52 protein-coding genes and 2 pseudogenes (1 of these 54 running past the window's edge) are annotated in these 57,671 nt (G+C 70.0%); 42 read left to right on the top strand and 12 right to left on the bottom strand.

All coding sequences use genetic code 11. The features are described 5' to 3' along the window. The 6 genes in view from ABZT12_RS09280 to ABZT12_RS09255 are tightly spaced (at most 43 nt apart) and all read left to right on the top strand, a layout consistent with a single transcriptional unit that may run on beyond the window. Positions 1 to 143, top strand: partial view of a hypothetical protein gene (locus ABZT12_RS09280; RefSeq protein ID WP_356379872.1) — the 3' portion only. It extends 454 nt beyond the left edge of the window; only the last 143 of its 597 coding nucleotides appear in the window; the start codon falls outside the window, past its left edge; the stop codon is at positions 141 to 143. A 1-nt stretch (position 144) separates the two neighbouring features. Next, positions 145 to 1,194 (top strand): BtrH N-terminal domain-containing protein, encoded by a 1,050-nt coding sequence (locus ABZT12_RS09275; RefSeq protein ID WP_356379869.1) that lies wholly within the window; start codon positions 145 to 147, stop codon positions 1,192 to 1,194. Between the two features lie 43 nt (positions 1,195 to 1,237). Continuing rightward, the gene (locus tag ABZT12_RS09270; RefSeq protein ID WP_356379866.1) at positions 1,238 to 2,533 is read left to right on the top strand and encodes a DegT/DnrJ/EryC1/StrS family aminotransferase; all 1,296 of its coding nucleotides are present in this window, start codon (positions 1,238 to 1,240) and stop codon (positions 2,531 to 2,533) included. After that, positions 2,530 to 3,372: a transketolase gene (locus tag ABZT12_RS09265; protein WP_356379863.1), complete on the top strand. Its 843-nt coding sequence runs from the start codon at positions 2,530 to 2,532 to the stop codon at positions 3,370 to 3,372. Before ABZT12_RS09270 ends, ABZT12_RS09265 begins: the two co-directional genes overlap by 4 nt. Beyond that, positions 3,369 to 4,337 carry a transketolase C-terminal domain-containing protein gene (locus ABZT12_RS09260; protein ID WP_356379860.1) on the top strand — a complete coding sequence of 323 codons (969 nt, stop codon included), beginning with the start codon at positions 3,369 to 3,371 and terminating at the stop codon, positions 4,335 to 4,337. The genes ABZT12_RS09265 and ABZT12_RS09260 overlap by 4 nt, the downstream gene beginning before the upstream one ends. A gap of 23 nt (positions 4,338 to 4,360) precedes the next feature. Continuing rightward, complete coding sequence (locus ABZT12_RS09255; RefSeq protein ID WP_356379857.1) at positions 4,361 to 5,593, top strand: biotin carboxylase; 1,233 nt, start codon at positions 4,361 to 4,363, stop codon at positions 5,591 to 5,593. 85 nt (positions 5,594 to 5,678) lie between these two features. Here ABZT12_RS09255 and ABZT12_RS09250 read toward each other — a convergent pair whose 3' ends face one another. Beyond that, positions 5,679 to 6,884, bottom strand: a complete 1,206-nt coding sequence (locus ABZT12_RS09250) for an ATP-grasp domain-containing protein (RefSeq protein ID WP_356379854.1) — start codon at positions 6,882 to 6,884, stop codon at positions 5,679 to 5,681. 378 nt (positions 6,885 to 7,262) lie between these two features. On the opposite strand from ABZT12_RS09250, the gene ABZT12_RS09245 reads away from it, so the two are divergent. The 22 genes from ABZT12_RS09245 (at position 7,263) to ABZT12_RS09140 (ending at position 30,299) form a co-directional block, all read left to right on the top strand. Then, positions 7,263 to 7,436 (top strand): lysine biosynthesis protein LysW, encoded by a 174-nt coding sequence (locus tag ABZT12_RS09245; protein ID WP_240659914.1) that lies wholly within the window; start codon positions 7,263 to 7,265, stop codon positions 7,434 to 7,436. A gap of 242 nt (positions 7,437 to 7,678) precedes the next feature. Continuing rightward, positions 7,679 to 8,563, top strand: a complete 885-nt coding sequence (locus ABZT12_RS09240) for a [LysW]-aminoadipate kinase (RefSeq protein WP_356379849.1) — start codon at positions 7,679 to 7,681, stop codon at positions 8,561 to 8,563. A gap of 2 nt (positions 8,564 to 8,565) precedes the next feature. Next, a complete protein-coding gene (locus tag ABZT12_RS09235; RefSeq protein WP_356379846.1) occupies positions 8,566 to 9,837 on the top strand; it encodes an ATP-grasp domain-containing protein in 1,272 nt (423 codons plus the stop codon). 61 nt (positions 9,838 to 9,898) lie between these two features. Further along, positions 9,899 to 11,173 (top strand): MFS transporter, encoded by a 1,275-nt coding sequence (locus tag ABZT12_RS09230; RefSeq protein WP_356379843.1) that lies wholly within the window; start codon positions 9,899 to 9,901, stop codon positions 11,171 to 11,173. Positions 11,174 to 11,306: 133 nt separating this feature from the next. Further along, positions 11,307 to 12,080, top strand: coding sequence for an SDR family oxidoreductase (locus ABZT12_RS09225; RefSeq protein ID WP_356379840.1), 774 nt, complete (start codon positions 11,307 to 11,309; stop codon positions 12,078 to 12,080). 87 nt (positions 12,081 to 12,167) lie between these two features. Further along, positions 12,168 to 13,058, top strand: coding sequence for an alpha/beta hydrolase (locus ABZT12_RS09220; RefSeq protein ID WP_356379837.1), 891 nt, complete (start codon positions 12,168 to 12,170; stop codon positions 13,056 to 13,058). A gap of 6 nt (positions 13,059 to 13,064) precedes the next feature. Continuing rightward, positions 13,065 to 14,006, top strand: coding sequence for a 3-oxoacyl-ACP synthase (locus tag ABZT12_RS09215; RefSeq protein ID WP_356379835.1), 942 nt, complete (start codon positions 13,065 to 13,067; stop codon positions 14,004 to 14,006). Between the two features lie 155 nt (positions 14,007 to 14,161). After that, positions 14,162 to 14,440 (top strand): acyl carrier protein, encoded by a 279-nt coding sequence (locus ABZT12_RS09210; RefSeq protein ID WP_356379832.1) that lies wholly within the window; start codon positions 14,162 to 14,164, stop codon positions 14,438 to 14,440. A 271-nt stretch (positions 14,441 to 14,711) separates the two neighbouring features. Next, positions 14,712 to 15,392 carry a 2OG-Fe dioxygenase family protein gene (locus ABZT12_RS09205; protein ID WP_356379829.1) on the top strand — a complete coding sequence of 227 codons (681 nt, stop codon included), beginning with the start codon at positions 14,712 to 14,714 and terminating at the stop codon, positions 15,390 to 15,392. Between the two features lie 246 nt (positions 15,393 to 15,638). After that, positions 15,639 to 16,790, top strand: coding sequence for an acyl-CoA dehydrogenase family protein (locus tag ABZT12_RS09200; protein ID WP_356379826.1), 1,152 nt, complete (start codon positions 15,639 to 15,641; stop codon positions 16,788 to 16,790). A 144-nt stretch (positions 16,791 to 16,934) separates the two neighbouring features. Beyond that, on the top strand, positions 16,935 to 18,101 hold the full coding sequence (locus ABZT12_RS09195) for a saccharopine dehydrogenase family protein (RefSeq protein WP_356379823.1): 1,167 nt from the start codon (positions 16,935 to 16,937) through the stop codon (positions 18,099 to 18,101). A 96-nt stretch (positions 18,102 to 18,197) separates the two neighbouring features. Then, positions 18,198 to 19,538: a SidA/IucD/PvdA family monooxygenase gene (locus ABZT12_RS09190; protein ID WP_356379820.1), complete on the top strand. Its 1,341-nt coding sequence runs from the start codon at positions 18,198 to 18,200 to the stop codon at positions 19,536 to 19,538. Further along, complete coding sequence (locus tag ABZT12_RS09185; RefSeq protein WP_356379817.1) at positions 19,526 to 20,590, top strand: FAD-dependent oxidoreductase; 1,065 nt, start codon at positions 19,526 to 19,528, stop codon at positions 20,588 to 20,590. Before ABZT12_RS09190 ends, ABZT12_RS09185 begins: the two co-directional genes overlap by 13 nt. Continuing rightward, complete coding sequence (locus ABZT12_RS09180; RefSeq protein ID WP_356379814.1) at positions 20,587 to 22,578, top strand: class I tRNA ligase family protein; 1,992 nt, start codon at positions 20,587 to 20,589, stop codon at positions 22,576 to 22,578. The genes ABZT12_RS09185 and ABZT12_RS09180 overlap by 4 nt, the downstream gene beginning before the upstream one ends. After that, positions 22,575 to 24,092, top strand: coding sequence for an AMP-binding protein (locus ABZT12_RS09175; protein ID WP_356379811.1), 1,518 nt, complete (start codon positions 22,575 to 22,577; stop codon positions 24,090 to 24,092). The genes ABZT12_RS09180 and ABZT12_RS09175 overlap by 4 nt, the downstream gene beginning before the upstream one ends. Then, complete coding sequence (locus tag ABZT12_RS09170) at positions 24,082 to 24,354, top strand: acyl carrier protein (protein ID WP_356379808.1); 273 nt, start codon at positions 24,082 to 24,084, stop codon at positions 24,352 to 24,354. The genes ABZT12_RS09175 and ABZT12_RS09170 overlap by 11 nt, the downstream gene beginning before the upstream one ends. A gap of 5 nt (positions 24,355 to 24,359) precedes the next feature. Then, positions 24,360 to 24,977: a GNAT family protein gene (locus ABZT12_RS09165; RefSeq protein WP_356379805.1), complete on the top strand. Its 618-nt coding sequence runs from the start codon at positions 24,360 to 24,362 to the stop codon at positions 24,975 to 24,977. Next, positions 24,974 to 25,996: a C45 family peptidase gene (locus tag ABZT12_RS09160; protein ID WP_356379802.1), complete on the top strand. Its 1,023-nt coding sequence runs from the start codon at positions 24,974 to 24,976 to the stop codon at positions 25,994 to 25,996. The genes ABZT12_RS09165 and ABZT12_RS09160 overlap by 4 nt, the downstream gene beginning before the upstream one ends. Before the next feature lie 227 nt (positions 25,997 to 26,223). Further along, positions 26,224 to 27,255, top strand: coding sequence for an N-acetyl-gamma-glutamyl-phosphate reductase (argC, locus tag ABZT12_RS09155; RefSeq protein ID WP_356379799.1), 1,032 nt, complete (start codon positions 26,224 to 26,226; stop codon positions 27,253 to 27,255). 181 nt (positions 27,256 to 27,436) lie between these two features. Continuing rightward, entirely contained in the window at positions 27,437 to 28,003 is a 567-nt protein-coding gene (gene cysC, locus ABZT12_RS09150; RefSeq protein ID WP_356379796.1) for an adenylyl-sulfate kinase, read from the top strand. A 47-nt stretch (positions 28,004 to 28,050) separates the two neighbouring features. Further along, a complete protein-coding gene (gene cysD / locus ABZT12_RS09145; RefSeq protein ID WP_356380260.1) occupies positions 28,051 to 28,962 on the top strand; it encodes a sulfate adenylyltransferase subunit CysD in 912 nt (303 codons plus the stop codon). Positions 28,963 to 28,964: 2 nt separating this feature from the next. Next, positions 28,965 to 30,299, top strand: coding sequence for a GTP-binding protein (locus ABZT12_RS09140; protein ID WP_356379793.1), 1,335 nt, complete (start codon positions 28,965 to 28,967; stop codon positions 30,297 to 30,299). Between the two features lie 136 nt (positions 30,300 to 30,435). Here the strand turns inward: ABZT12_RS09140 and ABZT12_RS09135 are convergent, their stop codons facing one another. Continuing rightward, the gene (locus tag ABZT12_RS09135) at positions 30,436 to 30,825 is read right to left on the bottom strand and encodes an ATP-binding protein (protein WP_356380257.1); all 390 of its coding nucleotides are present in this window, start codon (positions 30,823 to 30,825) and stop codon (positions 30,436 to 30,438) included. 167 nt (positions 30,826 to 30,992) lie between these two features. On the opposite strand from ABZT12_RS09135, the pseudogene ABZT12_RS09130 reads away from it, so the two are divergent. Continuing rightward, positions 30,993 to 31,181, top strand: a pseudogene (locus ABZT12_RS09130) (DUF397 domain-containing protein); the annotation flags it as partial. Positions 31,182 to 31,248: 67 nt separating this feature from the next. Here ABZT12_RS09130 and ABZT12_RS09125 read toward each other — a convergent pair. Genes ABZT12_RS09125 through ABZT12_RS09115 form a run of 3 tightly spaced genes read right to left on the bottom strand, consistent with a single transcriptional unit; the run spans position 31,249 to position 33,966 of the window. Further along, positions 31,249 to 32,442 (bottom strand): serine hydrolase domain-containing protein, encoded by a 1,194-nt coding sequence (locus ABZT12_RS09125; RefSeq protein ID WP_356380254.1) that lies wholly within the window; start codon positions 32,440 to 32,442, stop codon positions 31,249 to 31,251. Continuing rightward, positions 32,333 to 32,959, bottom strand: a complete 627-nt coding sequence (locus ABZT12_RS09120) for an asparaginase (protein ID WP_356380251.1) — start codon at positions 32,957 to 32,959, stop codon at positions 32,333 to 32,335. The genes ABZT12_RS09125 and ABZT12_RS09120 overlap by 110 nt, the downstream gene beginning before the upstream one ends. Before the next feature lie 53 nt (positions 32,960 to 33,012). Beyond that, positions 33,013 to 33,966: a hypothetical protein gene (locus ABZT12_RS09115; protein WP_356379790.1), complete on the bottom strand. Its 954-nt coding sequence runs from the start codon at positions 33,964 to 33,966 to the stop codon at positions 33,013 to 33,015. 500 nt (positions 33,967 to 34,466) lie between these two features. Here ABZT12_RS09115 and ABZT12_RS09110 point away from each other — a divergent pair, with 500 nt between their 5' ends. From ABZT12_RS09110 to ABZT12_RS09095, 4 genes are all read left to right on the top strand, one after another. Further along, positions 34,467 to 35,030, top strand: coding sequence for a hypothetical protein (locus tag ABZT12_RS09110; RefSeq protein WP_356379787.1), 564 nt, complete (start codon positions 34,467 to 34,469; stop codon positions 35,028 to 35,030). 810 nt (positions 35,031 to 35,840) lie between these two features. Next, positions 35,841 to 36,494, top strand: coding sequence for a response regulator transcription factor (locus ABZT12_RS09105; protein ID WP_093622779.1), 654 nt, complete (start codon positions 35,841 to 35,843; stop codon positions 36,492 to 36,494). Between the two features lie 32 nt (positions 36,495 to 36,526). Next, entirely contained in the window at positions 36,527 to 37,753 is a 1,227-nt protein-coding gene (locus ABZT12_RS09100) for a HAMP domain-containing sensor histidine kinase (protein WP_356379784.1), read from the top strand. 38 nt (positions 37,754 to 37,791) lie between these two features. After that, positions 37,792 to 39,063, top strand: a complete 1,272-nt coding sequence (locus ABZT12_RS09095; RefSeq protein ID WP_356379781.1) for a hypothetical protein — start codon at positions 37,792 to 37,794, stop codon at positions 39,061 to 39,063. 209 nt (positions 39,064 to 39,272) lie between these two features. Here the strand turns inward: ABZT12_RS09095 and ABZT12_RS09090 are convergent, their stop codons facing one another. Beyond that, positions 39,273 to 39,935: a response regulator transcription factor gene (locus ABZT12_RS09090; RefSeq protein ID WP_356379778.1), complete on the bottom strand. Its 663-nt coding sequence runs from the start codon at positions 39,933 to 39,935 to the stop codon at positions 39,273 to 39,275. A 1,090-nt stretch (positions 39,936 to 41,025) separates the two neighbouring features. On the opposite strand from ABZT12_RS09090, the gene ABZT12_RS09085 reads away from it, so the two are divergent. Together ABZT12_RS09085 and ABZT12_RS09080 are read left to right on the top strand one after the other, a co-directional pair. Beyond that, positions 41,026 to 41,166 carry a hypothetical protein gene (locus tag ABZT12_RS09085; RefSeq protein WP_356380288.1) on the top strand — a complete coding sequence of 47 codons (141 nt, stop codon included), beginning with the start codon at positions 41,026 to 41,028 and terminating at the stop codon, positions 41,164 to 41,166. A 161-nt stretch (positions 41,167 to 41,327) separates the two neighbouring features. Next, a complete protein-coding gene (locus tag ABZT12_RS09080) occupies positions 41,328 to 42,209 on the top strand; it encodes a hypothetical protein (RefSeq protein ID WP_356379775.1) in 882 nt (293 codons plus the stop codon). Positions 42,210 to 42,595: 386 nt separating this feature from the next. On the opposite strand, the gene ABZT12_RS09075 is transcribed toward ABZT12_RS09080, so the two are convergent. Beyond that, positions 42,596 to 43,195, bottom strand: coding sequence for a hypothetical protein (locus ABZT12_RS09075; protein ID WP_356379772.1), 600 nt, complete (start codon positions 43,193 to 43,195; stop codon positions 42,596 to 42,598). 3 nt (positions 43,196 to 43,198) lie between these two features. Between ABZT12_RS09075 and ABZT12_RS09070 the strand changes: the two genes are divergently transcribed. Next, a complete protein-coding gene (locus tag ABZT12_RS09070; protein ID WP_356379769.1) occupies positions 43,199 to 43,417 on the top strand; it encodes a hypothetical protein in 219 nt (72 codons plus the stop codon). Positions 43,418 to 43,489: 72 nt separating this feature from the next. Here ABZT12_RS09070 and ABZT12_RS09065 read toward each other — a convergent pair whose 3' ends face one another. From ABZT12_RS09065 to ABZT12_RS09055, 3 genes are all read right to left on the bottom strand, one after another. Continuing rightward, positions 43,490 to 44,584 carry an ABC transporter substrate-binding protein gene (locus ABZT12_RS09065; RefSeq protein ID WP_356379766.1) on the bottom strand — a complete coding sequence of 365 codons (1,095 nt, stop codon included), beginning with the start codon at positions 44,582 to 44,584 and terminating at the stop codon, positions 43,490 to 43,492. Positions 44,585 to 44,654: 70 nt separating this feature from the next. Continuing rightward, positions 44,655 to 45,539: an ABC transporter permease gene (locus tag ABZT12_RS09060; RefSeq protein WP_356379764.1), complete on the bottom strand. Its 885-nt coding sequence runs from the start codon at positions 45,537 to 45,539 to the stop codon at positions 44,655 to 44,657. Further along, a complete protein-coding gene (locus ABZT12_RS09055; RefSeq protein WP_356379762.1) occupies positions 45,536 to 46,396 on the bottom strand; it encodes an ABC transporter ATP-binding protein in 861 nt (286 codons plus the stop codon). The genes ABZT12_RS09060 and ABZT12_RS09055 overlap by 4 nt, the downstream gene beginning before the upstream one ends. A 233-nt stretch (positions 46,397 to 46,629) precedes the next feature. Here ABZT12_RS09055 and ABZT12_RS09050 point away from each other — a divergent pair, with 233 nt between their 5' ends. The 3 genes from ABZT12_RS09050 (at position 46,630) to ABZT12_RS09040 (ending at position 50,006) form a co-directional block, all read left to right on the top strand. Further along, the gene (locus ABZT12_RS09050; RefSeq protein ID WP_356379760.1) at positions 46,630 to 48,312 is read left to right on the top strand and encodes a sensor histidine kinase; all 1,683 of its coding nucleotides are present in this window, start codon (positions 46,630 to 46,632) and stop codon (positions 48,310 to 48,312) included. After that, a complete protein-coding gene (locus ABZT12_RS09045) occupies positions 48,306 to 48,998 on the top strand; it encodes a response regulator (protein ID WP_356379758.1) in 693 nt (230 codons plus the stop codon). Before ABZT12_RS09050 ends, ABZT12_RS09045 begins: the two co-directional genes overlap by 7 nt. A gap of 516 nt (positions 48,999 to 49,514) precedes the next feature. Continuing rightward, the gene (locus ABZT12_RS09040) at positions 49,515 to 50,006 is read left to right on the top strand and encodes a hypothetical protein (RefSeq protein ID WP_356379756.1); all 492 of its coding nucleotides are present in this window, start codon (positions 49,515 to 49,517) and stop codon (positions 50,004 to 50,006) included. 734 nt (positions 50,007 to 50,740) lie between these two features. Here ABZT12_RS09040 and ABZT12_RS09035 read toward each other — a convergent pair. Further along, positions 50,741 to 50,920 carry a hypothetical protein gene (locus ABZT12_RS09035; protein ID WP_356379754.1) on the bottom strand — a complete coding sequence of 60 codons (180 nt, stop codon included), beginning with the start codon at positions 50,918 to 50,920 and terminating at the stop codon, positions 50,741 to 50,743. Between the two features lie 926 nt (positions 50,921 to 51,846). On the opposite strand from ABZT12_RS09035, the gene ABZT12_RS09030 reads away from it, so the two are divergent. After that, on the top strand, positions 51,847 to 53,661 hold the full coding sequence (locus ABZT12_RS09030; RefSeq protein ID WP_356379752.1) for a phosphatidylglycerol lysyltransferase domain-containing protein: 1,815 nt from the start codon (positions 51,847 to 51,849) through the stop codon (positions 53,659 to 53,661). 404 nt (positions 53,662 to 54,065) lie between these two features. Here ABZT12_RS09030 and ABZT12_RS09025 read toward each other — a convergent pair whose 3' ends face one another. Beyond that, positions 54,066 to 55,385 carry a hypothetical protein gene (locus ABZT12_RS09025; RefSeq protein ID WP_356379750.1) on the bottom strand — a complete coding sequence of 440 codons (1,320 nt, stop codon included), beginning with the start codon at positions 55,383 to 55,385 and terminating at the stop codon, positions 54,066 to 54,068. 170 nt (positions 55,386 to 55,555) lie between these two features. Here ABZT12_RS09025 and ABZT12_RS09020 point away from each other — a divergent pair, with 170 nt between their 5' ends. Next, positions 55,556 to 57,202, top strand: a complete 1,647-nt coding sequence (locus ABZT12_RS09020) for an APC family permease (RefSeq protein WP_356379747.1) — start codon at positions 55,556 to 55,558, stop codon at positions 57,200 to 57,202. A 263-nt stretch (positions 57,203 to 57,465) separates the two neighbouring features. Next, positions 57,466 to 57,671: pseudogene (locus ABZT12_RS09015) on the top strand (ISAzo13 family transposase); the annotation flags it as partial.

The raw sequence follows: 57,671 nt of genomic DNA, 5'->3' as shown, positions 1-57,671 counted from the left end.
ACCATGTGCAGCGCGGCATACCCGCGGTCATGTGGGCGCAGCGGGTGCCGGTCACCCGGCGCGCCGGCCTGACCGGCGTCCTGCTGCCCCGCAACGTCGCGGTGCACGTCTTCGCGGTCACCCTCCAGCGGACGGAGATCTGACATGGGCGTCGACGTGAGGGCACGGACGTACATGATCACCGGACCGGAACCGGAGTTGTGGTACCGCGACCTGGTCAGCTGCCTCCAGGCCACGTTCGGTTCGGTGCTGGCACGGGAGGGCGCCGATCCGCTCGCCGTGCTCGGAGCGGGCTGGCGCTTTCTCCACCTGCCGGGCGATGTCAGGTCCGAGGAGTTCTACTACCCGTGCCCGGCCGACCAGTCGGGCCCCGACCTCGGTGCCGCCCTGGCTCCGCACCACGAACTGCGCGCCCGCTGGTGGCAGCCCGCCGACGAGACCGACGTCTGGCGGGAGGTGCGCGAGACGCTGGCCGAGGACCGGCTGGTGATCGCCGCCGTGGACAACTACCACCTGCCGTTCCGGCCCGCCTACGGGGACGTGCACGCCGCGCACCTCGTGGTGATCTACGGCCTCGACGAGACCCGCGGGGTCGTGTACGTCTCGGACGCGATGCCGCCCGCGTTCCGCGGAGCCGTCCCGATCGAGGAGTTCCTGCGCAGCTGGGGCTCGGCGAACCCGACCGACGTACAGGACGCGTTCTTCAGCGACTCACGGATCGGCAGACGCTGTCTCGACGTCCGTCTCGACGCCTCGCCCCCGCCCCTGACCCCGGAACTGCTCGGCGGCTTCCTCCGCGCCGACGCCGACCTCTTCACCACGGCCGGACCGGACCGGACCGGGCTCGCCGGATACGACGCGTTCGCCGCGGAACTCCTCGACCGGTGCCGGGCCGGGGACGCCGGCGCGCTGCGCGAGCTGTATCCGTTCGGCTGGGGCATGCAGGCGCAGGCCTCGCTCCACGGCGAACTGCTGCGCCGCTGCGGACACCGGTGGGGCGATCCGGCGCTCGCCGGGGCGGGGCGGGCGGTCGAGGCCGTCGCGCACGCCTGGACCGGACTGCGGTTCACCGGCGCGCACGGGCTCGACGACCCGCGTGCCGCCTCGGCCGACCTCGCACACCACTCCACGGTGCTGCGCGGAACGTACGCGCGGGCGGTCGACGCCGTCGGCGCCGCGGCGGCGCGACTGTGACGGCGCGCGCACTGACCACCGGGAACCTGTGGAGGGGAGACAGATGAGCAAGCTGGCAGCGTTCGGCGGCACGGCGGCCGTTCCGAGGGAGCGGCGCCACGTGGAGTGGCCGCTGATCGAGGACGAGGACCGCAAGGCCGTCCTCGACGCACTCGACGGCGCGCGACTGGTGTCCGACACCGACGGCATGAACCCGGTGTCCGGGCTGGAGGAGAACTGGGCCCGCCGCTTCGGCTTCGAGCACTGTGTCGCGGTGTCCAACGGCACCGCGGCACTCGCCCTCGCGCTGGCCGCGCTCGGAGTGGGGCCGGGGGACGAGGTGATCGTGCCCGCGCTCAGCTTCATCGCCACCGGGCTCGCACCGGTGCACCAGATGGCCGTGCCCGTCTTCGCCGACATCGACCCGGTCACCTTCAACCTCGACCCGGACGACGTGGAGCGCCGGATCACGGACCGGACCAGGGCGATCATCCCCGTGCACCTGCACGGCGCGCCCGCCGACATGGACCGGATCACCGAGATCGCGGGCAGGCACGGCATCCCGGTGATCGAGGACGCGGCACAGGCTCCCGGGGCCACCCACCGCGGGCGCCCGGTCGGCGGGATCGGCGACGCGGGCGCCTTCAGCCTCCAGGTCAGCAAGAACATCCCCACCTGCGGGGAGGGCGGCCTGTTGGTGACCCGCAGCGCCGGGCTCGCCGAGGCGATGCGCAGGGGAAGACAGTTCGGCGAGGTGATCGAGAGCGGACGCGAGCGCGACTACGTCTCCCACGGCCTGGGCTGGAACTACAAGATGAACGCCCTCCAGGCCGCGTTCACCGACGCACAGCTCGCCCGGTTCGACGGGTACGAGCGCTCGCGGCAGCACAACGTCACCGGGTTCCTGGACCGGCTCGCGGAGCTGCCCGGACTGCGGGTGCCGACCGCGCTGCCGGACACCACCCACGCCTGGCACATCCTGCGGTTCCGGTTCACCCCGGCCGAGTTCGGTCTGGACGGCGTACGGCCCCGGGCGCTGCGCTCGACTCTGCGACGGCTGCTGCGCGCCGAGGGCGTCCCGATGTCGCAGTACCAGCTCATGCCCCTGCCCGACCAGCGGGTGTTCGTGGACCGCGTCGGCTTCGGCTCGGGCTACCCGTGGTCCGTGACCGGTGCGCCCGGAACCACCGCGGGCGAGGGCTACCCGGTGACCCGCGCGGTCATCGCCGACTCCCTGACCCTCCAGAAGCGCCACCTCCATCCGGGAGCGGGCGAACTGCTCGGCCTGTACGCGGACGCCTTCGAGAAGGTGTGGGCGAACAGGGACATGGTGGCCACCCTCGCCGCGGCGGCGTCATGACCACCGCCCCGGCCCTGGAACGGGACACCCTGGACTCGGTCGCCGCACGCGTCCGCGCACACGTCGTCGACATGTGCGCGGGGCCCGAGGGCGGCCATCTCGGCGGCGCGTTCTCCAGCGCCGACGTGCTCGCCGCGCTCTACTTCTCCGTTTTGAACGTGGACCCGCACCGGCCGGACGACCCGGATCGCGACCGCTTTCTGCTCAGCAAGGGCCATGCCGCCGTCGGCCTCTACGCGACCCTGGCCGAACGGGGCTTCTTCCCGGTCGCCGAACTCGCCGGATACGGACGGCCCGGCAGCCGGCTGATGGGCCACCCGGTGCGCGCGGTGCCCGGGGTGGAGATGCCGACCGGGTCGCTCGGTCACGGACTCGCGCTGGGCTGCGGGTTCGCGCTGGCCGCCCGGTACGCCGGCCGTGCCTCTCGCACCTTCGTCCTGCTCGGCGACGGCGAGCTCCAGGAGGGCTCGGTGTGGGAGGCGGCCATCCTGGCCGCGTCCTCACGGCTGGACGGGCTGGTCGCCGTGGTGGACCGCAACGGACTACAGCTGACCGGCTCCACCGACGGCATCGCGCCGATGGAACCGCTGGCCGACCGCTGGCGCGGTTTCGGCTGGGCGGTGCGCGACGTGGACGGGCACGACCCGGCCGTACTGGCGGACCATCTCGGCGCCGCGCCGTGGGAACCGGGCAAGCCGAGCGTGCTCATCGCCCGCACGGTCAAGGGCCACGGGCTCCCGTTCCTCGCCGGCCGCAGTGCCAGCCACTACGTGACCCTGTCGCCGCGCACCCACGCACGGGCGGTCCGCGCCCTACGGGCCACGGAGGGCACCGAATGAGCCGCGCGACCCGAGAGGCGTACCGGGACACCCTGCTTCCCCTGCTGACGCGGCATCCCGAGCTGATGTGCCTGGACTCGGACACCGGCCTGTTCGGCGCCGAGCACGTGGCGGCCGCCGGCGACCAGTACCTCAACGTCGGTATCGCCGAGCACAACCTGATGGGTGTGGCCGCCGGGATGGCCGCGTGCGGGCGGGTGCCGTTCGTCAACACGATGGCAGCCTTCGCCGCGTCCCGGGCCCTGGAAGCGATCAAGATCGACATCGCCTACAACCGGTTGCCGGTCCGCATCATGGCCACCCACGGCGGTCTCGCCGCGGGCCACCTCGGTCCGACGCACATGGCCCTGGAAGACCTCGCCGTGCTGCGGGTACTGCCCGGAATGACCGTGGTGGTGCCGGCCGACGCCACCGCGACGGAAGCGTTCGTCGAGCAGAGCCTGCACCTGGCAGGACCCCTCTACGTGCGGCTCGGCCGCAAACCGTCACCGGCGCTGCCCGCGGCCCCGCTGCCGGTCATCGGCCAGGCGCAGACACTGCGGCGGGGCGGCGACGTGGTGCTCGCGAGCTGCGGTCCGTACCCGGTGCTCGCCTGCCTGGAGGCGGCGGACGTCCTCGCCGGACACGGCATCGAGGCCACCGTGCTGAACATGCACACACTGCGCCCGTTCGACACGCAGACGCTGGTGGCCGCGGCCCGGCCGGCGTCGCTGGTGGTGACGCTGGAGGAGCACTGGTGCAGCGGCGGCCTCGGCGGCGCGGTCGCCGAGGCTCTGGCGGAGGCGGCGCCCACGCGGGTGCTTCGGCTGGGCATGCCGGACCAGTTCGTCGACGTGGTCGGCAACCAGGAACATCTCGTCGCGCACTACGGCCTCACCGCGGAGCGGGTGGTGAGGACGGTCCGTACCGCCCTCGGCACAACTGCCCGTTCCGGGGGGCCCGTTCGAGAGGACGTCAGCACGTGACCACAGCGCAGGAGGCGAGGCCCATGGCGTCCAGGACGGAGTTGCCACCGTCGTCACACGTCGTCGTGGTCAACCGCTGGCGCGAGCGGTACGCGGAGTACGCCGACTACGTCGACCACCGACGGCACCGGGTGACCTATGTGAGTACCGAGGTGGGGCTCGCCGCCGTGCCCCAGGCTGCGACCGGCGTCGCCGTGGTGAAGGCGACCGACGATCTGGACGAGGTCACCGCGGCCGTCGAGGACCTGGTCCGCCGGTACGGGGAACCCGAGCGGATCGTCGCGCTCAAGGAGGACGACCTGCTGGTCGGGGCCGCGCTGCGGGAACTGTGGAACGTGCCCGGCCCTCGCACCGACCAGTTGCTGCCGTTCCGGGACAAGCTGGTGATGGTCGACAGGGTCGCCCGGGCCGGACTGTCGGTCCCGGCCTTCGCTCCGGCCCCGGACGCCGGCAGTGTGCTGGCCTTCGCGGAGACCCACGGATGGCCCGTGGTCGTCAAGCCGACGATCGGCAGCTCCAGCCTGGGTGTCGTCCGTGTCGAAGCGCCGGAAGAGGTGGCCCGACTCCCCTTCGACGACGGCCCGTACCTGGTGCAGACGTTCGATCCGCACCCGATCTACCACGTCGACGGTTCCTTCGACGGCGACACGGTGTCCGTCGTCCGGACGTCCCGCTACCTCAACAACTGCATGGACTTCCGCGGCGGCACCGTCCTGGGTTCCGTGGAGGTTAGCGACCCGGCGGTCCACCTGCTCGTCGCCGACTTCGCCGAACGGGTGGTGCGCGCGCTCACCGACCGGCCTACCGTCTTCCACCTGGAGGTGTTCGTCGACCGTACGACGGGAACGTGCACCTTCCTGGAGATCGGAGCCCGCGTCGGGGGTGCGGAGATCCCGCTGCTGTGGCGGGAGGTGCACCGTCTCGACCTGATGGAGGTCGCCTTCCGCAACCAACTCGCCCTGCCCCCGCGGGCGCTCCCCGTGTTGGGCACCGACGAGGTCGGCGGCTGGCTGCTCGTCCCGGCCCCGGAGCGCAGGCCGTGCCGGATCACCGAGGTGACGTCCATGGTCGGGCGGCTCCCCGGCCCGTACGCGGAGGCGGTGCTGGAACCCGGCGACGTGCTGCCCGAGGCCGACTCCTACTACGAGCACGTGGGCGGCAGGTTCCGCTTCCGCGGCGCGTCCACGGTCGCCGTGGAGGAGGCCATCCAGCGCACCGCGGAGGCGTTCCGCGTAGAGGCGAAGCCACTGTTCTAGACAGTCGCCACAGCCGGACGACGCCCCGGTCCCCGATCCGGTCCGAGTCACCGGGGCCGGGGCTGCCAGGGCGTCGTATCCGCGTTCAGTCCGTCCGCGGCGGTGCTGTGATGCGGTAGTCGAGCGTGCTCAGAACGGCCGCCGCCCGGGCCCGCAGCCGGCTCACGGAATCGGCGGTGATCACGAAACGGAGGAAGTAGTTCTCCTGCTCCAAGTCACTGACCTGGTAACCGTTCACGACCTCCGCCTTGATCACGCCCGGGAGTGCGCACAGGTCCTCCTCGGTGGTGACGACCTCGACCCGGCCCAGCGCGTCGGCCTCCACGTCGACCCCGCCGATCACCGCCTCGTCGCGCAGCGGGCCCAGGTGCTCCAGCGTGAACTCGCCCAGCGACATGGAGACGACCGCCTCCATCGGGTCGATCCCGCTGACATGGCGGATCGCCGTGGGGTACATGCCGCCGCCGAACCGGGGATTGATCTCCACCAGCTCCGTCCGGCCGTCCGCACCGGCCCGGCCCTCGACGTGCAGCCAGAGCTGGTCGAGGGCGAGGTCGGCGCAGAACGCGTCGACCGCCTCGCTCAACACCCGCACACCGGCACGGACTTGGTCCTGCTGCGGCGGATGGAGCCGGAGCCCCGCGTCGTGGTGCCTGACGTCGTCGTGCTCGGGCTTCTCGACCGCCAGCACCGGATGGAAGCGGCCGTCCACGACGGGGCCGTCCACGGAGAACTCGACACCGGGCAGGTACTCCTCGACGATCAACTCCGTGTCACCGAGGCCGCGTTCGGCGAGGCGGCGCAGGTAGGCAGCGAGCTCGGCCGCGCTGTCCACCCGGCAAACCAGCCGCGAGGCCGCGGATTCGCGCGCGGGCTTCACGATGGCGGGAAAGAAGTCCGCCTCGGCCGGGTCGCCGCAGAAGCGGATGGAGGACAGCCCCAGGGCGCGCATCCGGTCCCGGACCAGCGTCTTGCTGGCCAGCACCCGGCGGCCGGCACCCCCGCCGGGAAGGCCGTACCGCCCGGCTGTGGCGTCCTGCCAGGGGAGCAGCGCCTCGACCAGGTTGACGACGGCGAGGGGGACGATGCCGCGCCGGTCGAGCCGGTCGAAGAGCGTGGGCGGGTCCTCACTGTCCCAGTCCACCACCACGTGGTCGTCGCACCGGTCGCGGCTGCGGTGGTCGGGACGTTCGGAGACCAGTACCGATCGCAGGCCGCGGGCGCGCAGCTGTTCGGCGGCGAGGGCCACGCCGCCGGCATTCCATTTGGAGAGGATGAGTACGGATTTCACGCCGCGGCCTCCAGGGCTGGGTTTCGGGGTCGGCATCGAAGAGCGAGCGGACCAGCATCAAGAGTGGCCCGCGCGGGGGTCCCGCCGGGGTAAGCGTGACGGTTAGCCGCAGGGGGGAAAGGTCAACGCGAGGTGTCCCCGCCAATGCACTTGTCGCGGACGCACCCGACGTCGGCGCGGTCGTAGCGTCCTTTCCGACGCGGCAGACCGGTGGTGCCGTCCCATCAGCCAACGGTCTCGGCACGGGGGTCACGTGTCAGCAGTTGATCGACCGGTACCGGGCCCGGCGCACCACCGGAGCGGGTGGTGAGGACAGGTCCGTACCGCCCTCGATGCGGCGGTCCGCTCCGGAACAACCGATTGAAGGGAAACCGTCACATGACCACCATGCAGGCCTGTCCCGAGTGCGAGGACCAGGTACAGATCAGCCAGTCGGCGCGGCTCAACGAGATCATCGACTGCGCGGGCTGCCGGAGTGAACTGGAGATCGTGGCGCTGAGCCCGGCGGTGCTCGCCCTCGCGCCCGAGGTCGAGGAGGACTGGGGAGAGTAGGCCGCGCCCGCCGGGCCCCGGAGCGGCGGCGGGCGTGCCGCGCCGCACCCGCCCGCGGCGCGGGGCCCGGTCGGGTCGACGGCCCGGTACGACGGGCGCGCCGGCTCCGGTGGCGCCGGCGCCACCCCGGCCGAGGCAGACCTACCCGCCCAACCTTGTTGCGCACAGCGGGAGTCGGCGCCGACCGGCGCGGCACCTTCCGGCATCCGGACCCATCTGACCCCAGGCCGACTGGAGAGACCGTGACCACCAGACCGCTGACTGTCGTCAAGTGCGGCGGCAACCCGTCCGTCGACGCCGCGGGCATCTGCGCCGACGTCGCCAAGCTCGTCGGTGAAGGACAGTCGGTCCTCCTGGTGCACGGTGGCTCCGGGGAGATCGCGCGCCTGGCCGGAAGACTCGGTGTCCCCCAACGCACCCTTGTCGCACCGGACATGGTGTCCACCAGGTACACCGATCCGGCGACGCTGGAAGTGGTCGTCCTCGCGCTGGCCGGCGGGGTCAAACCGAGGATCGTCGCGGAGCTGTCCAGGCTCGGGGTGCCCTCGGTCGGTCTCACCGGCCTCGACGGCGGCATGCTGCGCGCCCGCCGCAAGTCCGTCGTGCGGTCCGTCGTGGACGGCCGGACGACGCTGGTCCGGGACAACCGTAGCGGCCGGCTCGACGAGGTGCGCACCGAGCTGCTCGACAACCTGTTGTGGTCCGGCTTCGTGCCGGTGGTCTCGCCGCCCGCGATCGACGAGCACGGCCATCCGGTGAACGTCGACGCCGACCGCGTCGCCGCCGCCCTCGCGGCGGCCCTCGGCGCGGACGAGCTGGTACTGCTGACCGGCGCGCCCGGCGTGCTCCGCGACCCCGACGACGACACCAGCGTGCTCAGCACCTACGAGGTGCCCGCGACCGGCGCGCCCGGCCGGTTCGCCGGCGGCGGCATGGCGCTCAAACTCATCGCGGCACGCGAGGCACTGGCCGGGGGAGTGGCGTCGGTCCGCATAGCCGACGGGCGGATACCCGACCCGGCCAGCCGGGCACTGGCCGGCTCCGGCACCACGGTGACGCGGAGCCGGGACGCGGTCACCGGCCCGACCGGTACCCCGGGAAATGCCCCGACTCACAAGGGAAGTTGACGATGCCGACCAGTCCCCGCGCACGAACGAAGCGAGTGGCGTTCGTCGACGCCTTCTCGATGGGACGCCACCTCCTGCCCGCGCTGCACCGGCTCGGCATGGAGTGCGTGCACGTCCAGTCACCGCACCCCGACGTCCACATGGCCCGGCTGCCGTTCCCCGAGGGCTTCGTGGAGAACGTCCGGCACGACGGTGACGTCGCGGCCACGGCGTCCGCGCTGCGCGAGCTCGGGGTCGGCTGGGTGATCTCCGCCGGGGAGTCGGGCGTCGAGCTGGCCGACCGGCTCTCCGCCGAACTCGGCACCCCCGGCAACGGGACGAGCCGGTCGAGGTCCCGCCGCGACAAGTACGACATGGTCCTGGCGCTGCGCGACGCCGGGGTGGAGCACGCGGCCACCATCGCCTCGTCCGACGCCGACGAGATCATCGAGTGGGCCGGGACGACCGCGGGCTACCCGGTCGTCCTGAAACCGGTCGCCAGCTCCGGCACCGACAACGTCGTGGCCTGTTCGTCCGCGGAGCAGGTGCGCGCCGTCCACGAGAAGATCATGACCAGCGTCGACCGGCACGACCAGCCCAACACCACAGTGCTGGCACAGGAGTTCCTGGACGGGGACGAGTACTTCGTCAACACGGTCAGCCGCGACGGCAGGCACCACACCGTCGAGATCTGGCGCTACTACAAGCTCCGCCTCCCCGGCGGCAACATCATCTACGACTACAACGAGCCCCTCGCCCCGGACGACCCGGACGCCAGGAAGGTGGAGGCCTACACCCACCGCGTGCTGGACGCCCTGGAGGTCCGGAACTGGGCCGGCCACACCGAGGTCATGATGACCGCCCGGGGACCGGTGCTCGTCGAGTGCGCCGCACGCTTCGGCGGGGGCCAGGTACCGGACATCAGCGATCGCTGCTTCGGCACCAACCAGATCGACCTCCTCGCCCTGTCCGTGGCGAACCCCGCCGAGTTCGACCAACTGCCCACCACCGCATACCAGTTGCTGCAACGCATGCGGTACGTGCATCTCATCAACTCAAGTGACCGGGGGGTGGCCCCGTCCCACGAGACGATGGCCGCCGTCCGCGCGCTCCCGTCCTACGCCCACACCCGCCTGTCACATCCGGAAGGGGACCCGCTTCCCCGCACGATCGATGTCGCCACCCAGCCGGGATACGTGATCCTCATCTCCGACGATCCGGCCGAACTGCGTGCCGACTACCAGAGGCTGCGGGAGCTCGAACGCGACCAGCTCTACGCCGACAGCGCCCGCTGAGGAACCGCAAGTCCGCGCGTGTGAAGGGCAGTCGGCAGGAAACGTGAGAAAAGGAGCCCCGTTGTCCCACAACGCCGTACCCACCAGGTCGAGCGTGGACGAGCCGCGGTTCCGGGACGTGCTGCGCGGTCTGCCCCGCCGGGTCTGGATCATCAGTCTCGGCAGCCTGATCCTCCAGGTCGGCAGCTTCCTGCCCGTCTTCATCGTGCTCTACCTGACCCAGAGCGGCTACTCCGCCGGGGCCGCGGGGATCGTGCTGGGGGCGTCCGGCCTGGGCAGGGTGCTCGGCAACGTCATCGGCGGCCACCTCACCGACACCATCGGCCGGCGGCCGGCCATCCTGGTGTCCGTCGTGACCACCGCCGGGTTGACAGCGCTGGTGCCGTACCTCGGATCGCTCCCGGCCATCATCGTCGTGGTCGGTCTCATCGGGGTGATGTCGCAGATCTACCGGCCGGCGATGGCCGCGGTACTGGTCGACTCCGTGACGCCCGCCCGGCAACGGCTCGCCGCTTTCGGGGTGCTCCGGTTCGCGCAGAACGTCGGCTCCGCCCTGGGCGGTGTGATCGGCGGCGTGGTGGCCGGCATCTCCTACACCGGGCTCTTCCTCGGAGAGGCCGCCGCACTCCTGCTGTTCGGGCTGATCGTGGCGCTGCTGCTGCGCGACGCACCCGAGCCGCGCTTCGACTCCGACGACCCTGACAGCACCGGGGACACCGGCGGTGCGGGCACGGAGGCGGGCCAGGCGGTCGGGTACCGGCGGGCGCTCGCCGACCGGACGCTCGTGCGCTTCCTGCTGATGACCGTGTTCTCCATGTTCGTCTACATCCAGACCACCGTCGGCCTGCCCCTGCACGTCACCGAAGTCGGCCTGAGCCAGCGCGATTTCGGCCTCCTCATGGGGCTCAACGGTCTGCTGGTGGTGCTGCTGGAGCTGCCCCTCATCAGCGTGGTCTCCCGGTACCGGCCCGAATACGTGCTCGCCGTCGGCAACCTCTTGACGTGTGCCGGTCTCGCGCTGACCGGGTTCACGACCGGAATGGGGCTGCTGGCGTTGACGGTGCTCGTCTGGACCTTCGGCGAGATGGTGTCCTCCTCCATCGTCCAGGCCCACCTGGTGAGTCTTACCCCGCCGGGGATGGTCGGGCGCTACCAGGGGCTGTACGGCGCCGCCTACACGGTCGGTACCGGCGCCGGACCGGTCATCGGCGGTGCGCTGTACGCGGTCGATCCGCGGGCGCTGTGGATCCTGGTCGGCGTGCTGGGGCTGCTGAGCGTCCAGCTCAGTCTGCGGCTGCGCCCTCCGGCCGCCGCAGCCGGCGAACCCGCTTCCTGACCGACCGGCCGGCCGGCCGTGCTCGCCTGGTACCACTTCCCGGGCCACCGACCCGCCCTCTTCCCACCAACCTGCGACGCCCCAGTGCGTCGTAGTCATGCCCGCATGGTCAACAACGAACAGGAGAGAACCAGTGAGTGACTTCGAAGGACTGGTCGCGATCGTCACCGGCGGTGCCTCGGCCATCGGCCTGGCCACGGCGAAGCTGCTGACCAGCAGGGGAGCCCAGGTCGCCGTACTCGATGTCAAGCCGGACGGACTCCCGGACGACATCGTGGGCATCGAGGCCGACGTCACCGACGACGCCCAGGTCAAGGCCGCGGTGGACGCCGTGGTCGAGCGGTTCGGCAGGCTCGACGTCGTGGTGAACAACGTCGGGATCCCCGCGGTCGGGAACGTCGCCGAGAACAGCGACGACGAGTGGCTGCACGTCCTGGACGTCAACGTGGTCGGCATGGTCAGGGTCGCCCGGCACGCGCTGCCGCACCTGCGGCGCTCGCCCGCCGCGGCGATCGTCAACACCTGCTCGATCGTCGCCTGGGCAGGGCTGGAGCGGCGGACGCTGTACTCCGCCAGCAAGGGCGCGGTGTACGCGCTGACGCTGGCCATGGCGGCGGACCACGTCCGCGAGGGCATCCGGGTCAACTGTGTCGCTCCCGGCGCCGCGGACTCCCCCTGGGTGCACAGGCAGCTCAGCCGGACACCGGACCCGGAGGCCGCACGCCAGGCGATCGTCGACACCCTGCCGATGGGCCGCCTGGTGTCGACCGAGGAGATCGCGGGCGCTATCGCCTACCTCGCCAGCCCGTTGTCGGGCGCCTCGGTGGGCACGGTGCTGGCCGTGGACGGCGGCATTCACGGCCTGCGCGTACGGCCGCCGGCCCAGCAGCACCTCATCGGCCGATGAGCGTCCGGGACAGAGCGTCGGTGCCCAAGAACTGGGGGAGTTGGAATGCCGCTTGACCCAACGGTCGCGGGAGTCAGGGACTTTCGCGTGGCGACCGGGTTCACGCCGCTCTACACCATGTCGGTGGAGGAGGCCCGCGCGGCGGACCGGGAGACCGAGGCCACCACCTGGGACTGGATCAAACAGCCCGACGAGGTGTTCGAGCTGGACATCCCGGGGCCGGCCGGTCCCCTGCCGATCAGGGTGTACCGCCCGCACAGCGACACCCCGCTGCCCGTGCTGATGTACTTCTTCGGCGGCGGTTGGGTCGTCGGCTCCCTGGACACGTCGGACGCGATCTGCCGTGCGCTGGCCGGCATGACGCCCTGCGTGATCGTGTCCGTGGGGTACCGACTGGCGCCCGAGCACCCGTTTCCGGCGGCCATCGACGACTGCTACGCCGCCGTGAAGTGGGTGGCGGCCAACGGTTCCCGACTCGGGGCGGACAGCGGACGCATGGGCGTCGCGGGGGACAGCTCCGGCGGGAACCTGGCCGCGGCGATGACCCTGATGGCCCGCGACGAGGACGGACCGCCGCTGGCCGCCCAGGTGCTCGTCTACCCGCCGGTGCACAGCGCCGCGGAGACGGAGTCCATGCGCGAGAACCGGGATCCGATGTTCTTCAACGCTCGCTCGTCCGCGTGGTTCTGGAGCCGCTACCTCGCCGAACCGGCCGACGGCGACTCCCCGTTGGCCTCGCCGCTCAACGCGGCCGACCACGGCGGACTTCCCGCGGCGATGGTGATCACAGCCGAGTTCTGCCCGCTGCGCGACGAGGGCGAAGCCTACTCGGACGCGCTCTCACGGGCGGGTGTGCCGGTGGAGTACCACCGCTACCAGGATCTCCCGCACGGGTTCCTGGCCATGGCGTCGGTACTCGACACCGCCAGGGACGCACTGGACTCGATCGCCGGTTTCCTGCGCCGGCGGCTGGGGTGAGAGGGGATGGGTGAGACCACCGGCGTCGTGCTGCGAGCGCCCAGGTATGTGCTCGGCGAGACCTCGGTCGACCACACCGGGATCGAGGGATTCGCCGCGTTCGTCGAGGAGCGGCGGATGGTGCCCGACGCCGCCCTGTGGGGCTGGGGCGCGGTGCACCGTACGGAACTCGACACGGCCGCACTCGCGGTCCGGACCGGCCGCCTGACGCTGCGCGCGGCAGCCGTCGAGCCGGCCGAGGTCGACGCGCTCGTCCTGTGCTCCACCGCGTTCCCCGCCGAGGTCGACGCGCACGGGGAGCTGATCGCGTCGGTCCTGCGCGGCCTGGGGATCGACTCGGTCCCGGTCACCGGGATCACGCTGAACCGGTGCGCGAACCTGCTCGCCGGACTGCGGGTCGCCGCCGCGATGGTCGCCGGGGGCCGGCACCGGAACGTACTGGTGATCACCGCGGACCGGGTGGCCGTCGAATCCGCGCGGATCACCGACTTCGCACTGTTCAGCGACGGCGCGGCCAGTTGCCTGATCACGCGACGGTCGGACGGCGCCCCCGAATCCTACGAGTGGGTCGGCGACGCCCACGCCCAGGATTCCGCCACGCTCGGCCCAGGCCACGAGATCAGCGCCGACCTGGCCCGACTCGCCAACAAGCGGCTCCTCGCCGAGACCGGCATCGGCGTCGAGGCGGTCGACGGCCTGCTGCACAACAACATCTACCTGCCGATCGTCACGATGAAGGAAGTGCAGGCCGGCTTCGGTCAGGCCCAGTTGGACACGGCGAACATCGCCCGGGTCGGGCACTGTTTCGCCGCGGACCCGCTGATCAACCTCGTCGACCGGTGGTCCGCGGGCAACGTCCGCCCGGGTGGCCTCTATCTGCTGGCATCGAGCGTCTCGGGGCTGCGGCTGTGCGTCCTGCTGCGGGCCGACCCGGCGCGGGGCGAGTGAGCTCCGCGCCAGGTTCCCAGGGCGGGCCCCGCTCGAACTCGGCCCGGCCGAACGGCAGTTACCGACACATCAGGTCGCTGCGAACGCATACATACGAAGGAGACAGCGATGCAGACATTGGTCAGTGCGGTCCGTGACGACCAGGCCCGGTCGCGGTGAGGGCCGCGTCGGGACAGGACCGGATCGCCGGCGCCGGCCCCGCCACGCTGCCGTGGCTGCGGGCCCTGGTCCAGGAGATCCTTCAGCTGCCCGAGTCCGAGGTGGCCGGTACGCGGACCCTGCGCGAACTCGGCGCCGGCTCGCTTCAGACCGTCGCCCTGCAGTTCCGCATCCTCCAGGAGACCTCGGTCAGCGTGGAGATAAGCGAGCTGGTCGGCGATGCGCACCTCGCGGACCTCGCCACGCTCATCGACGTGCGCAGGCCGCCCGCGTAGCGAGCCCGACCGGCGTCACGGGCGGCCCGGGCGGGGTAAGCGGCGTACTCAGCCACGGGAAAGAGAATTCAGCGCAATGCGTCACCGAGGATGAACTTTCCACTGACGCACAGGTATCGGCCTGTCCGTAGCATCCTTTTCGTCGTGGCAGACCGCATTCCTGTCCGGTCCACCAGCACCGCCGGAAACCCGCGGGAAAGCAGTCCCGCCACTGACCCCGAGCCGCTCGACTGTTCGACCACCGCGACCCCGTCCAGAGGAGACCGAAAGAATGGATGAGCCGAACTTCACGCTTGGCAATGTGTGTGACGACCTGCTCCGGGACAGCGACGACTGGGAGAAGTTCAGCCGGTTCTGGGAAAGCCTGCCGCTGGACCCGTACATGGGAGACGGAGGCACCTATCGGCGCCGTAAGTACTCCGCGATCTCACACGACCTCGACGACGACACCGTCCGGCTGGACGGCGAGGACAGCTTTCTCCAGAGCAAGGAGATAAACCCGCTGAACGGCGGCATCGTCCGCCGTTTCGAACCGATCGACTCGGCCCTGCTGGACACCTCCGTGTTCCGGCGGATGCTGTCCCACTTCAGCGCGCGCATCGCGGAGACCGCGCCCGCCGGGGAGACCGGGGACCCGGTGCGACGGATCAACATCCATCAGCACCGCATCGTCGCCACCGAGAAGGAACTCGGGAATCCGACCCCCGAGGGAATTCACCGGGACGGCGTCCGGCACATCGTCATGATGCTGGTCGCCCGGAAGAACATCGCCGGCGGGGCCAGCACGCTCTACGACAATGCCGAGTCGTCGATACTCACCCACACGCTGGCCGATCCAGGGGACTACATCTTCCTGGACGACCGCACCTGTCTGCATTCCGTCTCCCCGGTCCAGCTGGTCCCGCGGACGCACGAAGGATACCGCGACATGTTCTTCCTGGAATTCTGCTGACGGAGCCGCACTCCAGGGCCCGGCGGAATGTGTCCGGCGCATTCGCCACCAGGCCGTCGGCTCCCGTCTCCTTCGTGGTCGCCGTCGCTGCCGGGCGGCCGGCCCGCACCCGGCAGCCCGGCGTCCGCGCCATGAAGGTGACCGAGTGGTGGCGACCGCCGCCCCACGCACCCGGTCGAACCGGTCCATCAGCCTGAGTCCGCTCCCGAGCCGGTCGCCGAGCTGACCGTCTGAGTGAGGATCACCATGAGTCTCTCCGCAGTGTTCGACCCCGACGTCCTCGCCCTGCCCCTGTTCGACGCCGCTCACCGCACCCTCGCCGACGAGATCGAGCAGTGGTGCGCGGACCGGGCCAAGGCGTGGGCGGACCTGGACACCACCGATCCCGCCGCCGCCGGCCGGGCCGTGCTCGCCGAACTCGGCCGGTCCGGCTGGTTGCGCCACCTCGACCCCGACCGGCCCGACTCCGACATCAGGTCCCTGTGTCTCAGACGCCAGGCCCTGGCCTACCACGAGGACCTGGCCGACTTCGCCTACTCGATCCAGGAGCTCACGGCCGCCGCGATCACCCGGCACGGCACCGACCGGCAGCGCCGCCGCTACCTGCCCGGCCTGGCCGCCGGCACCAGTGCGGGGGCGCTGGCCGTCTCCGAGTCCGGCGCGGGCTCCGACCTCGCCGCCGTCGTACTCGAAGCGACCCCCGACGGGGACGGGTTCGTCCTCAACGGAACCAAGACGTGGATCGCGCAGGGCGACATCGCCGACGTGTGTGTCGTGCTGGCTCGCACCGGGGACGGACCCGGTCCGCTGGGCCTGACCACCTTCGTCGTCGACTGCGGCGCCCCCGGCTTCCGGGCCGAGCCCATCGACGCGATCGCGCCCCGCTCGTGGGCGGAGCTGACGTTCACCGACTTCCGTGTCGGCCCGGAGGCCGTGCTCGGCGAGCGCGGGCAGGGTCTCGTGGTCGCTCTCGACGTACTCGAACGGGCTCGGGCGACCGTGGCAGCCGCCGCGATCGGCTTCGCCAGGCGCGCCTTCCGGCTCGCACTGGACCATGCCCGTACCCGGAAGGCGTACGGCGGCCGGCTCGCGGACCTCCAACTCGTCCGGTCCTCCCTCGCGGGGATGGACGTGAAACTCTCCGCCGCCTCGCTGCTGACCGCCCGCGCCGCCTGGGCGATGGACGCCGGCCTCGACCACGCCAAACACTCCTCGACCGCCAAGCTCTACGGCACCGAGGCGGCCGGCGAGATCGTCGACAGCGCCGTCCAGATCTTCGGCGCCGCCGGGCTCGTCGCCGGCAGCGCGACGGAGCGGCTCTACCGCCAGATCCGCTCCCTGCGCATCTACGAGGGATCGTCCGAAGTGATCGAGATGACGATCGCCGACGCCCTGTGAACGACCACGGCCCGTACGGAAACCACGTGACCGCACCTCTCGCCCAACAGCCGCTGTGTGCACGGGAGTTGACCGGCGGTGGCGACCGCTGGGAACGCGGCCGGCGAGCCCCGCACACCGCTCCGAGCGAGACGAGTCTCCGTGATGTCTGACCTTCCCGTACCACCCACCGGGACCGTCCACTGGGTCGGCACCGGTCTGTCGACCGGCCGTACCGGACTCGACCTGCTCGGCCGAGTGGCCGAGGTCGTCCTGTGGGGCCGCACGCGTGAACGCGCCGAGGCCCGCCTGACGGCTCTCGCCCCGCACACCCCGGTGCGGGCCCGCGGTCTCGACCGCGACGACCTCGCGACCGCGCTGCGTCCCGGTGACGTCCTCGTCTCCATGCTCCCGGCCGCGCACCACTCCGCCCTGTCGCGCACCGCCCTCGACGCCGGCGCCCACTTCGCCTGCACCAGCTACACCTCGCCCGAGATCGAGGAACTGGCGCGCGAGGCGGCGGCGAAGGGCCTGGTGGTCCTCACCGAGGCCGGACTCGACCCCGGCATCGACCACCTCATGACTCACCTGCTCGTCGCCCGGGCGCGCGAGGCGGTCGGTGACCACGCCGACCGCGTCTCGCTGGCCTCCTACTGCGGCGGCATCCCCGCCGAACCGAACGAGTTCCGCTACCGGTTCAGCTGGGCGCCGTCCGGTGTACTGACCGCCCTCACCGCCCCCGCCCGGTACGTGCGCGACGGCCAGGTGCGCGAAGTCGAGCGGCCCTGGGAGGACACCGAGGAACTCGTCCTCGACGGCGAGGTCTTCGAGGGCTACCCCAACCGCGACAGCGTCGGCTTCATCGGCCAGTACGGCTTCCCCGAAGGCTGGCGCACCGACTCCTTCGTCCGCGGCACCCTCCGTCCGCAGGGGTGGAGGGCGGCGTGGAAGGGCGTGTTCGACACGGTCGCCTCCGGCGATCGCGTGCGCCTCGACGCCCTCGCCGGTGAACTGGCCGAGCGGTATCCGACCACCGACACCGACCGCGACCGTGTCGTCCTGACCGTCGGCCTGGAGGTCGAACACGAGGGCCGGCACTGGTCCGGCCGCTATCGGCTCGACGTGACCGGCGACGACACCGACACCGCGATGGCCCGGTGCGTCTCGACCACCGTCGCCGTCGGCGTCGAACGCGTCCTCGCCGGCGCTCTGCCGCCCGGCCCGCACCGGGCCACCGCCGACACCGAGGAGGCGAGCCGCTGGCTCGACCGGCTCGCCCGAGCCGGCCTGCCCAGCACGCTCCGCTCGACCGACCAGGAACGACAGCACTGATCCCGGCCCACGACGCGACACCCGCGGCCCGCCAGAGCGCGCCGAGGCGTCATGACACGGGCTCGACAGCCTGCACCTCCACAGGAAGGACTTGACGTGGGACCTGTACCGAAGCCAACGACGGCGTCCGGTTGCGCCGAGCAGACCAGTCACTTCCGGCTCGTCGGCATCGGCGCGGGCCCAGCCAACCTGGGTCTGGCCGCACTGCTGCACGGCGATCCGGAGCAGCCGAACCTGTTCCTCGACCGCAAGCCGAGCTTCACCTGGCACGACGACCAGCTGATCACCGGCGCGACCCTCCAGGTGTCGATCTTCAAGGACCTGGTGAGCCTCTCCGACCCGACCAACCGGTTCTCGTTCCTGTCCTATCTGCACGAGCACGGCCGGATGTATCACTTCCTCAACGCCCAGTTCGCCGAGGTGCCGCGCAACGAGTTCCGCAACTACCTCGCCTGGGCGGCCGAGACCAACGAGAACGTGGCCTTCTCGGAAAGCGTCGAACGGGTCGACTTCGACGGCGTCTTCCGCGTCACCACCGATCGCCGCCAGGTCACCGCCGACAACATCGCCGTGGGCGTCGGCACCGTTCCGTGGGTGCCCGACTTCGCGGTCCCGCATCTGGGCGCGGGCCACTTCCACGTCAGCCAGTACCTGAGCCACGCGCGGGAACTGGCGGGCAAGCGGGTCGCCGTGGTCGGCGGCGGCCAGTCGGGGGCCGAGGCGTTCCTGGACCTGATCTCGCGCCGCGACTCCGAGCGCCCGGCCTGGGTCTCCTGGGTCTCCAGGCGTCGCAACTACTTCCCGATCGACGACTCGACCTTCACCAACGACTTCTACATGCCGGAGTACTCCGACTACTTCTACCGGCTCTCCGAGTCCAAGCGCGCCGAGCTGAACCTGGCCCACATGCTGAGCTCGGACGGGATCTCCGAGTCGACCCTCCGGGCGATCTACCAGGCGCTGTACCGGCTCCAGTTCATCGAGCGGGACGAGCACCGATTCGGGCTGCTGCCCAACCGGACCATGGTGGCCGCCGACCGCACGGCCGCCGGAAGCTTCGAAGTGACACTGCGGCACAACGACGAGTCGGGCCAGAGCCAGTGCCTCCCGGTCGACGCGGTGGTCTGGGCGACGGGCTTCCGCCCCGCTCCCAAGACCTTCCTCGCGCCGTTGATGGACCGCATCGAGACCGAGAACGGTGAGGTCCGGGTCGACGAGGACTTCTCGATCAGCTGGGACGGCCCGCCGGACCGGAACATCTTCATGCAGAACGCGGTACGCGGCCAGCGCGGACTGCCCGACGTGAACCTGAGTCTCAACGCCTGGCGCGCGCAGCGCATCGCCAACCGCCTGCGCGGCAAGAGCGCCCCCGAACTGGCGATGTCCTTCATCGACTGGTCGGCCAAGAACGGGCGGGGGACTCAGTGGACGCTGTAGACATCGCCGTCGTCGGCGGCGGAGTGGTCGGTGCCCTCGTCGCCCACGAAGCGGCCGCCGCCTTCCCCTACGCGACCATCGCCGTCCTGGAACGCGGGCTGATCGGCCAGGGCGCGTCGAGCCGCTCGGCCGGCGTCCACTTCCCGCGCGGCGCGACCGCGCGCGTCAGGTCCATGACCGAGCACTCCCACCGCGTCTGGGCCCGCCTGGCCGCCGAACTCGATCTGCCGATACGGGCGTTGGACGCGACGGTCGTCGCCACCGGTGACGCCGACGCGGTCGCCGCCACCTATCTGCGACTCGGTGAGGAGACCGCCCCGGCCGATCCGGCCCGCGGCTGGGCGGCCCCACCGGGCGCCCGTGCGTGGCGCCTGGACGGGTGCCACTACGCCGACGTCCAAGGAGTCGCCGGCCGCGTCCTGGCCGGGCTGCGCGACCGCGCGAGCGTGCTGGAGGGAACCGAGGTCACGGAGGTCTCCTCCGACGGCGAACACCGCCTCGGCCTGGGCGGGGGGCGCGAGTTGGTGGCCCGCCGGGTCGTCCTGGTCCCCGGTCCGTGGATCGCGCACCCCGCCTGGGCCGCCCTGGTCGCCCCGCTCGGCCTGCGCGTCAAGAAGGTCGTCGCCACCCACGTCGAGGCGTCTCCCGCGCCCGACGATCCGCTCACGATCTTCCATGACGAGGACGCCTTCCTCCTGCCGCTCCACGAGCGCGGCCACTTCCTGTTCAGCTACACCTGCGACCGCTGGGACGTCGCCCCCGACGACGTCGGACTCGCCCTGGAGCGGTCCGACCTCGACGACGCCCGAGCCGTCCTGGGCCGCTTCGCCCCTGACCTGGTGGCGCTGTGCGACTCGGGCCGGGTCTTCTGCGACGCCTACAGCCCCCGCCGCGAACCCGTGGTCGCCGAGCTGAGGCCCGGCCTGGTCTTCGCCGGAGCCGCCGGCGGCTCCGGCTACCGGCTCGCCCCCGCCATCGCCGCCGAGGCCGTCGCCGCCCTGGAGCCCACCCCGACCCGCATCCTCTCCCAGCCACGACAGAGGCAGGCATGATCTTCAACCGCTACACCGAATCCGAACTGTCCGAAGCCTTCGGCATCGACATGTCCTCGGTCGAGGGCCTCGGTGTCGGTGCCGGCTGGGGCAGGGTCGCCCCCGGCGTCGCCTCTCTGGGCGACCGGCACGACGAGACCGAGTTCCTCGTCATCGTCGCCGGTGAGGGCGAGCTGACCGTCGACGGTCGCACCCACCCGGCGCGGCCCGGCACCGTGGTCCTGTTCGAGCCCTTCGAAGCGCACGTCATCACCAACACCGGTGAGACGGACCTGGTCTTCTTCACCCAGTACTGGCGCGACTCGGCCCGCGCCCGCGCCTCGGCGCTGTCGCGCACCCGGGTCCACCCCACCGACCGACCCCAGTTCGTGTTCTCCACCCCGCCGACCCCCAACGGCGACCTGCATCTCGGTCACCTCTCCGGCCCCTACCTCGGCGCGGACGTCTACGTCCGCTACCAGCGCCTCAACGGCAACCGGGCCTGGCACCTGACCGGCAGCGACGACTTCCAGAGCTACGTCGCGGCCGTCGCCGCCCGCGAGGACTCCACCCCCGCCGAGGTCGCCGCCCACTACTCGGCCGAGATCGCCGCGACCCTCAAGGCGATGGACATCGAGGTCGACCAGTACTACGTCACCAGCGTGAACGAGGGCTACCCCGAGGGCCTCCGGCGCTACTTCAGCCGGCTCGTCGACTCCGGACACGTCAGCCCCAAGGCGACGCCCGCCCTCCTCGACTCCGAGACGGGCGCGTACCTCTACGAGGTCAACGTCGGCGGCACCTGCCCCGCCTGTTCGCACCGGACCGGTGGCAACATCTGCGAGGAGTGCGGCGAGCCCAACCTCGTCGCCGACCTCGTCGATCCGGCTTCCGGCCTCAGCAGCACCACACCCAAGCACGCCGACGTCGAGCGCTACACGCTGCCGCTGCACGAGTTCGCCGACACCGTCGCCGACCACCACCGGCTCGGCCGGGTCCCGGCCCGCCTGCGCGAACTGGCCCAGCGGGTCTTCGCCCGCGAGACGCTCGACCTGCCGGTCTCTCATCCGTCCGACTGGGGAGTGCGGCCGGCCGAGGCCGGCCTGGACGGCCAGGTCATCTGGGTGTGGCCGGAGATGAGCCACGGCTTCCTGCACGGCATCGAACGGCTCGGCGCCGGCCTGGGGGAGGCCTGGTCGAGTGAAGTGCCCTCATCCGACTGGAAGTTGGTGCACTTCTTCGGCTACGACAACAGCTTCTACCACTCGATCCTCTACCCGGTCCTGTACCGACTGGCGTTCCCGGAGTGGAACCCCGACATCGACTACCACGTCAACGAGTTCTACACACTCGAAGGCCAGAAGTTCTCCACCAGCCGACGGCACGCGATCTGGGGCAAGGAGATCCTCACGCCCGACACCGTCGACGCCGTCCGCTACTACCTCTCCCGCACCCGCCCCGAGGACGAGCGCACCGACTTCCGTCGCGCCGAGTTCGACCACGCCCGTGCCGACACACTCGTCGGGCAGTGGGAGGAGTGGCTCACCGGCCTGGGCGACCGTGTCGACAGCCGGTTCGACGGCGTCGCCCCGGACGCGGGCACCTGGACCAGCGAGCACACCGCCTTCCTGGCCCGTCTGTCGCTACGGCTCGACGAGATCACCACCGCCCTCAACCCCGAGGGGTTCTCGCTGCGGTCCGCCGCCACCGCGCTCGACGGCATCGTCACCGACGTCCGTGCCTTCTCCCGTCAGCAGTCCGCCCTGGCCCGGACCGACCGGTGGGGCTCCGAGGCCCGTACCGCCGTCGCCCTCGAACTGGCCGCGGCCCGCCTCCTCGCCACCGCCTCGGCTCCGCTGATGCCGCGCTTCTCGGCCGCGCTCGCCACCGCCCTCGGCATCCCGGCGATCGAGACCTGGCCCGACACGGCCGACCTGGTCGAGCCCGGCAGCCGCTGCACCCTCGCGGACACCCGCTTCTTCAGCGCCGGGGACCGGCAGCAGCAATGACCCAGTCGATCATCAACCACATCATCGGCACCAGGCCACGCCACGACGGTGCCCTCACCGTCACCGGCCTCGGCCACCGCACCACCATGCCGCTGGCCGAGTTCCACGACCGGGCCAAGGCCGTCGCCGGCGCCCTGCGCCGCCGGGGCATCGGCGCGGGCGACCGCATCGGCATCCTCTCGGCCAACCGTCTCGAATGGATACTGCTCGACCTCGCCGCCCTGATGATCAAGGCACAGACCGCCGGTTTCGAGCCCGGCAAGTTCACTCCCGACACCGAACTGATCGACCGCTACCACCTCGACCTGCTCTACACCGACGTTCCGCTGCCCGACGACGCCCCGTCCCGCGCCCTGCCGATCTCGACCGTCGCCGGCCACGCCGAGGAAGCCGCCGAGCCCTTCGAGCCGGACCGATGGGCCGCCACGGAGTGCACCACCGTCAAGTTCACCTCCGGCTCCACCGGAGCGCCCAAGGGACTTGAGGCCACCGTCGGCAGCATCGACTCCTCACTGCACGCCGTACAGAGCCTGTTCGACCATCGGCCGGGCGACGACATCCTCACCTTTCTGCCCCTCTCGCTGCTCCAACAGCGCTACTGGCTCTACTCGGCGCTGTATTGGGGGCACGACCTCACGGTCACGACCTTCCAGTCCGTCTTCGCCGTACTGCCGGCCGTCCGCCCCACCGTCGTCATGGGCGTCCCCGCCTTCTTCGACACCGCCAAGCGGCACCTCGAAAGCAGCCTCGCCGACGGCATCGAACCGGCCAAGGCAGCCGCCGAACTCTTCGGTGACCGCATCCGCTACCTGTGGACGGGCTCGGCCCCCGCCGACCCCGCGACACTCAGGTTCTACGGCGAAGCCGGGCTCACCCTCTACGAGGGCTACGGCCTCAACGAAACCTGCATCACCACCAAGAACCACCCCGGCGCCCACCGGGAGGGCAGCGTGGGCCGGCCGCTCCCCGGCAAGGAGGTCGTCATCGACGACGAAGGCGTGGTCTGTGTCCGCAGCGACCACCCGGTCAACACCGCCTACACCTACGCCGCTCCCGGTGACAGCGACCGCATGTTCCGGCCCGGCGGTGTGGTCCGTACCGGCGACCTCGGCCGCCTGGACGACGACGGATTCCTGTACATCCTCGGGCGCGCCGACGACGTCATCGTCCTCGACAACGGCAAGAAGATCATCGTCAGGCCCGTCGAGACCCGGTTCCGTGACACCGGCGCGGTGGCCGAATGCGTCCTCTACTGGCCCAGCCCGGCCGGCCTGGTCGCCGTCGTCTCCCCGCACCCCGGCCCGGTCGACACCTCCGCGATCGTCGAGGCGCTCGACGTGGTCAACGCCGCGTCCGAAGCCGACGAGCGCATCTCCCGGGTGGTGGTCGCCGACGAGCCGTTCACCGTCGACAACGGGCTGCTCACCTCCCAGTTCAAACCGATCCGCAAGCGCATAGCGGACCGCTACCGCGACCGTATCGACCATCCGAAGGCAGGTATCCATGCCCACTGACCTCGACACCCTGGCCCGCGAACAACTCTCCAAGGTCCTCCGCGACCACCCCGACCCCGGGTCCCTCGACCCCCACGAGGACCTCGTCCAGACCTACGGGATCACCTCCCTCAACAAGGTGCTGTTCCTGACCTCCCTGTGCAAAGCGGCCGAGGTCGGTCTCGACACGTTCACCGAGGACGACCTCGCCCACATGCGTACCCTCGGCAATGTCGTCGACGCCCTCCGGCCGCACGCCGCCCTCGCCTCCCCGAAGGGTTGAGACTCTTGAGCCGCACCGCCTGGAACCGGAGCGCTTCCACGCTTCTCCAGAACGAGCACGTCGAACTCCATCCCGTTTCGGAGAGCGACCGTGAACCCCTGCGCCGAATCGCCTTCGACGAGCGCATCTGGACGTATTTCGTCTCCCGTGTCGAGACCGACGCCGATTTCGACGCGTTCTTCGACGCCATGCTCGCCGACCAGGACAGCGGAAAACGCGCGGTCTACGTCATCGTCGACAAGGGCTCCGGAGAGGTCGCCGGAAGCTCCAGCTACGGCAATCTCGCCGAAGCCGACGGGCGCCTTGAGATCGGATGGTCATGGCTCGGTGTCAACTTCCAGGGGAAGGGCATCAACAGGTGGGCCAAATACCTGCTTCTGCGGCACGCGTTCGACGTCATGGGCGCTGAACGGGTCGAATTCAAGACCGACATCCTCAACGCTCAGGCGCGCGCCGGACTGCGCAAGACGGGCGCGTACGAAGAAGGCGTTCTCCGCAGCTTCAACCCCATGCCCGAAGGCAGGAGGCGGGACGCCGTCTACTATTCGGTCCTCCGCGCCGAATGGCCCTCGGTCCAGGACCAGCTCGGCCGGCTCGGCCGGGCCGTCAACCCGAGCGCGTGAACAGCGTGCCGCTCGTCGAGCTGTCCGGCCTCCCGTACGACCGCGGGTTCACCCACGGACGCGCGCTGGCCGGGCGCCTCCACGGCTTCCTCGACGACTCGCTCGCCCGCCTCGGCCACCTCAGCGACCGGCCGGTGGACCTCGACTCGCTGCGACCGGGCATCGCCGCCCACCGGGAGGTCACGGCCGGCGCGTTGCCCGACCTCGCCGACGAGATCGACGGCCTCGCCGCCGGCGCCGGCATCGAGCGCGACGCGGCCTGGCTGTTGCAGCTGCGCCGCGAAGTACTCGGGTACAGCCGGGTCACCGGCGGGGACTGCACCACCTACGCCTCGGTCCGGAGCGGGCCGGTGCTGGCACAGACCGTCGACCTGAACGGCGACCTCGACGACCAGATCGCCCTCCTGGCGGTCACCGGACCGCGCCACCGTTCCCTGGTGCTCAGCTTCGGCGGTCTCCTGGGCTACCTCGGTGTCAACGACGCCGGAATCGCCATCGGGATCAACCTCGTTCTCGGCGGTGAGTGGGAGCCGGGCGTGCCCCCGTACCTGGCGATCCGGCACGCGCTGGACCACGCCGGCAGTGTCGACGAGGCAGTGGAGACACTGTGTGAACTCCCGCTCGCCACCTCACGATCGTTCATGGTCTGCGGCGAGGAGCGGGCCGTGTGTGTGGAAACCCTGGGCTCGGAACGAAGCGTTCTCGAAGGTGCCGACCTGGTGCACACCAACCACTTCCTGGACGAGAAGTTCGCCGAGCTGGACGAGATCAACATCTTCGCCAAGAACTCGTCCAGGCGACGCATGGCGGTGGTCCGGGAGGCGGGCATCCCGGACGCGGACGACACCGCGGGTCATCACCGGCTCCTCTCGACGCCACCCGTCTTCGTGCCGGACAACGGCGATATCCGACGTGAGCGGACGGTCGCGGCAGTGGTAATGCGCCCGGATCTGCGCGAGTTGCGGATCTGGCCGGGTAATCCGTCCACCGCGACGGAGCACGTGCACACCTTGCGGTAATGGCATTCCGCCTCCCGCAGGAAATGAGCGGGGTCCGCTCGCGTCGAGTAACCGGAATGCGCAGCCGCGGCGGCCGGAAAGTCAGTCCGGCGCGTCCCACGGAATGCGTTGGTCGCGGACGCGGGTCGGGCGGACGGGTTCGTAGTTTCTTTTCACACGGGTGGTCGGTTCGGACCGAAAGGAGTCGTAGTGGTGGGTCGGAGTGTTTCGGTGCGGGGGGTGTGCCCGTGATCCGGGTGGCGGTGGCCGGTGCGGCCGGATATATCGGCGGGGAGTTGCTGAGGCTTTTGCTGGGCCATCCCGAGGTCGAGGTGGTGGGCGCGGTCTCGTCCCGCTTCCCGGGCAAACGGGTCGACGGTGTGCATCCGAATCTGCGGTCCGCCACCGATCTGTCGTTCTGCTCGGCCGACGAGGTCGAGGAGTGCGACGCGGTGTTCCTGGCGTTGCCGCACCGGGTGGCGATGACCCAGATCGATCACTGGACCGAGCGGTCCAAACTGGTCATCGATCTGACCGGGGACTTCCGGCTCGACGACACCGAGGTCTTCCAGCGTTACTACGGAGAGGAGCACCGAGCGCCGCAGCTGCTGGACGAGTTCGTGCCCGGCCTTCCCGAACTGCACCGCGAGAGCCTGAGCTCCGCGGACCTGATCAGTGTCCCCGGCTGCATGGCCGCGGCCGGTGTGCTCGCCCTGTACCCGCTGGTGGCCCGCGATCTGATCGATCTCGAACGAGGGGCCCAGTTCGACGCCCGTACCGGTTCCAGCGGTTCGGGTGTCACCGCCGGGCCGGCCAACCTGCACGCCGAACGCAGCGGCGCCATGCGGGTGTTCGCGCCCACCGGCCACCGGCACGAAGCGGAGATCTCCCGGCATCTGGGGCTGCCCGCCGCGATGACCGCCACCGGCGTCGAAGCGGTCCGCGGGGTCCAGACCATCTGCCACGCCACCCTGCGCCCCGGCGTCGACAAGCAGACCGTGCGCCGGGCCTTCCGCGAGCAGTACGCCGACGAACCCTTCGTCCGCGTCGTCGCCCACCAGCGCGGCATCTTCCGCTACCCGGACCCGAAGATCCTCCTGGGGTCCAACTACTGCGACGTCGGCTACGCCCTCGACGAGGCGACCGGCCGCCTGACCACGATCGCCGCCCTGGACAACCTCGTCAAAGGCGGCGCCGGCAACGCCGTGCAGTGCCTCAACATCCGCACGGGCCGACCCGAGACCCTCGGCCTGACCTTCCCCGGCCTCCACCCCCTGTGAACGCGCCCCGACTCGGCGCCGTACGCGCGGTGTTCACCGGCGGGGCCGCCACCGATACGCAGGTCGGACGGCCGCACCCCCGAACCCGTCAGTCGAGCACGCACGGGAGCGGGCACCCCACGGTGCGCGTCTCCCGCGCGGGGGCGCCGACCCACAGCCCACGCGAAAGGGAGATCCGTACATGAGTGAACCGAATGGCACTCCAGCCCCGTGGCAGGGCGGCACGGTCTGGCTGACCGGGCTGCCGAGCGCGGGCAAGACCACCATCGCGGTCGGCCTCGCCGAGCGCCTGCGCTCCGGCGGACACCCCCGAGTACAGGTGCTCGACGGTGACGAGGTCAGGGCCGCCCTCTCCGCGGAACTGGGCTTCTCCAAGGAGGACAGGGACATCAACGTGCGGCGGATCGGTTACGTGGCCGGCCTCCTCGCGGAGCACGGCGTCACGGTGCTCGTACCGGTCATCGCCCCCTACGCGCTGTCCCGCGCCGCGGTCCGTGATCTGCACGCGGCGCGCGGCGTCCCCTACGTCGAGGTGCACGTGGCGACTCCGGTGGAGGTCTGCGCCGACCGGGACGTCAAGAGCCTCTACGCCAGGCAGGCGGCCGGTGAACTCAGCGGTCTCACCGGCGCCGACGACCCCTACGAGGCGCCGGTCGACCCCGATCTGCGTGTCGACACGCAGCACCGGACGGTCGACGAGTCGGTCCGGCAGGTCCGCGCGCTGCTCACGGCCCGGGGTCTGGCGTGATCGCCCGTGCGCGGGCCGTGCCCGCCGCCCGTCCCGGACACCTCGGCCTGCCGGTGGACCCGGTGCTGCCGCTGACGCACCTCGACACGCTGGAGGCCGAGGCGGCCCACATCTTCCGCGAGGTGGCGGGGGAGTTCGACCGGCCGGCGCTGCTGTTCTCCGGCGGCAAGGACTCGATCGTCATGCTGCACGTGGCGCTGAAGGCGTTCGCCCCGGCACCACTGCCGTTCTCCCTGCTGCACGTCGACACCGGTCACAACTTCCCCGAGGTGATCGCCTACCGCGACCGGATCGTGGAGAAGTACGGCCTCCGGCTCGACGTGGCGTCCGTGCAGGCGTACATCGACGACGGAACGCTCCGCGAGCGGCCGGACGGCACCCGCAATCCGCTCCAGACCCTGCCGCTGCTGGACGCCGTCCGCGACGGCCGCTTCGGCGCGGTGTTCGGCGGCGGCCGGCGCGACGAGGAGAAGGCGCGCGCCAAGGAACGGGTGTTCAGCCTGCGGGACGAGTTCGGCGCCTGGGAGCCGCGCAGACAGCGGCCCGAGCTGTGGCAGCTCTACAACGGTCACCACCAGCCCGGTGAGCACTTCCGCGTCTTCCCGCTGTCCAACTGGACCGAACTGGACGTCTGGCAGTACATCGAGCACGAGGGCATCGAACTGCCGGAGATCTATTTCGCGCACTGGCGCGAGGTGTTCCGGCGCGACGGCATGTGGCTGGCGCCCGGCGACTGGGGCGGCCCCCGGGACGAGGAGTCCGTGACGGAGCGCCGGGTCCGGTACCGCACCGTCGGTGACATGTCCTGCACCGGCGCGGTCGACTCGTCCGCCTCGACGGTGGACGAGGTGATCGTGGAGATCTCCGCGAGCCGGGTGACCGAGCGTGGCGCGAGCAGGGCCGACGACCGGATGTCCGAGGCAGCCATGGAGGACCGCAAGCGAGAAGGGTATTTCTAAAGATGTCAACAGGCGTAGCGGAAGCGGCAGATCAGACGCGCACCACCGGCCTGCTCCCGGGTGGCCTGCTGCGGCTGGCCACCTGCGGGTCGGTCGACGACGGCAAATCCACCCTGGTCGGACGGCTGCTGTACGACACCAAGTCCGTCCTCGCCGACCAGGCGGCGGCCATCGAGGAGGTGTCCCGCAGGCGCGGGCAGGACGGCCCCGACCTGGCTCTGCTCACCGACGGCCTGCGGGCGGAGCGGGAGCAGGGCATCACCATCGACGTGGCCTACCGCTACTTCGCGACGCCCAGGCGCCGGTTCATCCTCGGGGACACACCGGGTCACGTCCAGTACACGCGCAACATGGTGACCGGCGCCTCCACCGCCGACCTGGCGGTGATCCTGGTCGACGCGGGCAAGGGCGTGGTCGCGCAGACCATGAGGCACAGCGCGATCGCGGCCCTGCTCCGGGTGCCGCACGTCGTGCTGGCCGTCAACAAGATGGACACCGTCGGCTACCAGCGGTCCGCCTTCGACGAGATCGCGGCCGAGTTCGCCGAGCGGGCGGGCGAGTTGGGCATCACCGGCGCCACCGCCATCCCGATGTCCGCGTTGGCCGGCGACAACGTGGTCGAACCGTCGGCCACCATGGACTGGTACGGCGGCGCCACTCTTCTCTCGCACCTGGAGACCGTGCCCCTCGGAGCCGACCCCATCGGGAAGCCGCTGCGGCTGCCGGTGCAGTACGTGATCCGGCGCCCCTCGGGCGACCGGCAGCCGGTGGAACGCTGGCTCGCCGGACAACTCGCGTCCGGTCTGCTCAAGGTCGGCGACCGCGTCGTCGTGCAACCGGCCGGGGCGAGCAGCACGGTCGTCGGCCTCAGCGTGCTCGGCAGGGAGACCGACACGGTCTGGGCACCGCAGTCGGTCGCCGTCCGGCTCGCCGACGACCTCGACATCTCCCGGGGCGACACCCTGACCGCGAACAGCGCCCCGCAGGTGCTGCGGCGCCTGTCCGCCACCGTGTGCCACCTCGACGACCGCCCGCTGCACGAGCGGCAGCGCGTGCTCCTCAAGCACACCACCAGGACGGTCCCGGCGGTGGTGGAACGCATCGACTACCGCATCGACGTCACCAGCGGCAGCCGCCTCCCGTGCCAGGACGGCCTCTCCGCCAACGACATCGGCGGCGTGCGGATCCGCACCGCCGAGCCGCTCGCGGTCGACGACTACGTCGAGAACCGACGGACCGGCTCGTTCCTCCTCATCGACCCACAGGACGGGGCGACACTCACCGCCGGAATGGTCGACGTAGAAACGGACGCCGCCCACCCGACGCCACGGAGGTAACCGCACCGTCGGCCAACTACCTTTCAGGAAAAAGTAGTTGGCGCGACGCACACGGCCGGCCCGTTGGTGGACACGCTGCGACGGGGCTGACGCCGGCCGAGTCGGGGGCGGGCCCCGTGCAGTGGGTGGCGCGCGGTCACGTCAGCGCCAGCGCCGCCCACAGCGTCTTCCCGGGCGCGTTCACACGCGGCGTGGTCCCCCACTCGTCGGCCAGTGCGTCGACCAGCAGCAGGCCCCGGCCGGACTCGGCGGCGCGGGGCCGTTCGTCGGGGGAGAGCGACGGCACGCGTTCCGCGCGGGTGTCCGACACCTCTACGCGCAGTGCGCGGCCGGTGCCGGCGAGCCGCACCTCGAAGTCCCGTCCGGGCACCTGGCCGTGGCGTACCGCGTCGGCGGTCAGTGCGGCCGTGATGAGGGTCAACGTCTCGTTCACGGCGGACGTGGAGGGATGCCCCCACGCGTCGAGCCGGGCCGCGACCAGGCGCCGGGCCAGGCGGGCGCCGCGAGGGGTCGAGCTGAACCGCATGGTGAACTCGACCGACGTGTTGCCCACTTCCGCCGCCTCACGCGACGCGTTCGGCGCCGTGGCAGTGGGTGGATGCTCGCTGTTCATGCGGCCAACGCTGCCCGGACGATCCCGATCCGCCCAGATCCGACGCACACACGAGGAGACGCCGTAGGCGACGGCGTCCCGCGAGTAGCAGCGGCGAGGGTGGGCAGTGTGTTGAGGTAGCCACCTCCCCTCTGGCTGTCCATGTCCGCGACTCCAAGAACACTGCCCGTCCCGGGCTGGCTGTCGGCCGGGACGCCTGGGCCATGTTCGTCGGGCATGCCGTGGACGCGGGGGGTACTGCCTGGTCCACAGCCCGTCCCGTCGTTTGACGATCAGGTACGGACTCGCGCTCGCCACACCCGTCGGACGTCGTTGTGACCGAACCGCCAACCACCCTCACCTGGCCGCCGGTTCGGCGGGCAGGTTGAAGACGTGGTCCGGCGAGATGATCTTCGTGATGGCGTCGCCGAAGAGCGTGCTGGGCTCCGTCGTCTTCTTGTAGTTGATGTCGGTGTTCAGCATGACGACCAGGGTGGTCCGCGCCGACGGGAGGTAGATGGTCAGCGACTCGTAGCCCGGCAGCGAGCCGTTGTGGCCGATCCAGCCCTGCACGTTGAAGATGCCGAGACCGTACCCGGCGCCCGGGATGGTGGTCGGGGGTGTGGTCAGGCGCTGCTTCTGGGTGGCGGCGCTGATCAGCCGCTTGCCGTCCGGCAGTCGGCCGGTGGCCACGGTGCGCGCCCACACCCGCAGGTCCTGCAGCCGGGAGATCATCGCGCCGGCCGCCCAGCCCCAGGAGGGGTTCCAGTCGGCGGTGGTCGCGACCTTGCCGTTCGCGGTCTGGTCCGTGTAGCCCTGCGCGTGCGGGGACGGGAACTCGGCGCCCTGGGGGAACACGGTGTGGTCCAGGCCGGCCGGCTGGAGGACCGTGTCGTGGATGTAGTCCCGCAGTTGCCGCCCGGAGATCTTCTCCACGACCAGGCCGAGCAGGATCAGGTTGGTGTTGCAGTAGTAGAACTTCTTGCCGGGCTGGAAGAGCACGGGGTGCTTGAAGGAGTAGTGGAGCAGTTCCTGCGGGGTGAAGGGCCGCCTCGGATCGGAGGTGAACGCCTTGAAGAAGCCCTCGTCCTGCGAGTAGTTGAACAGCCCGCTGCGCATGCCGGCCAGCTGGCGCAGGGTGATCTTGTCGCCGTTCGGGACGCCGTGGATGTACGTGCCGATCGTGTCGTCGAGGCCGATCTTGCCCTGGTCGACGAGTTCCAGCAGCGCCGTGACGGTGAAGGTCTTGGTCTCGCTGCCGATCCGCAGGTACAGGTCGCTCGACATCTTCTTGCCGCTGCTCCTGTCGGCGACCCCGAAGGACTTGACGTACTGCCCCTTGTCCGGGGTCCAGATGCCGACGTTCACGCCGGGCACGTCCGCCTGTTTCATGACGTGCTGCACGGCGGCGTCGATCTGCCGTTGCAGGCTGGGAGTCAGGTCACGGACGGCGCCCCCGGAAGACGACGGGGAGGGCGGGTCGGTGGCGGCGGGGAGGACCGGGGCGGCGGACGGCAGCGCCGCGGCGCTCGCGCCCGCGGCCGGAACCACCAGCGCCCCCACCGCGGTCGCGACGACGGCCCCCCTGCGCAGTCGGTTGCACGGGTGTGTCATGGGCTTGCTCCCATGTGAGCGGGGGTGCGCCGCACGCCACGACCGCGTCACGGGGCGCGGTCCGGCCGGGGCTTGTTGCCCGCCGGCGGCCGGGTGCGGTCACCACCACCAGCATAGGAGCGGCCCCGCGAGGCTGCCTCTCGGCGCCGTCGGGCCGCCCGCCCGCACCGGGCCACGCCCACCACGCGGCCCGGCAAGGGCCGTCAGGACTTCCCTTATGCGGCGGCTGCCGTGGGATCGTCCTGTTCCGCCCGCCGCCGGGTACGGGTCCGCCTCCACCGGATCGAGGGGCAGGTCCGGCGGGCGGGCACTCCAACTGGCCTGCGGGGAGGCCGTGTTCGTCGAGCACCGTACGGACCGGAGCAGGGTGAAGGGGTTCGCCCCAGTGGCTCGCGGTCGCCAGCGTCAGCCGCTCCCCCGTGAGGTCGCGGCCACGGTCGTGGGCGGCGGCGATGTCTCTACGAAGGAAGGGGATGGGGCGATGCTCGTGGAGCGGAGCGTGGGGGTTCAGCCCGCGAGGCGGGAGCGGTCCGCCGTGGTGTGGGGCATGCCGAGATGTTCCAGCAGGAGTCCTTCCCGGGTGGACCAGGGGCAGATCTCGACGCGCTTGGTCCCGCAGGCTTCCATGAGGGTTTGAGCGATCAAGGCTCCGGCCAGGGACTGTTCTGCTCGGTGGCGGGAGATGCCTGGCAGTTTGCCGCGGCGGGACGGCTTCGCCCCGGCCAACAGGCCGACCGAAGCACGCAGTTGGGGCAGGGCCAGCTGTCGTCCGGCTCGCGGTGCCTTGCTCCGGGCCGCGGCGAGCCGGGCGAGCTGTTCGAAGGTTTTGGAGCAGGCCAGTACCCGCCCGCCCGGCTCGGCCCGCGGCAGGTCGGGAACGGCTTCCAGGAACTGGCGCAGGTACTTTTGGATCTCGGCCAGGCGGCGTGGGGACGGTGCGGTGTTGCCGGGCAGCCAGTCCCGGGTGATCCTGCGCGCGCCCAGCGGCAGCGAGTACACCGTGTGGGGCTGGTCCCCAGTGCCGGAGGCGATCTCCAGGGTGCCGCCGCCGATGTCCAGGACAAGCAGTGGGCCGGCCTCCGGACCCGCCCACCGGCGGGCTGCCACGTAGGCCAGCCGCGCCTCTTCCTCACCGCTCAGCACGCGCAGACGGGTACCCGTGGTGCGCGCCACACTCGCGATGATCGCGTCGCGGTTGGGCGCGTCCCGGATGACGGAGGTGGCGAACGCGAACACCTCCGGGCCACGCGGACGCGGATTCGCGGCGACGGTCTCGGCCACTGCCCGCTCGACGCTCTCCACACCGGCCCGGTCCAGCCGGCCCTTGTGGTCGAGGGTCTCGTGCAGCCTCAGCCTCACCTTGCGGGAGAACACCGGCTCCAGCAACACGCCCGGGCGCTGCCGCACGACCGTCAGCAGAGCACTGTGGCACCCGACATCGAGCACACCTGCCTGCCGCACTCCATCGCCTCCTCTGGCCCCGCGCTCGACAGGACCGGCTTGATCTCCCGTCCTCCGGCACTCCGGACGACGGCGTGACGGGAATGGCCGTCCACCGCGTGAGCATAGCGTCACGGGTCATGCACCCTTTGAACCGTTCCCGGAGCAGTAGCCATGATCGCGGGCAGTTGGTGACGCCGGCCGCGTCGGCCCGGAAACCGCCGACGCCGAGGAGGGCCCGGATTTCCAGCGTGGCCACGGAGTTGGGCGCCAAGCTGGACAGGACGGCTCGCGGTGTGCCGGTCCGCTGAACGGAACAGGGCGAGACGCGCGACTCCCGGGGTGTCAGCCTGACTGCTCACAGGCCGGTGCCATGGGGGAGTTGGGCGGTGGGCGTTTGCGGCCCGCTGTCGCCCCGCGGGTTCGGGGGGAAGAGTTCGGCTCGCTGCGCCGAGGGTCTCCGCCCTTCCCACGCCGGTCCTGCGACGGAGCCGCTTTCTATCGTAAGGACGGGAAACCGAGTGTCCACATTCGCGAGAACCTTGTTCAGAGCGTTCGCGGCAGCCCTGTTGGCCGTGGCCGGCACGATCGCCTGGGGTGGGGTGGCGAACGCGGGGTCCGTCACGCCGCTCGCCCCCGGCGAGTTCCACGAGATCCGCAACAACTTCCACACGCCCCCGATGTGCCTCCAGCCACGAGAGCAGGCATTCGGCTCACCCATCATCCAGATGCCGTGCGACGGCAGCAGCGCCCAGGGCTGGCTCAGGCTGGACATGGGCGGCAACCACTACCGGTTCGCCAACACGCTGGGCCTGTGCATCTTCACCGACGACAAACCCGTGAACGGGACGCCGCTCTGGCTCGACGAGTGTGCGGTCAGTGGCGGCACCACGGTCAGCAACGCGGAGTGGACGTCCACGCACTCGCTGCCCAATGTCGACGTCCGGCTGAGCACGCATGTGCACTTCGCAGAACACAACTTCTGCATTGACGAGCCAGATGGCTCGGGTGCCTCGAACCTGGCGGTTCAGCTCTGGTCCTGCAATACCACGATCGCCCAGAGGTGGAGCGTCGGCTTCAACTGACCGCCTCGACGTCCCGACACCGGATCGGCCGCCTGGGAGTCCCTGGGCGGCCGATCGACACGGTCCGCCGCTCGAATGGGTTCGACGGCGCGGTGCTGTTCGGGGAGGAGATGGACGGCCAGGCATCGTATGTGCGGAGCTGTCTACAGGTACTGCGGCACAGCGGCATCCTCGATCGGATGTCCGGCCGAAGCGGACTGGGCCTTTCACGCCCGTGCTCGGTTGCGCAGTCGATTCTCCCCACCCGCTCCCCAGAGCCGCTCATTCTCCCCAGATTCTCCCCAGAGAATCGCCCCGAACGTGGTCGGTGGGGCGGGCCGGAGACCTGCCCCGCGGGGTCCGGTGATCACAGACGGTTGCTGCCGAGGGGTGGGCGGAAGCCGTCGGCGGTCGCCGCCACCTGCTCAGTGACGACGAGTGTCTCACCTGCACGAACCCTCGCTGTGACTTTCGACGGATGGTGGTTCAGTTCTCCAAGCGGGAGGGTCTCCATGACATAAAGGTCTACAAATAATGTGCACAATGGGAGGCTGAAGTGAGGGTGGGATCGGCGGTCCAGCCCGGGGTGTGGAGAATCGTCGGCAGGACGTCCGGCCCGTGTGCGGGCCGCGATGTGCGGTCTGCGCTCACCCGGGCGAAGAGCGGGCGGTGACCCGGCGGAATCGCGTCGATGTACTCCTGCATAGGGTCCATGTCCCATGGTGGTCCTCCCGCGGCAGCCCCCACTGCGGCTCGGCAGGTCGTGCCCGAGCGTCGCGTGGCTGATCGGGGCAGATGGAGAACTGGAACGCGAGTATCTAGGGTCAGCACGTGGCTTTCATCATGGTGTGCGAAGACGACGCGGCGGTCCGCGGCATCCTCAAGCGCGCCCTGGAGCACGACGGCCACACCGTCTCCGTCGCCGCCACGGCCGACAGCCTGCTACGGCAGCTTGCACCGGCGCCCCAGCTGGTCGTCCTGGATCTCGGGTTGCCGGACGCCGACGGTCGCGATGTCTGCCTGGCCCTGCGTGCTCGCGGCGTTGACGTGCCGGTGTTGATGCTCACCGCCTTGGACGGCCTGCATCACAAGGTGGGCGGCTTCGAGGCCGGCGCCGACGACTACATGACCAAACCCTTCGACATCCCGGAACTGCTGGTCCGTGTCCGGGCGCTGCTGCGCCGGGCCACCGTGGCGTCCGCACCGCACGAGGTCGTCCTCGATCCGGCGAAGCACGTGGTGACCTACGATGCGGTGAGCATGAGCCTGACCCCGACCGAGTTCCGGCTACTGGGCCGCCTGATCGCCTCGCGGGGCGACGCGGTACGCCGCCACGCCCTCGTCGCCGCCGGCTGGCCGCACGGGGCCCAGGTCAGCGACAACACCCTCGACTCTTATGTGCGCCGGCTGCGGACCAAGCTCGGTCCGCTGGGTGTGGCCGAGCGGCTGGCGACCGTCCGCGGCGTGGGCTACCGATGGCAGTGACGGGATTCCGCCGAAGCGTCGTCGCGCTCACCGTGCTGATCGCCACCGCAGTGGTCGCGATCCTGGTGGTGGTTTCGCACGTGCTGCTGAGCAGGGTGACGGATGCCGACGCGCACGATCTGGCCCGTACGCGCGCCGAGGCGGTCGCGGCGAACGTCAGCGCCAAGGGCGGCCGTGTCGTGCTCACGGAGAACAGCAGCGAGGCGCTGGACGAGGTCGCCTGGGTGTATGCCGATGGCCGTCTTGTCGACGGGGACGTTCCGCCGAGCGTGGTCGGGCGCGTCGAGGAGTTGGCGGACTCGGGGCGCTCGCGGACCGCGACCGTCGGCGACTACCTCCTGTTCGCGCGGCCGGTTCGGGCCGAGGGCCACCACGTCATGGTGATCGTCCGAGTGGACCTCACGCCCTACGAGACGTCCGAGCAGCGCAGCCTGACCTTGTCGCTGATTCTGGGCGGCCTTACGATCCTCCTCGCCGGCGGTGTCGCGCACCTCGTGGTGCACCGCGCGCTTCGCGTCGTGCACGAGATGGCCGCCCTCGCCGACGACTGGGGCCATCACGAGCCCGGGCGCCGTTTCAACCTCGGAGCCCCCCGTGACGAGTTCGGGGAACTGGGACAGACCCTGGATCGCCTCCTGGAGCGGGTTGACAACGCGCTGGCGGACGAGCGCCGGCTCACCGACGAGATCGCCCACGAGCTGCGGACACCGCTCACGGTCCTGCGGGGCGAGGCGCAGCTGGCGCAGCTGTCCGGCGAGCCGGTGGTGCCGGAGGTGGTGCTGAGCGAGGTCGACCGCCTCAATGCGGCGATCACGACGATCTTGCGCGCAGCGCGCGCACGGACGGAGGAGGGGACCCGGTGTGATCTGCGCTCCGCCGCGCGGCAGGCGATCGGCAGCCGCGCGGTCGAGGTCGCCTTCCCGGCGAAGGTCGAGGTGGCTTTGGCGCCCGACGTCGCTGTGTCGCTGCTGTCACCTCTGCTGGAGAACAGCCTGCGGCATGCGAAGTCCCGTGTGTGGATCACCGCGCGCAGCCAGGGCGAGGCCATCGTGGTGGATGTCCTGGACGACGGCCCAGGGTTCGATCCCGCTGAGGTCGACCGGGTCTTCGAAGCGGGCGTGACCGGCGGCGGCGGGTACGGGCTGGGGCTGCCGGTGGTCCGGCGTATCGCTGCCTCGGCCGGTGTGGAGGTCCGGGCGATCGCGGACGGCCGCGGTCACGTCCAGGTGACCCTCCCGGCCGCGAAGGCGGCCACGTAGTCAGGTTGCTTGCAGGTTCCCTCCGTAAACCTCCCTGCATGACGACGACAACGGAAGCACGCCCACGCAGCGGGCGCCTCATGCTCAACAAGGTCCCCGAGGTCACCATCTGGTTCTGGGTGATCAAGATCCTGTGCACCACCGTCGGTGAGAGCTTCGCCGACTGGATCAACATGAAGCTGGGCGTCGGCCTGGTGAACACGGCCTGGATCTTCACCGCGGTGTTCGTCGTGGTCCTGGCCGTCCAGATGCGGCTCAAGCGGTACGTCCCGTTCCCGTACTGGCTGACCGTGGTCGTTGTCAGTGTCACGGGCACCCTGTACACCGACATCCTCACCGACCAGCTCAATGTGCCGCTGTGGATCAGCTCCGCCGTGTTCTCGGTTCTGCTCGCCGTGGTCTTCGGCGTGTGGTGGCTGCGCGAGCGCACCCTCTCGATCCACTCGGTCATGACGCTTCCGCGTGAGTCGTTCTACTGGCTCGCGGTTCTCGTCACCTTCGCCCTCGGCACCGCGACCGGGGACTGGACCCTGGAGCTCACCGGCTGGAGCCCGGGCGCCTCGGTGATGCTGCCGCTGGGCCTCATCGCGGCGATCACGCTGCTGTGGAAGTTCGGCGCGAACCCGGTGCTGTCCTTCTGGCTCGCCTACATCCTGACCCGCCCGCTGGGCGCGAACATCGGCGACTGGCTCGCCTCCCCGAAGGTCGCTCAGCCGGGCGAGCCGACCGGCCTCGCGCTGGGCACCTTCACCACCAGCCTGATCTTCCTCGGCCTGATCCTGGCCACCGTGGTCTACCTGACGGTGACACGCTCGGACGTGACCGAGACCTACGAGGCCGCCCACGCCACCCACGCCACCGGCGACCTGCGAAAGGAGCGCGTCGGTCTGGCCGGCTTCGGACTGCTCGCCGCCGCCACCATGGGCCTGCTGATCTGGGCCCACAGCCAGCCGCACACCGGCCCGGCGCCGGAGGCCGACAACACCTCCGCCGTCCAGATGGCTCCCGGCCAGGCGGTGAAGAAGTTCCCGCCCGCCAAGGTCGCCGCGCTGAAGAACCTCGCCTCCACCTCGCTCAAGGACGCACGCTCGGGGAACGCGAAGGGAGCGCACACGGCCGCCCAGTCGCTGCGTGACCTGTGGGACGCCGACCAGGCGTCGCTGCAGCCGCTGGACAACACCGGCTGGACCTCCATCGACGCCCAGATGGACAAGGTGCTCAAGACCTTCGGCATCGACCACTCGAATCCGCCGATGACGCCTGCGCAGCAGGAGAAGGAACTGAACGCCCTCCTGACGGACATGGGCTGACAGACCCCCTGCGCCCGGCGACGGGTCGAGCGTGCGGGGCCGCGCCGAGAACCGCGCCGCCTCGGCACACGCCGACGAGCTATGGCCAGTGCAGGCGGCCATCTGTGTCAGCCCGGGCATGTCCGCGGACTCACGTGGGCGGTCGAAGCCGGCGTCTCAATGGCTTCGGCCGCCCGCTGTTCCTCCAAGCTGATCGAGGACAAGGCGCTTCATGAAAGGCGGTGTCCGATCCCGCGCGCCGTGCCGATGGTCAGCGCGCTGCCGGCCTCACGCAGCTTCCGCCGCAGCCGGGTCAGGTACTGGTCCAGTGTGTTGTCACTGACCTGGGCACCCTCCGGCCAGCCCGCCGCGACCAGTTCGCTGCGCCGAACGACGCTCCCGCCCGCGGCCACGAGTGTGGCCAGCAGCCGGAACTCCGTGGGGGACAGGGCGACGGCCGTGCCGTGCACGGTGACGCGGTGGCCGACCGCGTCCAGAATCAGGTCCCCGACCCCGATCGCCGCGGCCGGCGCAACCCGCTTCACGGACGCACGCAGCCGGGCGGTGAGTTCGGCCAGATGGAAGGGCTTGGCCAGGTAGTCGTCACCGCCTGCCGAGAACCCCGACAGCCGGTCCGCGAGCTGTTGCCGGGCGGTCAGGAAGATGACCGGGGCCAGGAAGCCGTTGGTGCGCAGTGCCTGGCACACGTCCCGACCGTCCGCGTCGGGCAGCCCGATGTCCAGGACAACCGCCGCGATGTCGCCGGTGGCCAGTCGCAGGGCGGTGGCACCGTCGGCGGCGAGGACGGGCTCGAAGCCCTCCTCGTACAGCCCACGGCGCAGCACGTCCAGCAGCACGTGATCGTCCTCAACGACCAATATCTTGTGACGCATGGTCTCCCTTAGGTGCTCCCGCCGGGCGGGTCGTGTCCGAGATGAGTGATTCGGGCGGCCAGTGGGCCATGGCCCACGGACACGCCGCGAGGCGGCCGGCGACGAGTCGCTGCGGCATCGCTCCGCGTGGAGCGCGCCAGAGTCACCGTGGTGCCGTGTCCCAAGGAGAGCGCCCATCCGCTGACAGCGCCCCTTTCCCTTGGACCACCTGACGTAGGTGAACGGGCGGATACGAATGACTACAAGGGTGTAGACGTTCGTCGCACTGTAGACGATCGGCGAGTAAGAGGCGTTCCCGGGCTTGTGCGCCCTTACCTGTCCGTCGGCTCGGCGGCGTCATGCTTGCTCAGCTCGGACGAGGGCGGCGCCCGCCCCGACGTCATCATGATCACCGCCGACCGGAACATCACCTCGGTACGGACCGCCATGAAGCTCGGCGCCGTGGGCTACCTGGTCAAGCCGTTCGGCTCCGCCGAACTGACCGAACGGCTCACCGCCTACCGCGAACTCCAGTATCGTGTGGGCGCCTTGGGCAAGGCTCCCCGGCTCGACCAGGCCGATGTGGACGCCCTCTTCAGCGCCGCCCGGCCGCCAGTGGTCCCCCAGGTCCCGTCCAAGGGGCACTCCGGACCGACCCTCGCTCCCCTGCACCAGGTCCTCCGCAAGGCCCCGACGCCCTGTCCGCGGCCCAGCGGTACCTCTCCTCCCTCGTACGGGAGGGCATGGTGCGGCCCGAACTCCGTTACGGAACCACCGGCCGCCCCGAACACCGCTACCGGAGCGTCCGTTGAGGATCCGAACGTAGTGGGACGCGGGCGGGATGGAGAGGCCTCGTACGGCGGCACCGCCGAAGCGGGACCGACAGGTTTGCGGCGGGTGGAGTGTCGAGACTGGCCCCGAACCGAGGCTCGCCAACGAGCATTCGCCTTCCTCGTGCCCATCACTTCGACCTCGACGAGTACGGCACCCCGGTCCCAGCGGCCTTCTATTGGCGTGGCGTGGCGTGGCGTGGCGTGGCGTGGCGTGGCGGGTCAGCGGTCGAGCCGGTAGCCGTGCCCCGCAGGGTGGTGATGCGGGGCAGGCTGCTGGGGTGGGCCGAGGTGCCGACGGCCTCGGCACCGTCGTCACGAGCGGGCTCTTCCCGGCGGTCATCCTCGGCATGGTGCTGTACCTGACGGTGACCCGCAAGGACGTCATCGATCGCGAGCCCCTCGCGGGACAGGCGGCCTGAACGGCGGGGGAGGCGTTCAGGAAGCGTTCAGGAATTGATCGACAGAGTCGGACATCACGGCCGTTTTCCGCGGCCGGACCATGCGTCAACAGGGCGCCTGCTTCCTTCACGGGAACGGGCGCCCGTCCATACCCCCCACTGAATCAGGAGTGTCCGTCACCTTGGAGATTCCGGAAGACCTCACCGACACCGACGTCGCCGGTACGCGCCGGCCGACCGTGGCCACGGCCAAGTCGGTGGTGAAGAAGCTGCCCGAGGTCACCCTCGCCTTCTGGATCATGAAGATCGCGGCGACGACCCTGGGCGAGACAGCCGGCGACCTCTTCGCCCAGACCCTGAAACTCGGCTACTTCCTCACCACGATCGTCCTGTTCCTGATCTTCGTGGTGACCCTCGTCGTGCAGCTTCACTCAAGGCGCTACAACCCGTTCTTCTACTGGACGGTCATCCTGTCGACCAGTACGGCCGGCACCACGACGTCCGACTTCATGAACCGCGACGCCAGCAGCAAGTACCTTGCGCACCGCGCCACTTCACTGGGCTGGGGACCACAGGGCCTCGGCCTCGGCTACCCGACCGGCGCGGCGATCCTGATCTCGATCCTGGTCGTCATCTTCGCCGCGTGGAAACAGACCGGGATGACGTTCGTCATCCGTGGCATCGTCAGTTTCCGCGGAGAGGCGCTTTTCTGGTCGGCGATCCTCGTCTCCAACACCCTCGGCACCTCCATGGGCGACTTCCTCTCCGACAGCTCGGGCCTCGGCTACGTGGGCGGGGCCGCCCTGGTGACCGGCGCCCTGCTGGTGCTGCTGGCCTTGGTGAAGGCGCCCGCGGTGCCGAACGTGCTGCTGTTCTGGATCGCCTTCGTGCTGACCCGCCCCCTCGGCGCCACCGTCGGCGACTTCCTCACCAAGCCGACCGCCAAGGGCGGCCTCGACCTCGGCACGGCGGTCTCGTCGGCCGTACTCCTGACGGTCCTGCTCGGCCTGACGGGGTACGCCCATCATCAGGAGCGGCGGCGCCGCGCCCTGTCTCCGTCGTAGCCTCCGGCGACCTGGCGCGCCGCGGCTGGGGCACTCGGCGGACAGATCGACCGGTTCGGGTGTGCGGGTCCGGTGCGCTTGGCCGTCACGAGAAAGGACGTCACCCGGCCGGAGGGCGCCGTCGGCCAGTCGCCGTGAGCGGTGCGGAGGGCGTCCCGTCCGGCGGGTTGACTCTGGCGTCGTGCCCAGTAGCGGTGGCCGGTCTTTTGAGTCCGGTCCGCCAGAGACCGGAACCGTTGTGAGCCCGGTGCTCGACCAGGACTCCGGCGGACGGGACGGGCCCCGGCGATCGTGCGCGCTGTCACCGCCACGGCAGCCGTATGTGAATTGCCGCGTCCCCGGCCGGGGACGAGTTGCTCGTTCGGCCGCCCCGCACCGGCTCGCGCCTACGCGGTGGCCTCGATGGTGCGGTGCTGATCGTCATGGGTGTTCCGGTCACGCCGATGAGGTACATACGCCGCTGCGTGCCGGGCAGTGCGCGGTGGCGCCGGCCGGTCGTACGACGTACACGGCCGTGCTGTGCGGGGCGAGGGTGGCGGCCCCGAGGTGATGGTCCACCAGTTGGAGGCGCCCTGGCCGAGACGGCTGGCGAAGTGGGGAATGAGGGCGGTGCCGGTGGTGTTGGCCGCGCGGACCGTTACGGAGGTGACGCAGGGGTGGGACCGGCCGGTGAGGTGAGGGGTGAGCGTCATACGCAGGGGCGGCGGGCTGGCGGCGGCGATACAGGCGCACAGCAGTGCGGGGGCCACCAGCGCCGTCGCCACAGCGGCCTTCGCGGCGCGGCCGGTGAGGCGGCGTAGACGTGGCTGCCAGGCATGCGCCACGGCGGAGGAGGGGACCGTCGCGGTGGCGGCCAGCCACAGCGGGGTCATCATCAGGAAATAGTCGTCCTGGGAACGGGTGGCGTCGACGACGGCCCCCTGCTGGACGGCCTCAACGCAGCCTGGAAGAAGCTCCACCCCGGCGCCGCCGACCTGGTGACGCACGCGGTGGACGACGACGCTTACCTGCTCGCCCAGAACGGCACCGGCACCGACGTCAACGCCGCGCCCGAGCCCTGCACCCACAGCGGGCTCAAGCAGGTCGACGCGGGCAAGGCCGCAGCCGACTACTTCTACGTCAAGCCCGGCGACGCCCGCGTCCCGGACCTCTTCGGAGTCGCGCAGTACGGCGTCGTCTACACCGGCGGCACCAAGCCGGTCCGCTGACCCTTTCGGTCGGGAAAGCCGGATGGCCGCCCAACTGGCAATCGGCTGGGCGGCCTCGGGCATGGAGCGGGCTCAGCCGTTCGGTCCGGCGGGGGTCGTGGTCGTCTTGAAGCCCTCGGTCTTGTTGGCCTGGACGGCGAAGTCATTGGTGAACGTCTTGCTGAGGTCCACCGATCCCTTCACGTTGCCGACCAGCTTCTCCGTCGCCAGGGAGGTCTTGGGACCGCCGGCCGGCATGAGACCGTCGGGAAGGAACTGGCCCTTGTCCTCGGTCAGGGCGGCGATGTAGTCGGCCTTGGTCACCAGCTGGTTCGACACGAACGACGCCGGCAGCTTGTTCGCGATGTCGGCCGCGGTGTGGGTGTTGATCCAGTGCATGGTGGCGACGAGCGCGTCGACGACCTTCTGCACCGTGTCCTTGTGCGAGTTCACCCAGTCGGTTCGGGCGAGCACGCTCGCGGCGGGATAGGCGCCGCCCATCGCCGCCGTGGCGCCCTGTGTGGTGGCGAGGTCGATCGCGGAGGCACCGACGCCCTTCTTCTGGATCGCGGCGACCGTCGGCTGCGTCGTCATGACACAGCCGACCTTGCCCTTCTGCAGCGCGGCGATGGCCGTGGAGCCCGCGCCGACCGCGATCCGGTGGAACTGGCTGGTCTTGACGCCGTGCTTGGCGGCCAGGAACTGGGTGAGCGTGTCGGTGCCCGACCCCAGGTCGGTGACGCCGAGGGTCTTGCCCTTGAAATCGGCGCCCGAGGTGACACCCGACTTCTTGGTGCACATCTCGCGCTCACCGGGCGCACCGGACAGCTGGACGACGTCTTCCACCGCCTTGCCCTTGGCCTGGAACTCGATGGTGTGGTTGTACCAGGCGCCCGCCATGTCCACCTGCCCCGAGGCCATGGCCTCCTCGGCGCCGACACCGCCGTCCTGCTCGGTGCTCAGCTGGACGTTGACGCCGTACTTCTTGTAGAAGCCGAGGTTCTGGGCCAGTTGGTAGGGCAGGTAGATCTGCTTGTCGAGGCCGCCCACCATGATCTTCACGGTCGGCGTGCTCCCCGAACCGCTGCTGGCGGTGGTGCTGCTGGAACTGCCGGAGCAGGCGCTGACCGCACCGAGGACGAGGACGGTGAGGACGGACGCGGCGACGGCGACGGGTCGTCTGGACATGGCTGGCCACATTCCTTTTCTGAGGTGGAACAGGGGAGAGGAGGGAAAGCGAGGAGGGTGAGGGACGGGGTCAGAGGGCGTTCGATGCCTCAGAGGGGGCCGGCGGTCGCCAGGACAGCAGCCGGTGTTCGAGCTTGCCGATCAGCCACTCGGCGCCGAGCACGATGACGGAGATGACGAGCATCGTCGCGAACACGCCGTTGGGGTCGAAGTTGTTCTGCGCGGTCTTGATGACCAGGCCCAGCCCGCTCTGGGCGCCGAGCACCTCGCCGACCAGCGCGCCGACGATGGCGAAGCCGAAGGCGCTGTGCAGGCTGGCGATGATCCAGGTGAGCGCGGACGGCACGATGACGTGCCGGATGATCTGCAGCTGCGAGGCGCCGAGCACCTTGGCGTTGGCGAGGATGTTGCGGTCGACCTCTCGGACGCCCTGGAAGGCGTTGAAGAAGACGATGAAGAACACCAGCACCGCGGCGAGCAGGATCTTCGGCAGCACGCCGATGCCGAACGCGACGATGAAGATCGAGCCGAGGACGATCCGTGGGATCGCGTTGACCATCTTGATGTAGGGGCCGAGCACGTCGGCGAGGAAGCGGCTCTGCCCGAGCGCGACTCCGAAGACCACGCCGGTGACGGACCCGAGGGCGAAGCCGACGAGCGCCTCCTGGATCGTTGTCCAGACGTTGGCGTAGAAGGATCCGAACTCGGTGCCGTGCCGGAAGAGGTCGACCAGCCGCTTGGCGATGCCGGAGGGCTGCCCGAAGAAGAACGGGTCGACGATCCCCCAGGTGGTGAACGCCTGCCAGCCGCCGAGGACGAAGACGGCCAGGCCGATGCGGCCTACCCACACCAGGGCGATGCGGCGCCGGACGGCGCGCTTGGCGGCGGCCGCGGCCGTGACCTGGGCGCTGCCCCTGGCCGGAGCGGGGGAAACGGCGGACGTCGTGCTGCTCATGCCTTACCTCCTGCGGTGCGTGCGTAGGCACGCTCCACCTCCTCGCGCAGCGAATCCCAGATCTGGTGCTGGAGTTCGATGAAGCGGGGCTGGAAACGGATCTCTTGGACCGCGCCGCGCGGGCGCGGCAGGTCGATGTCGAAGACCGCTTTGACCGACCCGGGGCCGGACGTCATGACGACGACCCGGTCCGCGAGCGCGACGGCCTCGTCGAGGTCGTGGGTGATGAAGATGACCGACGGCCGGATCTGCTCCCACAGGCCGAGCAGCTCGGTCGACATGATCGCCTTGGTCTGCACGTCCAGGGCACCGAACGGCTCGTCCATGATCAGGATGCGAGGTTCGTTGATCAGCGCCGCGGCCATCGCCACGCGCTTGCGCATACCGCCGGAGAGCTGGTGCGGGTAACGGTCCTCGAACCCGGCCAGACCCACCCGGCGCAGCCAGTCGCGCGCCGAAGTCTGCGCCTTCTGCTTGGGCACACCGCGGAAGATCGGGCCCATCAGCACGTTGCCCAGGACGGTCTTCCACGGCAGCAGCGCGTCAGCCTGGAACATGAAGCTGACGCCGTCGGTGACACCGTCCACCTCACGGCCGCCGACCCTGACCGATCCCTCGCTGGGCCGGTCGAGTCCGGACACCAGGCTCAGCGTCGTCGACTTGCCGCAGCCGGTGGGACCCACCACCGCGCAGAACTGGCCGGGCTCCACGGTGAACGACACGTCCTGCAGCGCCGTGAACACCTCACCCGCAGGAGTCAGAAATCGTTTGGTGAGTCCGGAAATCTCGACTCGCGCGCTGTCCTGGCCGGTCCTCTCGGCGACCGGGCTCACCGCTGCATCGTTTCGCGAAGCCATTGAGGCTGTCTCCTTCCTGACCTCGGAGGTCGAGGAAGGCAGACGCTAGAGGGCGTCGAGTATTACGTCGCTGTTTCAGCCGTATCTCGCGTTAGCCGTGTTAACCGGGGTTTTGCGCGTTCTGCTCAGCCGCTGGGGGTGGGCAGAATGGGAGTGACGGGAGCACAATCACGCCACCACGGGTACGGCGCAGGGGCCGCGCCCGGTAGCCGTACGACAGGCAAGAGACATCCGTGACACCCATCCGTATCCCGATCGGCCGCGGCGGGAAGGGGCGGCTCTCCGCGCGGATCCTGGCCAACCAGCTGTTCATCCTGGCTCTCACCGGGTTGATCGGTTTCGTGCTGTTCGCCTTCGCGCAGCGGGGCGAGATCGACCGGGCCTACGAGCAGCGGGCGCTGGACATCGCCCAGACCACGGCCGCCGACCCCCAGATCCAGCGGGCCATGGAGTACGGAGGCGGCGGCGACGTGGTGCAGAGCGTGGCCCAACGCATCCGCAGGGCGTCAGGCGCGTCGTACGTCGTCGTGCTCGACCTGCGCGGCGTCCGCCACTCCCACCCCGACCCGGCACTGATCGGCGAACCGACGGGCGATCAGATCGTGGTGCTGGACGGCAAGGCGCACGTCGGCACCGACCAGGGCGTGACCGGGCGTTCCGCCAACGGCAAGGCTCCGCTCTACGGGCCCAGCGGCACCCTGGTCGGCGAGGTGTCCGCGGGCATCCCCGAGCACTACGTGCTGGGCGAACTGTGGCGCGAGCTGCCCACCTTCGGCCTGTACAGCGCCATCGCCGTCGCGCTCGGCTCGACGGCCGCGTTCCTGCTGGCCAGGCGGCTCAAGCGGACGACGTTCGGGCTGGAACTGGAGGAGATCGCCGGGTTGCTCCAGGACCGGGAAGCGATGCTGCACGGCATCCGCGAGGGCGTCATCGCCTTCGACCCGGACGGCAGGATCACGGTGGTCAACGACGAGGCCCGCAACCTGCTCGGCCTCGGCACCGCGCTCGGCAGCACGCTGGAGGAGGTACTGCCGGACGGGCGACTGCGCCGCGCCCTGGACGGCACCCTGGCGGGCGGCGACATCAGCGTGCTCACCGACGACCACTGCCTCGCCGTCAACCGGATGCCGGTGGCCCTGCACGGCCGTGAACTGGGCGCCGTGGTCACCGTGCGCGACCGCACCGAGCTGATCGGGCTGCTGCGCGAACTGCACTCGGTGCGCGGATTGACCGACGCGCTGCGTGCCCAGCAACACGAGTTCACCAACCGCATGCACACCGTGGCCGGGCTGCTGGACATCGGCGACCACGACGCCGCCTACGAATTCGCCGTCGAGACGGCCGGCGCCGAGCAGGCGCTGACCGAATCCGTACGGGAACGGATCGGCCATCCGTTGCTCGTGGGACTGATCGTCGCCAAGACGACGGTGGCCGCGGAGCGTGGGGTGCGGATCGTCCTCAGCGACGACTCCGCCCTCAGCGCGGAACCGCCGCACCTGCGCCGGCTGCTGACCATCGTCGGCAACCTGCTGGACAACGCGATCGACGCGTCCGCGACCGGCCCGGCCCGGCCGGGCGGTCCCGAGGTGCGCCTGTCGCTGATCGAAGCCGTCGACGTGGTGCGGGTGCAGGTGGCTGACACCGGTCCGGGCATCCCGGCGGGCACCGCCGAGTCGATCTTCGAGGACGGCTGGTCGACCCGTCCGGAACGGGGCACCGCCCGTCGCGGCCTGGGCCTGGCCCTCGTTCACCGGCTGGTGCAGCGGCACGGCGGAACGATCACGGTGAGCGAGGGTCCGGGTGCGGTCTTCACCATGACGTTGCCGGTGCCCGACACCGATCCCGCCCGGCAGGATGCTCTGTTCACGACGGCTCCGCCGGTGCCGGCCGGTACCGAGGGAGGCGGTCGATGGTGATCCGGGCTCTGGTGGTGGAAGACGACTTCCGGGTGAGCCGCATCCACTGCGACTACGTGTCCCGCGTCAAGGACTTCGAGGTGGTCGGCCAGACGGCGACCGTGGCCGAGGCGCTGACCGCGGTGCGCACCCTCCACCCTGACCTGCTGCTGCTCGACGTCTTCCTGCCGGACGGCAGCGGACTCGACGTGCTAAGGCAGCTCAGCGGGGACGAGGGCGGCGACCGCCCCGACGCCATCATGATCACCGCCGATCGGGACATCACCTCGGTGCGGGTCGCGATGAAGCTCGGCGCCGTCGGCTACCTGGTCAAGCCCTTCGGCGCGCTCGATCTCGCCGAGCGGCTCACCGCCTACCGCGAGCTCCAGCACCGTATGGACGCCCTGGGTACGGTCCCCGAAACCGATCAGGCCGACGTGGACGCCCTCTTCAGCGCAGCCCGGCCGCCCGCCGTACCCCGCATTCCGGCCAAAGGCCACTCCGCTCCCACCCTCACCCTGCTGCACCAGGCCCTGCGCAGGGCTCACGGTCCCGTGTCGGCGGCCGAGGCGGCCGAGCTCACCGGCGTGTCCCGTGCCACCGCTCAGCGATACCTGTCCTACCTCGTCAAGGAGGGCATGGTCCGCCTCGAACTCCGTTACGGCGCCACCGGCCGCCCCGAGCACCGCTACCGCATCGTCCACTGACCGGCGGTGTGGCTCGGGACTGCCTCTGCGTCCTGTCCTGGCCCTGGGCATCAGTGGCGAAGAGGTCGTGACTCCGAACGGTGCGCAGTCACCGGCGCGGGGGTCCGGTGCTTCGTGCCCGTCGGCGCAGGGGGCCGGTGCGAGATGGGTCGCTCGGGACCTAACGGCTCTGTTGGCGGCACTGAAGCGGTGTCCTGGCGAGTCAGGCCGGCACATCACGGGGGGCCTGCCCTTGACTTGGTGTGGTTCGAAGCCCGTCAGGACGTTGATGGTTCGCCAACTCGACTGCTACAGGCGGGTGTTGGCCTGCCCCGCATACCAAATCGCGCCCACGGCTTGACACTTCCCAGGCATGCGCGCGTCAAAATGTTGGGCAAGCAGGACCAAGCAAGGCAAAGAACTCTACCCGCATAGACCTGACGGTGCTGTCATGCACACAACCGCCCGGACCCCTCCACCGGGCCAACCGTCGGGAACCTCCTCATGCCCCGAATACAGCGTTCCGCTTGCGCCGCCATGACCACCTTCGCCCTCACCGCCGCCGGACTCTTCTTCAGCACCGGCAGCGCCCACGCCGTGACCTGCAGCCAGGCATACCTGCCTCTGCCCGACCCCAGCTGCCAGCCCGGCGTCTACAACTCGGACGTGACCCAGTCCACCATCGACACCACGATCTGCGTCTCCGGCTGGACCGCGACGGTCCGCCCCCCCAGCTCGTACACCACCGCCCTGAAGAAGGTGCAGATCGTCCAGTACGGCTACACCGACACCAGCACCTCCTCCTACGAGGAGGACCACTTCATCCCGCTCGAACTCGGCGGCGACCCTACGAGCGCGCAAAACCTGTGGCCCGAGCCCTACGCCGGATCAAAGACCGCGGGCAACAAGGACACGGTGGAGACCAAGCTCAAGAAGGCGGTGTGTGCGGGCACCATCACCCTGTCCCAGGCCCGTACCCACATCAAGTCCGACTGGACCACAGCGCTGGCCGATCTCGGCCTGAGCTGACGGCATCCACCGCGCCTCCGGCTCCACCGCCCGCACCGGCGCCGGATTGCCGAGCCGACCGTGGCTCGTCAGCCAGTCGCAGGAGTGGCAAGGCCCGGCGTCCCGAAGCCGGGCTGCCGGGCCTTGCTGGAGCCGCACCGATCAGGCGGGGCGGATGTTCTCCGCCTGGGGGCCCTTCTGGCCCTGGGTGACGGAGAGGCGCTGAACAGCAAGAACGCCCGTGATGGCGATCACGGGCGAACGGGACTTCGGAACAAAAAGGCGCGGCATCAGCGCCTGGCCTCTCGGTGTGCTGCCACCCTCGGTTCACCAGGCAGGCCGCATGTCGCGCGTCAGCTTGCCGAGTTTCGCACAGGGAGCGTGCCCCTCCCCAACGTCTCACAGCAGGAGGTCGGTGCCGAGCCACTCCACCAGGCCCTCGAGTTCGGCCCTTGGCTTGCTCCAACTCGAGGGAGAGCTCCGTGATGATCATCCGCATCGTCTTATCGCTGGCCTGTTCCCGGCGGAGCTCGCAGCTCAGTTCGTCGATCTCGGTCTTGAGCTGCCGGTTTTCATCAGCGAGTTCCTGTATCGCGGTCGGGGTGGAGTCCTGGGCCGTCACACGGGCTTGGCAGCCCCGGATGAGGTCGGTGTGCCGGTACACGACATCCCGCCGCATCTCACTCTCGGAGATCAGTTCCGAAGTGGTCAGCTTTCCGGACGTCGAGTGCAGCGGCGTGCTGGCCAGGAGCCGGTCAGCGAAGGGTGCGCGGGTGGCCGTCGTTGACGCGCTGGAGGTCGAAGCCGAGCTTGTCGTAGACGGCGGCGAGGTCGTCGGGAGGTCGAAGGCGAGACCGTACTGCTTGGCGGTCGGAGCCGATGTCGCTGAGGACGTCGAGGCCGAGGTCGTGCTTCTGGGTGAGGAAGAGGAACACGGCGACGAGAAGGAGTTGGCCGGGATCGATGCCGAGGTGGCCCGGCTGGAGGCCGCCGAGGTGGTGTTCGGACAGTGGGCCGAGGCGGCCGACGGCGGCCGGCAGTCGTCGCGCATTGTGGAGCCGGAGCCGGAGCCGGAGCCGGAGCCGGAGAAGGTGGTGGTCGGGCCGGGTGCAGTGGGATGCGGCTGGTGCCGGACGGGACGGAGGGTATGGGGGCAGAGGTCCTTACGCCGGAGTAATCGCTTTGACCGCCGGGCAGGCGGCGGACAGCCCTCGGTTCGTGCTCGTGCTGGGGCCGCCCGTGCACCCGTCCTGGCGCCGTGGCCGGCGACAAGACCCCCGAGAGCTACCAGGCCGGACTCCAGCTGCGCGCCTCCACGATCCGGATCGCACACCTCAGTCGCGGGAGTGGTCCGGTAGGAGTTGAGTCGCGAGTGATCGTGCCGTGGCAGTGAGTGTGGCCGTGTCCAAGCGGGTCCGGCCCATGAACACGATCCCTTGTTGCGCGGCCAGGAGGGCCCGCGCTAGTGCGATCGGATCCGATCCGACCGGCAGGTCGCCCTCGCGTTGCACCTTGGTCGGAGCACAGGATCGGACGAAGGCCGCCCTCACGTCCGGCGCATCCTCATCCGGGTGATCATGTTCGAGTCGACGTTCCAGCAAGACGGATAAAGCGCAAGCTGAGCCAGCCCGCTGTCGACGACCTCGGCGCCGGGGAACCCCAGGTACCCTACGGTGCGCCACCGAATGAGCAGCCAGGTCTTGCGTCGGATCCTCGTACCCGAACTTGCCGACGCGCGATGATCCCCCGCCGTCCCCGAGTCGTGCCTGCCTGATCCAGCCCCTGTTCCGTTCCCGTCCACGCCGGCGACCCCGGCGTCCCTTCGAGGTGAGCCTTCCCGGTGCCCGCACACCTGTCAGCCTTGCACCTTCGGCACCCCACGCCGTCCCGGGACGGCGTTCCTTCCCCGACCGCGCCATCGCGCCTACGCCCGCAGCTACGCCAGGGGGCGGCCTCCGCCACGGTCTGGTACCTGCGGCTACTCGCCGTGCTCAACCTGGCCGCGGTGGTCTCCGTGCCGTTCCGCGCCGAGGTGCAAGAGCACAACGTCGGCGAGTACTTCACCCCGTATCTGGCCACCGCCGGGCTCATTTCGGCGGCCCTGGCATTCTTCCTCGCGGTGGTGATGCGGCGCCGCAAACGAGCTGCGTGGATCTTCAACCTGTTTCTGGCCGGCGGACTGTTCACGCTCTACACGCTCGCCATGACCCAGGAGGCGTACCGCACGCACGTCACCAACTGGGGCTCCCTGCTGCTCACCGGCCTGTTCGTGGCCGCACTGCTCGTCGGGCGCGGAGAGTTCAGGGCCGTCGGAGACCGCTCCAACCCGAAACTGGCCCTCGCCGCCGGAGCGGGCGGCGTCCTCATCAGCGGCACGGTCGGCACACTGCTGGTCGCCGTCACCAACAAGCTGCCGGGCGCCACGCTGACCGACGAGATCGCCTACACGCTGCTGCGTGGCATCAGCGTCGGCCCGCTCGCCGACCGCTTCGATGCCGTGCACGCACCGCGCTGGGTGGACGTCCTCATCAACATCCTGATCGCCGCAACCTTCCTGGTCGTCCTGTACGCCTGTTTCCGTGCCCCGCACGGCCGATCCCTGCTCAGTGACGACGACGAACAGCGGCTGCGCGATCTGCTGGCCCGGCACGGCGAACGGGACTCGCTCGGCTACTTCGCCCTGCGCCGCGACAAGACCGCCATCTTCTCCCCCAGCGGCAAAGCGGCCGTCACCTACATGGTGGTCGGTGGCGTCAGCCTCGCCTCCGGCGACCCCATCGGCGACCCCGAAGCCTGGCCCGGCGCCATCGACGCGTGGCTGGAAGAGGCCAGCCTGCACGCCTGGACCCCGGCGGTGATGGGGGCGAGCGAGGAGGCCGGCATCATCTACGCCCGGCACGGGCTGGACGCCCTGGAACTGGGCGATGAGGCCATCGTGGAGATCGCCGACTTCACCCTCGAAGGACGCGCCATGCGGATCGTACGGCAGTCCCACAACCGGGTGCGCCGGGCTGGGTACACAGCGCACATCCGACGCCACGAGGACATCCCGGACGACGAGATGGCACAGCTGATCGACAAGGCCGACCACTGGCGCGACGGGCCGACCGAACGCGGCTTCTCCATGGCACTGGGACGACTCGGCGACCCAGGCGACGGCCGCTGCGTGATGCTGGAATGCCGCGACGCCGACGGCGAACCGCACGCCCTGCTCAGCTTCGTCCCCTGGGGCGGGCACGGCCTCTCCCTGGACCTGATGCGCCGGACACGCGCCTGCGAAAACGGCCTGATCGAGTTCATGGTCGTCGAACTCCTACTGCGGGCTGAGGAGTTGGACGTACGGCAGGTGTCTCTCAACTTCGCCATGTTCCGCTCGGTCTTCGAACGCGGCGCACGCCTCGGCGCCGGCCCCATGCTGCGACTGTGGCGCTCCATGCTCACCTTCTTCTCACGCTGGTGGCAGATCGAGTCCCTCTACCGCGCCAACGCCAAGTACCGGCCCGTGTGGGAGCCCCGCTTCCTGCTGTTCGCCAAGAGCAGCGACATCCCCCGCATCGGCCTGGCCAGCGCCCGCGCCGAGGGCTTCCTCACCCCGCCTCCACTGCCCGCCTTCCGGCGCCGCCGGAGTTCCTCCACATCCAAGGCGGAGTCGGCTCCCGTAACCTACAACCTGTAGGGCGGCTTCATGGGCGGAACGTCTCCCGGCGAAAAGCCGAACGCCGGAACGCCGGCGAGTTGGAGCACTACCAGCCCGGCGGTTTGTCAGCGGACTGAGCGGTCGAAGAGGAACAGTCCCGGCTCGACCTCCTCGGCGAACCCCACGACTCCCGCGATAGCACGTCGTGCCATGAGGGCTCGTAGCACGCGGGAGACGTCATCGATGGCACGCTCATCCCACACGATCCCGCATGATTTGACACAGCCTTCAGACAGGAAAGCGCGACAGTCGGAGCACGGCACGGATGGCGAATCGCGCTTCGTCCCCACTGCACGTGCAGGTTGAGAGTGCGCGGTCTTCTCGATGGGTCCGGTGAAGGGAGTCCCCAGCGGACCGACCGCGGTCACCGGCCGGGGCCTGGCTCACGGCGCTGTGCTGGCGATGCCGAACAGGTACACACCGCACAGCAGGGAGAAGCCAGCGGTGGCGCTCAGCAGGACCATCGCGGTCCGCAGACGTGCTCGGGCCAGGGGAACGGCCAGAGGGAGCAGAATGGGGAAGGCGGGCAGAAGCAAGCGTGGCCGGCTGGGGAAGTAGTGGGCGGTGCCCAGTGCCATGACCAGGAGGACAGCGTTGTAGACGAGCAGAGGCAGTGGCTGACCGGCGAGTACGCACAGAACGAGCAGCACCAAGGCGGCCAGGCTGATCGCAGCGGCGAGATAGTTGGCGAAATTGCCCTGGTGCACAATGAGGTGATGCAGAATGCGGGCGGTGTAGTGGCCGAAGTCGAAGCGCGAACCCCAGGTGGCCTGCGCTTGTAGGTAGCCGGTCGGGGCACCCTTGTCCACGGCGACCCAGACGACATAGCCCACCCAGCCGGCCGGTGCCAACAGAGCGGCCGCCCAGGTTCGCGCTCCCACCATTCGGCCCGCGCGGCACCTCTGGCGGGCATCGATCGTGAGCGCGGTCACGACAGCCGCGGCGACGGCAAGACCATTGGGACGGCACAGGCCGGCCAGCGCGGCCAGACCACCGGCGGTCAGTCGTCTGCCGGTGAGCACGGCGTACAAGGCCCAGGCCGCGAAAGCAGTCATCACCGGTTCGGTGTAGGCCACGGTCAGCACGACCGCGTGCGGCAGCACAGCCCACAGGACTGCGAGAGCGGTCCCCACGCGGCGTCCGTACAGCAGGTCGCCCACAGCGAAGACGCCCCAGGCGGCGGCCAGGGCACCGGTCCAGGCGATGAGCAGCGCGGCGTCGATCTTGCCCACCGGCACGATGGCGTCGAAGGCGTGGATCATGGCCGGATACAGCGGGAAGAACGCCCGGTCGTCGTGGATGCTCCCGTGACTGCCGTGCACGCGAACGACGCCGTAACCGTGCTCGGCAATACGCCAGTACCACTTGCTGTCCCACTCCAGGCCCAGCACTGTGCTCGGGTGACGCCCGATGCGCAGGGCCCAGCCTGTCAGCATCGCTACGCCGGTGAGTCGTACAGCGGCGAAGAGCATCAGGGCGGGCCCCGCCCGGCGAATGGCAGCGCGTTGCCCATCCGTCAGCTGCGGCCTGCGGAGCGTGCGGCCGGGGCGCGTCAGAGGGGCCGGCTCCCCGGCCGGGTCGTCGGCCACCACCTTTATAGCTTCGGCTCCGGACAATGAGTACTCGACTTCTTCGTGTGACGTTGCATTCCATGACAACGCGATGACGCATGCGATGCCCGTGGCGACACGCACGACGGCCATTCGCGTCACCGGGTCGGCACACACAGACTTTCTCTCACCAAGCCGGTGTCAGTGGTCGTGTAATTCGGTTCTGTCGACGACCACTCGGAGCGGCTCAGGCGCGCATCTTCCCTTGCCCCGGAGATACGATTCGGGATGTACCTCCACCTGGGATGAAAGGTGTGTGGGCCATGGGCGTATCCGGAGTGACACCCGCCACGCGCGACGGTAGGCCCGGTTTGCGGCGTGAGGTCGGCTTCATCGGGCTGATCTGGGCGTCGGAGGGGTCGATCATCGGATCTGGTTGGCTGTTCGGCGCGCAGAAGGCGCTGGGAGTGGCTGGGCCCGCCGCGATCATTTCCTGGGGGATCGGCAGTGTCGCGATTTTGATCCTGGCGCTGGTGCACGCCGAGCTCGGCGGGATGTATCCGGTCTCCGGGGGTACCGCCCGGTTCCCGCACTATGCATTCGGTGGAGCGGCGGGAGCGTCGTTCGGATGGTTCTCCTGGCTGCAGGCAGCCACGGTGGCACCGATCGAGGTGCTGGCGATGATCACTTATGGCCAGCACTACTCATGGGCGCGAGGCTGGCTGAAGATCAAGGGTGGCCAGGACGTGCTGACCGCCTCCGGTATCGCGGTCGCGGTCGGGCTGATGGCGGTCATCACCGCCATCAACTTCCTCAGCATCCGGCTCCTGGCACGGACCAATAGTGCGGCCACGTGGTGGAAGGTCGGCATCCCGCTGCTGACGATCTTCGTGCTCGCCATCGTCCAGTTCCACGGGAGCAATTTCACCGCCGCCGACGGGTTCAACCCCTACGGCGCGAAGGGCATCCTGGGAGCGGTCTCCACGAGCGGCATCATCTTCGCGTTGCTGGGCTTTGAACAGGCCGACCAGCTCGCCGGGGAGAGTTCGAACCCGAAACGCGACATTCCGCGCGCGGTGATCGGCTCCATTGTGATCGGCGCGATCATCTATCTCCTGCTGCAAGTCGTGTTCCTCGCCGCGCTTCCCGCCCCGCTGGTCCACGGCACCTGGACGACTGCCGCGTTCAACACCCTGACAGGGCCGTTCGCCCAGGTCGCCACGCTCCTTGGTCTGGGCTGGCTTGCCACTGTCTTGTATCTCGACGCAGTGGTCTCTCCTGGCGGTACGGGCCTGATCTACATCACGGGGTCCTCGCGGGTCTCCTACGGGCTCAGCCGCAACGGATACGTGCCATCGGTCTTCGAGAAGACCACTCGGAGAGGTGTGCCCTGGCCCGGGCTCATTGCCGCATTCGTGATGGGCTGCATCTGTTTCCTGCCCTTCCCGAGCTGGCAGTCGCTGGTGGGGCTGATCACCAGCGCGAGCGTACTGATGTACGCCGGCGCGCCGCTGTCCTTCGGAGTCTTCCGCAGCCGCCTGCCGAACGCTGAACGTCCGTACCGGCTGCCCGGCGGGACCTGGATGTCGCCGCTGGCCTTTGTCGTCGCCAACTTCCTGATCCTGTGGTCGGGGTGGGCCACCGACTGGAAGCTGGGCGTCGCGATTCTCATCGGCTACGTCATTCTCGTCGCCAACCGGGTCTTCAAGATGAACCCGATAACGCCTCAGCTCGATCTGCGGGCGGCGCAATGGCTGCCCGTATACCTGGTCGGCATGGGCCTCATCGTCTATGCCAGCGACTTCGGCCCGCTCAAGCACCCCTGGTTCCCCCTGTGGTGGGACATGCTTGCCGTCGCGGTGTTCAGCCTCGGCATCTACTACTGGGCGATGACGGTGGCCCTGCCGACCGAGCAGATCCAGCGGATGGTCGATGAGGTGGTCATCCCGGAGGAAACCGACATGCACTGATCCGCATCCGCGGGCCGGACTCCTGGCTGGCCGTTCACCCACCTCCCGGACGCCAGGAGTACGGCGACCGCGCGGACGGCACGCTGCGTCGTGTGGCCCAACATCCGTCCCTTGTGAGGAGCCCTCAAACGTGTCTTTCCCTTCCATAGCTGAGACGTCGTTGTTTTCCGTGGAGCAGATCCGCTCCCTAGGACCCGTAATTTAACTACTGCCGGATTCGGGCCGATACCTCGGTGCTGCCATGCAGTTGGGCTGTTGTGGCGATTACGGATGAAGTCCTGGCGGTACTGGACGCGAAGTTCGCGGTGGTGCTCCCGCATCTGGACGAGCGGCAGCGTCGTCTGTATCTGGCTTCCGAGGCCGAGGCTCTGGGACACGGCGGGATCACGGCCGTGGCCAGGCTGGCGGAGGTTTCGGAGTCGACTGTCGCACGAGGGCGCGAGGAACTCGCGGGCGGAGCAGAGGCGTT

This window comes from Streptomyces sp. NPDC005423, assembly GCF_040606415.1.
GTDB lineage: Bacteria > Actinomycetota > Actinomycetes > Streptomycetales > Streptomycetaceae > Streptomyces.
This window is presented reverse-complemented; position numbering and strand designations above follow the sequence as displayed.

Excerpts from the sequence above, each read along its gene's own strand:
- ABZT12_RS09275 (WP_356379869.1), top strand. The coding sequence starts at position 145 with ATGGGCGTCGACGTGAGGGCACGGACGTACATGATCACCGGACCGGAA.
- ABZT12_RS09270 (WP_356379866.1), top strand. The coding sequence starts at position 1,238 with ATGAGCAAGCTGGCAGCGTTCGGCGGCACGGCGGCCGTTCCGAGGGAG.
- ABZT12_RS09265 (WP_356379863.1), top strand. The coding sequence starts at position 2,530 with ATGACCACCGCCCCGGCCCTGGAACGGGACACCCTGGACTCGGTCGCC.
- ABZT12_RS09260 (WP_356379860.1), top strand. The coding sequence starts at position 3,369 with ATGAGCCGCGCGACCCGAGAGGCGTACCGGGACACCCTGCTTCCCCTG.
- ABZT12_RS09255 (WP_356379857.1), top strand. The coding sequence starts at position 4,361 with ATGGCGTCCAGGACGGAGTTGCCACCGTCGTCACACGTCGTCGTGGTC.
- ABZT12_RS09245 (WP_240659914.1), top strand. The coding sequence starts at position 7,263 with ATGACCACCATGCAGGCCTGTCCCGAGTGCGAGGACCAGGTACAGATC.
- ABZT12_RS09235 (WP_356379846.1), top strand. The coding sequence starts at position 8,566 with ATGCCGACCAGTCCCCGCGCACGAACGAAGCGAGTGGCGTTCGTCGAC.
- ABZT12_RS09215 (WP_356379835.1), top strand. The coding sequence starts at position 13,065 with ATGGGTGAGACCACCGGCGTCGTGCTGCGAGCGCCCAGGTATGTGCTC.
- ABZT12_RS09205 (WP_356379829.1), top strand. The coding sequence starts at position 14,712 with ATGGATGAGCCGAACTTCACGCTTGGCAATGTGTGTGACGACCTGCTC.
- ABZT12_RS09200 (WP_356379826.1), top strand. The coding sequence starts at position 15,639 with ATGAGTCTCTCCGCAGTGTTCGACCCCGACGTCCTCGCCCTGCCCCTG.
- ABZT12_RS09195 (WP_356379823.1), top strand. The coding sequence starts at position 16,935 with ATGTCTGACCTTCCCGTACCACCCACCGGGACCGTCCACTGGGTCGGC.
- ABZT12_RS09180 (WP_356379814.1), top strand. The coding sequence starts at position 20,587 with ATGATCTTCAACCGCTACACCGAATCCGAACTGTCCGAAGCCTTCGGC.
- ABZT12_RS09175 (WP_356379811.1), top strand. The coding sequence starts at position 22,575 with ATGACCCAGTCGATCATCAACCACATCATCGGCACCAGGCCACGCCAC.
- ABZT12_RS09170 (WP_356379808.1), top strand. The coding sequence starts at position 24,082 with ATGCCCACTGACCTCGACACCCTGGCCCGCGAACAACTCTCCAAGGTC.
- cysC (WP_356379796.1), top strand. The coding sequence starts at position 27,437 with ATGAGTGAACCGAATGGCACTCCAGCCCCGTGGCAGGGCGGCACGGTC.
- ABZT12_RS09140 (WP_356379793.1), top strand. The coding sequence starts at position 28,965 with ATGTCAACAGGCGTAGCGGAAGCGGCAGATCAGACGCGCACCACCGGC.
- ABZT12_RS09135 (WP_356380257.1), bottom strand. The coding sequence starts at position 30,825 with ATGCGGTTCAGCTCGACCCCTCGCGGCGCCCGCCTGGCCCGGCGCCTG.
- ABZT12_RS09095 (WP_356379781.1), top strand. The coding sequence starts at position 37,792 with ATGACGACGACAACGGAAGCACGCCCACGCAGCGGGCGCCTCATGCTC.
- ABZT12_RS09090 (WP_356379778.1), bottom strand. The coding sequence starts at position 39,935 with ATGCGTCACAAGATATTGGTCGTTGAGGACGATCACGTGCTGCTGGAC.
- ABZT12_RS09065 (WP_356379766.1), bottom strand. The coding sequence starts at position 44,584 with ATGTCCAGACGACCCGTCGCCGTCGCCGCGTCCGTCCTCACCGTCCTC.
- ABZT12_RS09060 (WP_356379764.1), bottom strand. The coding sequence starts at position 45,539 with ATGAGCAGCACGACGTCCGCCGTTTCCCCCGCTCCGGCCAGGGGCAGC.
- ABZT12_RS09055 (WP_356379762.1), bottom strand. The coding sequence starts at position 46,396 with ATGGCTTCGCGAAACGATGCAGCGGTGAGCCCGGTCGCCGAGAGGACC.
- ABZT12_RS09045 (WP_356379758.1), top strand. The coding sequence starts at position 48,306 with ATGGTGATCCGGGCTCTGGTGGTGGAAGACGACTTCCGGGTGAGCCGC.
- ABZT12_RS09040 (WP_356379756.1), top strand. The coding sequence starts at position 49,515 with ATGACCACCTTCGCCCTCACCGCCGCCGGACTCTTCTTCAGCACCGGC.
- ABZT12_RS09025 (WP_356379750.1), bottom strand. The coding sequence starts at position 55,385 with ATGGCCGTCGTGCGTGTCGCCACGGGCATCGCATGCGTCATCGCGTTG.
- ABZT12_RS09020 (WP_356379747.1), top strand. The coding sequence starts at position 55,556 with ATGGGCGTATCCGGAGTGACACCCGCCACGCGCGACGGTAGGCCCGGT.